This window comes from Brachybacterium paraconglomeratum, assembly GCF_003994255.1.
Lineage (GTDB): Bacteria > Actinomycetota > Actinomycetes > Actinomycetales > Dermabacteraceae > Brachybacterium > Brachybacterium conglomeratum.
The window spans coordinates 1-43528 of the sequence record NZ_ML133865.1 but is presented as its reverse complement, the minus strand read 5'-3'; the positions used below and the strand labels follow the sequence as shown (position 1 = coordinate 43528).

The following is a 43528-nucleotide window of genomic DNA, read 5'->3' as shown; positions in this document are numbered from 1 at the left end:
TGGGGCACGTCGAGGTCTTCCAGATGGCGAGCGTCAGAACTTCCATCATCGGGAGACCTCGACGTCTATCCCGGCACCGACGCGCCCACCCCGTGACCCGCACCTACACCCTCAGATGCGAAGAGCCTGAAAACCAAGGACGAATCGACGAGCACATGGCTCTAATGACGGAGCACGAGGAACAATCGCGCAACGTCCTGGCTGCGGTGGGTGTCAATGCCACGGCTTCTGACTACGAAGCATACGCAACGGCACAGGCGAAGATCGCGGACCGTTGGCGCATAGCAGCAGTCGTTGCGTTCACGATCGCCGCATTCTACTTCCTCACTGCAGCGGGGATGTCATTTTTCGGTTTCGGAGGCGAATCGACCTGGTGGGAGATGGTCTTCCAGAAGATCGGGGCACCTGGCGGCGCCGCTGCCGTCGGCTACTTCCTCCAGCGTGAATCCGCACAGCACCGCAAGCAAGAGCGAGAGGCGAAGCAGGTGCAACTCACACTGACTGCGCTGGAACCCTTCATTGCGAACCTGGAGCCTGTTGAGCAGCGCAGCATCCGCATGGACACTGCCCGTGACATCTTCACTCGTAAGCGCGGAGCCTCGATCCCAACGGGCAAGGCTGATCAGTTGGAGGCCGCTGCCACCGCCACGGAATGACAGAGTCGGGATTGATGCGCGTTCAGGTATCAGCGACCCAAGCTCCATTCTTCGGGAGTCGCGTCACGCAGTGGGCTGATCGAGCCAGAGCCCAGAAGGTCAACTCGCCACTTCGCCTCGTGGTCCGCTCGCGACGACATCCGCCAGCGGAGCGATGCCGCCGTCCTTCTCGAGTGCCCAGAACTCGAAGCCGCTGACGTTCGTGACCTCGAGGTACCGAGCGGCTTCGTCGAGGCTGTCGAACTCGTGGACTCCGTCGATCTGAATGGTCCCGTCCTCGGTGACAACTGCATCGACGACCCACTCCGGGTCGACAGGGTCGAGCTGATCTCCGGGCACGAGATAGCCGCCGTCGAGAAGCGTCGCGAGGCTCGCTTCATCGGCCGCCGCCTCCGCAGCGAGGTCCAGGGAGCCCGCGAGCGAGCCCTGGCCGTCACAACCCAGGCGCTCGAACGCATCGCGAGTGACCTGAGCGATCAGCTTCCGCCGCTGTGCCAGGAACTCTTCGTAGGGCAGCAGATGCCACTGGTCCGGCAAAGCATGCCAGTACCGCTGCTTCTTCATCCACGTCCCGTCGCCGCCACGTTCACTTTCCAGCTCCGGCCAGTAGTCAGCCGGCGCACGATCTGAGATCTGCACGTTCGTGTGCCAGTCCGTCGGCGCGAAATTCGCAACCTGGTTGATCCTCTTGGTGTCAGTGATACCGAGCACCTTCTCCTGGTAACTCCGTGGAACCAGGTGATGACCCTCCTGCCCCTTCACCGCCGGGAGCGCCGGATCCATCCACTCGCGAACCTTCATCCGCAACATGAACATGTCAGCGTCCAGATAGTTCAGCGCTGCGAGGTAACACTGATAGACCGGCGAGAGCTTGTAACTCGATGACACCAGAGACTGCGGCGCGTTGAACTCCCAGAAGTCGTTCGTGACCGAGATGGAGATCGTCTTGTCCACGAGTGTCGCGAACTCGTCGGCGTCACCTGCGGGGATCTCCGCGAACATGTCGAGGTCCTTCTGGATCTGCGACTCGCTCGACCCTGTGTACCTTCCCGTCAACTGGGACATGAAGAACCAGCGCGCGATGAGGGTCCTGAGACGCACAAGTTCGACCGAATACCGCGTACGGCCAAGCAGGAAGATCACGTAGCTCGCGACGATGTTCATGTTAGACGTGATGCCCGCATGAGAGCGGAAGCCCGCGATCTGGATGGATCGGATGAACTCGGTCCAGTTGATGCGATCAGTGACAATCGGTAACGCCTGGCGCAGCTTCTCGAGCTCTCGCTCCTGCTTGTCTCCGTCAACCTGCCCCGTGGCACGGTCCTTCGCCTGGAGGTTCGCGTAGGCGTCAATCAGCTTGGCCCGGTTCTGCCCGAGAGCAACCATGGCACGCACGAGATGCCCCGTCTCCACAGCCAGGTACGGGTTCTTCGGCGTCCAGGTCACGCGCTGACCTGCGATCTCCGAAGCTCGTTCGGGCGTCATCCGGGACGCCCTCGCGAATTGCTCGATCTGGTCGCGACCGTCGGGCCAGAAGACGCTGAGCCAGGTGAGGATGTAGTCGTATGCCTTGAGGTTCATTCCCTCGGAGTTGATGCGCACGAAGACGTCGGCGACCAGTCTCTTGTCGACGTCCTTCTGGATGTGGACGACCTCGAACTGGTACTGCTTCAGCCCCTCGAGTTTCTTGAATACCTCTCCCAACCTGCGTTTGTCGTCCCTGGCGAGGTTCCGACCTGCATCCTCGAGCCCCTCGAGGAAGTCCTCTTGCGCGTCGTAGGGAGACCGGAAGACGGTAGCGATGTCGTGGATCCACTCCACCGATCGCTCCGTGGCCGCCGTGGCCACCTCAAAACGTTCGGTGTAAGGATGGAAAGCGATCCTGATCGACTTGCGCCGGTAGTTGTCGTCTTGTACCTCCAACCCCTTCATCGCGGCATAGAGGCTCGTGAGGCGCTGCTGGCCATCGACGATCTGGTGGGAGGCCGAGATAGTGGCGGTGCCGGAGATCGCCCGGGTCGAGTCTTGCTCCGAGACGTCCCAGAACATCAATGTCCCGACTGGGTAGCCGCGGTACATCGAGTCGAAGAGGTCACGGACCTTGGTCGCAGGCCACACGAAGGGGCGTTGCAGATCCGGAAGACTGATGCTCCCTTGCTGGACTCCGGAGACCAGCTGATCCACTTGCCAAGAAACCGTTTTGAATATTGCTGCCACAACTCTCCTACGGACTGTCACGCCTGCTCACCTGCGGAGCCCGCCGCGATCCTTCGGGACGTCACCATTCCACATCACACGGTATGCCCCGCAACCTACCCGCACCACGCGCTGTCCCGCATCCACTGCCAGGATCTCCCCACCTCCATGCTCGCCGATGCCCTGTGTCGCTCGCCCATCGCCGTTACTCTCGATTCATGGCTGCCCCTCCCGCCATCGCACCCGAACTCGTGACCGCACTGGTGCCGTCCCTCTCTCGGAGTCTGGCTGAGCAGTTCAATGTGTTCCGCGTGATGCACCACGGCACCCACGAGAAGCAGCTGTCGAACGTCTTCGCCTGGCTGCTCGATCCCGAGGGGACTCACGAGCTCGGAGATGCAGTGCAGGGGTTGTTTCTCGATCTCGTCAATGCGCACCTCCCCGCCGAAGTCCAGCTTCCGAGGTCCGGCTACGAGGTGGCCCAGGAGGTCGTCACTCCCGGGCACGAGGGCCTTCCCAACCCTGAGTCCGCCGATATCGCTGACATCCTGCTGTCCTCGCCGAGCGCGGCCGTGGTCGTCGAGAACTACGGGACGTCCGACGGGCACGGCCACGATTTTCACCGCTACCTCACGCTCGGCAGGGCCGGCGACCGCGACGCGGCGGTCGTCCTGCTTTGCCAGCGCCGCGAGAGGCACCACCAGCGCGACGGCTGGGAGCAGGCAGCCGCGATCACCTACGCCGAGCTGTTGGACGCCGTCCGCTCGCACACGACCAACGACCGAGCGTGGACGAGGAAACATCCCGACCAGCACTTCTTTCTCCGCCAGCTGTTCGAGCACTTCGTGGAAGGACCCGCAGCGATGAACACCGACGACACCTTCGCCTTCCTCACCGCGATGTGCGAGACGGGTGAGTCCGCGCGATACGGCTATCAGCCCCATCACCGCGCTGCAGAGGAGTTCGGCGACCTCATCGCGGCGCAGGCCCGCCGCCAGCTCCAGGAGAGTCGCGAACTGCTTGCAGAGACGAAGCGCAGGCTGGGTGCCTATGCCGACACAGTGCTCATGAAGCAGATCAACGATCAGCTCTCGACCGGACCGATCGATCAGGTCGTCACCCGCTTTGCCGGCCTGTGGACGTGGGGCGTCGAGCTGCGACGCACCGCGGGCCATCCCACCGTCTTCCTCGTGTTCGGACCGACCGCGGTGATGGAGATGGAGCGAGTCCCTCGAAAACTCGAGAATCCCGACTACTCGCAAGTGTTCGTGGATCTCAAGGATCCGACCGTCGGCGGCCCCTCCCGCATCGCGCACACCGGCGTGAGCCTGGTCGAGGTGATGGAAGGTCTCCCGGCCGACGACGTCCGCCTGCGCGATGCCGTGCTGGCGATCTTCGCGGGATAGGTCGGCGAGCATTGCGTCCGGAATCCCCACGTGGCGAGGTGACCGGTGCGCTCCGCCCTCTCGTATCGACCTTCCGCCGGCAGAAGCTCTTCGCCTCGAGAACGTCGACTGATCGCTCATCGCCGAGCCGACGTCCGCCTCATCATCTCTACGGCAACTGCCCTGTGCCTGCGCTTCGCTTGCCCTCAGCCCCTGTTGGCGTTCCCGCGCTGCGATCCCTCCATACTCACCCGGGCTTCGCTCCCCGAGGCCGCGATCAGCGCTTGAGCGTCAGCCGGTGAAGTGTCGGCCCCAGATGAGAAGATGGATTCACCCCTTGAGAACTGGAGGCCCCGTGGATTCCTCGCAAGAAGCAGCCATCGTCCCGCTCGTCCCGCTCGCGTCGGAGCCGAGCACGGAAGCGATGCTGCGGATGCTCCTGAACCGCGAGGCGCTCCTCATCGATCACGTCCCCACAGCTACGAAGAGTGCACCGTCCGGGATGGTGGCACAGGGCACCGGCGCCTTTGCCAAGGCGATCAGCCAGGTCACGGCCCAGTTCAGTCGCGCAGAGACAGCCCAGGGGCTCTATCGCGTGTTCACGCCCACCGGTGCGATCGCCCGCGATCTTGTCCCTGCAGTGGGCGGAGGCTTCCGAGGACTGGTCCGCGGGACGGGGTCCACGAAGATCGCGGGCCAGGCCCGTCTCGTCCCTGCTGCGTCGGGGACTGGTGCGACCCTCGCCGCGGGTCCGCTCATCGCTACCGTCGGACTGGCGGTCGCCTCGGAGATGCTCGCGCAGCAGCAGATGAACAAGAAGCTCGACTCGATCTCCCGCGTGCTGGTGGACCTGCAGAACAGGGCGGACCAGGAGGAGCGGTCGATCCTCGCCACTGCCGGCCGTCAGGCGAGTCGGGTGGCCGGCTACCTGCTGGACCAGGCGAGCATTCCGTCCATCTCCTCCGCCGCCCATGCCTTCGGGGAGCTGGACACGCTGACCAGCAGCTACACCAGCCGCCTCAGCCGCTGGACCGACACAGTCGCCAAGCACACCGATGCCGACCGCGTCTACGCCCCCGATCTGATGAAGGAGCTGGTCGGCAAGCGCGACGATCCGACGGGCGACTTCGAGCGGATGGTCGCACAGACCTACGAGGCGCTCGCCCTCCGAGCTCGCGTGGTGGTCCTGGAGAAGGTAGCCGCTGAGTTCTCGAACCCCAACCGGTCCCTCACCCACGTCGAGGCGGTGCTGCGCAGCGAGCTCACCGATATCGCCGAGCAGCAATCACGGCTGGTGGGACTGCTCGAGGACCTCAGCGTCATGCAGCTCGATTCGAGCAAGGTCCCCGTCGCGTTCGCCGGCAAGGGCACGCTCACCGCACGCACGAGCTTCAGCCGGATGGCCCGAGTGCTCCACTCCGCACCGGACGGGATCCCGATCCTCTCCGAGTCGGATCAGACCATCCTCGAACTGGAGCCCGGTTCCGCCGGCATGAAGGTGGTCAAGCCCGCGGAGTGATCCGGGCAGCACGATCCATGGCACCGAGCCTCATGCGCCGCAGGACGTCCAACCTCGCGATGTTTCATCCCGACAAACTGCTCAACGAGGTGTTCCTCGGCACCGTTCCATGGAGCCTTCCCACTCCCGTCCACCACATCCACACGCTTCGCGATCACGCCGCCGACCAGAAGACTGACGGTCACGACGCCGAGCACTCCCCCGGCGGCCAGCGCCGCGACCCACGCCATGTTGATCGGCTGGGCGAGGCCGAGGCCCAGCCCGAACGGGACCATCACCGCGACGAGCAACGGTATCCAGCCGATCAGCCGCACGGCCCCATTGAGACGACCGCGATCGCGATCGTCCCCGTGAGCACTCGGTTCACTCCGAAGCGGTTCACCATCGGCTCGAGCAGGACGCGGCTGACGAGCGAGGTAAGGGCGCGGACCACGAGCAGCAGACTGACCGCCCGGCGTAGAGCCCTCGCTCGAGGCCGAGCACCGGGAGGTACACGGTGAACACGTCGATCGCGGACACTTTCATCAGCCCAGCAGACATCTCCTCATCCTCATCATGTACGGGCTGAAGACCCTCGGGGCCAGATGCCGGTGCCGTCATGCAAGAAGGTGCCCGGCCGAAGCCGGGCACCTTCCGCGCGCTCACCTCACTCGCTCAGCCGCGCAGGGAGCGCAGATGCTGATCCCTCTCCTGGGGATCCAGGGCGACCAGCTGCGACGCTGTAGCGACTGCCGTCTCGAGCGCCTCACGAGCACGCACCCCCCTGCTGAGCACTCCGAGGAAGACGGCATTGAAGCTATCTCCCGCTCCGGTCGTGTCCCGAACCTTCACCTCAGGAGCAGTCACGCGATACAGCTCCTCCCCACCGCACAGGAGACCGCCTTCTGCACCCAGCTTCGCCACCACCAGTGCCCCGGAGCGCACGGCGAGATCGCGCGCCGCGTCCTCGACGTCCTCGAGGTCGGTGAGCCCCCGCAGCTCGCTCTCGTTCGGCAGGACGATGTCGGTATGGGGCAGGACGTGCTCGAAGAGCTCGTCACGGAAGTCGTCGCTCCATCCGCCATCCGGGTGGCCGGTGTCGACCGCGGTGGTCGCTCCGCTCCTCTGTGCCTCGCGGAGGAGCGAGGCCGCCGACGCGCCTTGAAGCTCCGGAAGGAGGAAGTACCCGCTGAACAGCACGTACTGCGCCTGGAACGCCTCGGGGGGCAGGTCCTCCGAAGCGAACGTGCCCATCGCACCGAGCGACGAGAGGAAGGAGCGTTCACTGCCCTCCTCCTCTGCGACGACCGTCAGCCCGGAATCCGTCGATGGTGAGCTGATCAGATCGAGTGCAAGCCCTTCGGTCTCCGCGAGAGCGCGCACCATCCGCCCGGAGGCGTCGTCTCCCACCTTCGCTGTCAGTCGAGCAGCGAGGCCCAGCTGTGCCGCACGCTGAGCGGCGATCGCGGCCGATCCTCCCAGCCGCACTTCGATCTCCGGCACGATCTGCTCGGTTCCCGCCGGCGGGAACGACGTCGCCGCATGGACGATGACGTCGAGGTTCGCATTGCCGATGACGCTGAGCGTGCACGCGGTGGATGCAGTTCCGACCAGGTCAGTTACGGTAGTGAGCAGCCGCTCACGAGCGTCGGTCAGCAAACGCCGCCGTTCCTGGAACTGCGCCGACAAAGAGCGCTCCCGCTGCTCGGCGTGCTGGAGGGCGACCGCGATGGCCTGCCGTCCCGGGGACCCGGGCTGCTCGCGCTCGAGGATCCTTCGCGGGTCCCGTCCGGAGGAGAGGACCAGGTCGCGCAGAGACCCGTCGTCGTCGATGCCGGCTCCAGCGAGTGCTTCCTCCACCTGGTCCGCACTCCACGTGGTCGGGTCCCCCTGTCGGAACAGCGTTCCCACCACGTCATGAGCGCTGCGCCAGGGCACCGACTGACCGGCGAGCGCCTCGGCCACCGCGGTGGTCGTGGCGCCGGATCGGACGATGTCCTCATCGGAGGGGAGGTCGGCGGGCTCGATCTCGAGCGTGAGCCCGTCGAGCAGGCGCACGAAACGGATGATGCGCTCGGTGGAGGACCACAGATGCTTCTGGACATCGGTGGTCGCGTTGTTCGAGTCCTCGTACCAGCCGGCGGCGATCGTCGTGAACACGGCATTCGCCTCCCCGTTGGCAGCTCCGGACATGGAGACCAGGTGCTCGAGCACCACGGGGTTCTTCTTCTGCGGCATGATCGAGGAGCCCTGGGTGAACTCGTCGGGCATGCGCACCCAGCCCAGGTTCATCCACTCCTGGAGCACGCGCGCCCAGCGAGCACCGGTCGACGCGACGCGCGCGTGCAGGCCGGCGAGTCTCATGAAGTGCTCGGCGCCGGCGACTGCCTCGTAGGAGGCGGTGAAGGAGCTCGAGAACCCCAGCAGATCGGCCACGCGCTGCGCGTCGATCGCGATGTCCGTGCCGGTGAAGGCGGCGGAGCCGAGCGGCGAGACGTTCATCTCGTCGTAGACGGACAGCAGCTCCTCGGCCTGCGAGAGCATGGCTTCGGCAAGGCCCGAGAGGACGTGGGCGATGGTGGTGGGCTGTGCCGGCCGGCGGTGCGTGTGCCCGATGAGCAGGGCATCCGCCGTGCGCGCCGCGACCTCCTCTAAATCGCGGACCGTCTGCAGGAGGATCTCGGCGAGATCCAGGATGCCCCGGCGCAGGATCATCCGGAAGACGCCGGCGTCCAGGTCGTTGCGGCTGCGGGCGAGCTGGACGTCCAGGTCCGAGGTGCTGATGCCGCATGCGGCGGCGAGCTGCTGCTCGAGGTAGTAGTAGGGATCTTCCACGGATCCGTCGAAGGGATGCGAGGCGACGCGCGGGCGCCAGTCCTCCGACGACTCTGCATCGCCCCACCTCTGCCAGAGGGTCAGCAGCCCTCGCAGCAGCCGATCCGCGCGGGGCTCAGGGAGCGCCTTCGTCTCGCGCAGCATCGTGACGTGCGCGAGGCTCGCCTCGACCATCGCGGGCAGATCGTGCGGCGCCGACTGCTCGAACGCGACGCGGAGATGGTTGTCCCAGTAGATCGACAGATCGTCACGGTCTCGCAGCGGCGCGCGATGGCCGGCCTCGGGCTCGGGTGCGGTGTTGTACTGCGTCAACAGGGTCTCCTCTCACGCAGCGGTGGCTGCGGCGGTTTCAGCGATGTCGCCGGTGCGACGACGACGGCGAGTGAAGCGTCCCGGCTTCTCCAGGACCTCCGAGATGATCAGGACGATCAGGATGGCGAGCACCTGGAGCGAGCCGTAGGCGAAGGCCGTGCCCAGATCATTGGCGTACTGACGGTTGTAGATCTCCACCGAGAGCGGCACGAAGCGGGCCGGGTAGATGACCACGGAGGCAACGTACTCGCCGAAGCCCTGGACGAACGCGAGCAGCGCACCGGCGATCACACCGCGCGCCATGAGCGGCAGCGTGATCGTGCGCAGGGTCCGGAGAGGTCCGGCACCGAGATTCTGCGCGGCCTCCTCCACGGAGGGATCGATCTGGGCGAGCGACGCGGCGGCGTTGCGGAAGACCAACGGCACGAAGCGGATGAAGTACGCCAGCGGCAGGATCCACAGTGACCCGAGGAACACCTGTCCGAGGTTGAACGGAGTCGGGGACGCGAACGCGGTGACGATGTTGATGCCCACGACCGTGCCGGGCAGCGCCCACGGCAGCATGATCATCAGGTCGAGGACTCCCGCGCCCTTGCCCTTCCACCGAGCGATCACCCAGGCGGTCAGCACCCCCACCACGATCGACGCGGCCATCGCGACCGCCGACATCTGGGAGGACACCAGCAGCGGCCGCAGACTGCGCGGCTCGGTGAAGATGTCGATGAAGTTCTGCAGCGTGTACTCGGGCGGGATGATCTGCGTGGTCCAGGTGCCGTTCACGGTGAAGGCGAGAAGCACGATCGCGGCCACGGGCGCGGCGAGGACCAGCACGATCACGGCGGAGCCGATCGCGGCGAGGATCTGAGGGAGGATGCCCTGAACGGTCTTGACCGTCTGCGGCGTGCCCTTCGACATCGAGCGGGTCAGGCGTCGGTTCTGATACCAGCGCATCAGGAGAAGGAACAGGATCGACACCACCGACAGCACTGTGGACTGCGCCGCCGCGAGATCGTAGGCGCCGGAGGTCTTGGCCGCGACGATACGCATGGTGAGCGTGTTGACGTTGTAGAACTGCGGCGCGGTGAAGGACGCCATCGACACCATGAACGTCAGGAGCGCGCCGGAGACCAGCGCAGGGGTGAGCATCGGGAGGAGCACGGTGCGCCACATCGTCGAGCGGCTCGCTCCGAGGTTCATCGCCGCCTCCTCCAGGGACGCGTCGCTCCCGGAGAGCCCTGCGCTCACGGACAGGTAGAAGTACGGGTACATCGTGAGCGTGTGCACGAGCATCACCCCAGCGATCCCGTCGAAGGACAGGGACGACGCGGGGACGCCGGTCACCTCGGCCAGCACGCGAGGGATGATCCCGCTCGTGCCATAGAGGTAGTAGAACGAGAGCGCGCCGATCAGCGGCGGCAGCGCCAGCGGCAGCAGCGCGAAGACCTTCAGCACGGAACGTCCGGGGAAGCTGAAACGGGTCAGCAGCACGGCGAGCCCGGTGCCGACCACGCCTGCGGTCAATACCGAGGCCAGCGAGATCCCCACGGAGAGCACGAGGGCCTGCCGCGAGTTCCCGGAGACGAAGTCGGCATAGGCCGCGCCGCCGTCCTCGGCCGATGTGAACACCGTCGCGATCATCGGGAAGACGATGTAGACGAGCAGGATCAGCACCAACGGGATCGCGAGCACGTAGACGAAGCGGTCCGACGCGGTGAGTTGCAGGCGATTCCGGCGTGGCTTCGGCGCGGTGGCCGCGGCGGGACGAGCAGTGAGCGTCATGGCGCCACCACCCAGGTGCGAGCAGTGTCGGGGCGAAGCAGCACCTCGTCGCCAGCTTCCGGAAGGTCGTCGGTGTCGGGGATGGTCGCCAGCAGATCCTCGTCGCCGTACCGCAGCCAGATCACACAGCTCGACCCGGTGAACTCGGTCATGCGAACGGTCGCGCGCACGCCTCCTACGACGGTGCCGCTGCCTTCGGGGACCGCTTCGATGCGCATCGTCTCCGGCCGGACCGAGAGGGCGACGGCATCACCCCCGGCGACCCGTGCGGAGAGGGTCCCCTCCGACACCGGCGCCTGAAGCACCTCGCCCCCGTCGAGTCGGACGGAGAGACGCTCGGTCCCGGCCTCCTCGACGGTCCCGGAGAGCACGTTGGACCGGCCGATGAAGCGGGCCACGAAGCTCGTCGCAGGTCGACGATAGATCTCCCGAGGCGCCCCGACCTGATGCAGCACGCCCGCGTTCATCACGGCGATCCGGTCGGACATCGCCATCGCCTCGGACTGGTCGTGGGTGACGTAGACGCTCGTGGTGCGGGCGCGCTGCTGGATCTGGCGGATCTGTGCACGGGTCTCCTCGCGCAGCTTGGCGTCCAGGTTCGACAGCGGCTCGTCGAGGAGCAGCACGGACGGCTGGATCACCAGGGCTCGTGCGAGCGCCACTCGCTGCTGCTGTCCGCCGGAGAGCTGATCGATGCGGCGGTCCGCGTACCCGGTCAGCCCCACCATCGCCAGCGCCTCATCGATGCGAGAGCGCTTCTCGGACTTCGCGACCCCTCGCATCGAGAGTCCGTAGGCCACGTTCCCGGCGACGTCCATGTGGGGGAACAGCGCGTAGTTCTGGAAGACCATGCCGGTGTCCCGCCGGTGCGGGGGCAGGTTCGTGACGTCGCGCTCGCCGAAGCGGATCCGTCCCGAAGTGGGGTTGATGAAACCCGCGATCATGCGCAGGGTGGTCGACTTCCCGCAGCCCGACGGTCCGAGCAGCGTGAAGAATTCACCGTCCCCGACCGTCAGGGTGAGGTCGTCGACGGAGGGCGTGCTGCCGCCGTAGACCTTGGTGACGTTCTCGAGGTCGACTGAGTTCATAGGTTCCTCCGAAGATGAGGGCAGGGGCCCGCCCCGCACGGGCCTGGCCCCTGCCGTTCCAGTGCTGAGCGTTCAGCCCTTGCCCTTGATGCTGCTGGCCCAGTGACCGATCCACTCGTCCTCGTTCTCGGCGATGCGGTCCCAGTCGAGTTCCATCTCCTCGAGCCCGAGCTCGGCGAGCCACTGCGGCTCCTCCTCGAGCTCGATGGCGGGGATCTGGAAATGCTCCTCGGCCATGGCCGTCTGCACCTCGACGCTCATCAGGTAGCTGATGAAGGCATCCGCTCCGGCACCGCCAGGGCCACCGGCGATCTTGGCGAGTCCGTCGACCAGCATCGGCGCCCCCGAGGAGGGGACCACCGCATCGAACATCGGGAAATCCCCGTTCTTCTGCAGCATGATGTCCTGCAGATTCCACAGGGAGAGCGCAGCCTCCTGACGGCTGACCCGCTGGTACATGTCCGTCGGGTTCGCGGCGTAGGTGGCGGTGTTCGCATCGAGTCCGCGCAACCACTCGTATCCGGCCTCGGCGGAGCCCTCGTCGTCATAGAGACGATCGATCATGGCGCAGTAGATCGCGCGCATGGTCCCGGAGGCCTCGACATCGCGGATCACGATGTTGCCCGCGTACTCCGAGCCCAGCAGGTCGTCCCAGTCAGCGGGGACCTCATCACCGCTGATCATCTCGGTGTTGATCATGAACAGCTCCGCCAGCAGCATCTCGCCGACCCAGAGCCCCTCAGGGTCCCGGTATTCCTCGGGCACCGCGTCGATGACCTCCTGCGGCGCCGGCGCCAGGATCCCGTCGGCCGCTCCTTGGGAGAGCTGCTGACGAGTGCCGCCCCACCACAGGTCCCCCTGCGGATTGGACTTCTCCGCTCGCACGCGCTCGAGAGCCTCCTGCGCCCCGAGGGTCAGGACGGTCGCCATGCCCTCCCACTCCGGGTTCGCCGCCTCGAAATCTGCGACGACCTTCTCTGCGAGCTCGCTGTCGCGAGCGGTGTAGATGGTGAAGGGCACCGGACCGCCCTCCCCGCCTCCCTCGCTGCTCCCCGAGCCACCGCCCCCGTCCAATCCGCAGGCAGCCAGAGCCGCCGTCGCGCCGACCAGTGCGGTGCCCTGCAGGTACTTACGTCGGTTGAACATCGTTCTCTCCTTTGAGTGGTGTTTTCAGTGGTCAGGACAACAGTTCTTCGGGAGGTTCCTTGTCGGGCCCTGCCGTCGACCGGTGCGGATCAGGGTGCTCCTCGTCCTCCGGGAGGAAGATCCATGGAGCGCTCTGCAGATGCGAGATCGCGCCGTTGACGATGGCACCGTCCCCCAGCTCCGCGAAGCAGACCTCGATGGGCGAGGGGCTCCCTGCGAGGACCTTGGCCGACAGCGCGGCCCGGGATGACACGGAGAGGTGGACGGCGCCGCCGGCGAAGACCACTCGCCCGGGATTGATGACGCAGGTGAGCACGATCCCCGCGTAGGCCCACGCGTCCATCGCTGCATCCAGCAGGACTCGCGCCTCCGGCATGTCGCTGCCCTCGAGCGCTTCGACGACGTTCGTCTCGGCTGCATCGATGCCGATGTCTTCTGCTTTGCTGCGCAGTGCGGAGACGGACCAGTTCGACTCGAGGGGACCGAACGCGCTCCCCCCGCTGCTCGGAGTCCCGTTCCAGGGCAGGAAGCCGATCTCGCCGGCCGAGCCCGACACGCCGCGGTGGACCCTGCCGTCCAGCACCAGCGCGCCGCCGATGCCGTCCCCGACGAAGATCAATCCGAAATCTTTGACGTCCTGGGCAGCCCCTCCCACCGCCTCGCCGAGAGCCAGGAGGTTCACGTCGTTCTCGCCGATGGTGTGAAGGCCGGACGCCTCTGCGACGACGTCCTGGAGCCGGCGATCCGTGGGCTGTCCGAGCGCCGGCGCGAGAGACACATCGCCCTCGGCGGAGACTACCCCGGGCAAGGAGATGATCGCGCAGGTCGAAGGCGACTCCGCGGCCCCCTGGAGAGCGTCAATGGCGTTCAGCACGGAGGCCAGAGGCCGCTCCGGGTCGAGACGTCGACGCACCTGCACATGAACCGTTCCGGAGAGATCGACCTGGCGCGCGACGAGATGGCCGGAGTCCACCGAGATCAGCATGAGCAGGACGCTCCGTCGGTCGAACTCGAGCATCGTGCGTCGGCGCCCGCCGGTCGATCGGCCGCGGCCGGTCTCCATCACGTGTCCCAGCCGCATGAGCATGCGGATGGATCCGGTCATGGAGGACTGCGAGTATCCGGTGAGCGCCGCGAGCTCTGTGCGAGACATGGTCCCGTGCTCCAGCAGGGCACGCACGACGCTCTGCAGGCGCTTCGAGCCCTGGGCGCCGTTCGCTGCGGGCGGGGTCACCATCGACATGCTTACTTTATAGCCTGCAGAAAGCTGTGGAGCAAGAGCCTCTTGCCGCTGGATCTCTGGTGCTCAAGCGCACTGGGCTCGGTTGACGACGAGAGGACCGTCGGGGTCGACCACTTGTTTCAGGTGCTTACTTCAGGCTATGAAGTATGAGGGGCGCCACGCCGAGGTGGTGCCTGAACCTCGGAAGGGACATCCATGGAACAGCATCGTCACTGGTCATCCGCACGACCTTCCCGGCGCAGGGTGCTGCAGGCCTCAGGCGCTTTCAGTCTGGCCGCAGCATTCACCGGCACGAACCTCACCCTCACTCCCGCAGAACGCGCTCTCGCGGAGGAAGGATCGGACTCCGTGAAGCTCAATATCCTGTTCATCGGGGCCCATCCCGACGACGAGGCCAGCACCCTCGCGGCGCTCGGGCAGTGGGGAGAGCTCCACGACATGAAAGTCGGCGTCATCACTGCGACGCGCGGCGAGGGCGGCGGAAACGCCGTCGGGCTCGAGGAGGGGCCCGCACTGGGGCTCATCCGCGAGGCGGAGGAGCGAGATGCCGTCGGGCTCGCAGGCATCGAGCACATCTACAACCTCGACGCCCTCGATTTCTTCTACACCGCCAGCGCACCCCTTTCTCGGGAGGTGTGGGGCGGGGAGGAGCTGCTGGGCCGCATCGTGCGCGTGGTGCGCGCGACCCGCCCGGAGATCATCGTGACCATGAATCCCTCGGCCGTCGAGGGCAACCACGGCAATCACCAGCAAGCGGCGATGTACGCCCTCGAGGCGTATCTCTGCTCCGGCGACCCGTCCGTGTTCCCCGAGCATCTCGAGGAGGGCTTCGCGGCGTGGACACCGCAGCGCATCTTGCGGAGCGGGGCGAACGGCACCGGCACGACCGGTCCCGACAGCGTGGCCGAGGGCTACGTCCCGACGGTCGAGAGCGACCTCGTGTTCGGCTGCTGGGACGGCACTCCCAGCGAGGCCCACGGCAAGCGGTGGTCCGCGATCAAGGATGAGGCCATCTGGACCTACGAGACGCAGGGGTGGGCCGAGCGCGAGGGCAGTCCGTCAGATCCGGAGAAGATCGCGAGCACGTGGATGACGCTGCTGCACACGCGAACGCCTCTGGTGGATCCTACGAGCGGCGGCGACGCCGCCCTGCGCGGCGCCACCCTGCCGATCGACGGGGGCCTGCCGCTGGGGACCCACCTGGAGGTCTCCCCTGAACGCTACGAGTTCGTCGCCGGCGACCCGCTCCCCGTGAAGGTGGTCGTCACCGCGCCTCAGGGGGAGGGCCTTTCCGCAGGGACCGTCACACTGCAAGGGCCGAACGGATGGACGGCGAGCGATGCTCGAGCCCTGCCGGCTCTCGACGCCGGTGAGAGCACCTCCGTCTCCTTCGACGTCACCGTCGACGCATCGGTCGAGCCGGGGACCACCGCGCGGCTCGAGGCGACTGTGTCGATCGAGGCCGAGGGCATGGCCGGCACCTCCAGTGCACCGGTGCGAGCCGCCGGGGCCCTCGAGGCGAGCATCGAGCCGCTCGAGGAGATTCGCGAGTTCCGCGAATGGACGGAGAACCTTGACCTCAAGCATCTCGACGCGCTCGTGCCGGAGCTCTTCGCGGTCGGCCAGGGACGCAATCGGGACCTCGGAATCACCATCAGGAACTATTCGACGCGGCCTCACAACGGCTCGGTCGAGATCACGGTCCCCGATGGCTTCTCCGCCACGCCCTCGACTCTCGAGGTCCCGACCATCGACGCCGGTGACAGCATGCAGTCCACCGTAGAGATCGCCAACACCGACGATTCCGTCCCGACCGCGAACCGCGGGCAGGACGGGGGTGCCTGGCAGGTGAAGCTACTCGCTGAGGCCGAGGGCTTCAGATCCCGGCGGACGGCGACCATGAACCTCGTGCCGAGCCGGGCCATCGAACCAGCCACCACCGCCCCTGTGATCGACGGGGTCCGCGACGAGGAGGAGTACCCCGGCGAGCCGATCCCCGTCGACACGATCTGGGACCCGGTCAGCGCTGCAGGCAGCACCACGGAGTCAGTGAGCGGCGACTGCTGGCTCACCTTCGACGACGAGAACCTCTACGTCTTCGTCTCCGTCACCGACGATGTGAGGGGCACCATCCTGCCCGTCGACGACAACAAGCGTCAGCGTCGCACTGATTCCGTGGAGATCTACGTGGACCCGCGGGGGAACGCTGCGAACACCGCGGAGACGTTCATCGCCGGGATCATGCCCTCGATGGGCTCGATGACCGGACCGCCCGGAGCAGGTCGGGACCGCGACAATCACCAGGGAGTCGCCGAGGAGACCGCGCCGGGCATGGAGGTCGCCGTGACCATGGCGGACAACGAGGAGGAGTACTCGGGCTACGACCTCGAGGTCAAGATCCCCTTCGACGTGCTCCCGGACGCCATCGATCCTCGCCACATGGGCTTCAACGTCCTGATCAACGACTCCGACACCCAGAATCAGGCGGCGCAGGTGCGGGTCGGCTGGTCCACGTTCGCCGGCGTGCGCGCGGACCCTTGGCGATGGGGGCAGGTCTCTCTCGAAGGGCTGGAGGATGCGGGCTCCGAGCCGAAGGACGCCGTGCTTCCGTCGACCGCAGCTCGGTCGGTGGACTCGCCGCTGTCGATCATCCAGAGCGCCGGGGACCGTGTGCCGCTCGGCGGCCACAGCCCCACCAGCCCTCATCTGGAGATCGTGTCGGTGGAGAGGAAGAAGGACCGCATCACGGCAGTGGTCCATGCCCCGGTGAAGGGAGCGGCGAAGCTCTTCGTCTGGGACGGCGAGAACGTCCTGGCCGAGATGGAGCGGAACATGCCCGCGGGGGAACGGCGCGTCAACATCCGTGTGCCCGGCCTCCCCTCTGTCCTCGAGACGACCGAAGTGACCGTTCTCGCGTCCTTCCAGTCCGAGGACACGGTCTCCGCCGCTGCGCGGAGGCTCGAGTGAGCCTCGGCTCCCTGACGTCGCCCGCACTGCGTCGGGGGAGGGCTCGCCCGTCGTGAACGGCGTCGCCGGCGAGGCAGGCCGGCCGTCGAGCTGACGAGGCTCACCGATCGACAGTCCTGGGCAACCTGCCCGGGGCTGTCGATCGATCGTCGGTGCTTCGGGAGTGGTCCGTGGCGCGACGCTCGCGGGCTCTATCACCGTTCCGGGGACGCGGTGCCTCTGGAAACTGACGCGCCGAACGGCGCAGGCCGGGCCGCCCCCCCCAGAACGGCGGTGCAGAGCTCTGGAACGAGCTGCCCGACACCTCCTCTAGCCCACGCGCAAGCAGACCGGACGCGCCCCGGGACCGCCCCGAGGCGCGCCCGGCGGGCGGACGCGAGGCTCAGATCAGGCCGTGCTCCTCGAGGAGCTGGCCGATCTCTCCGTGCTCGAGCCTTCCGCGCAGGTAGCTGCGCAGCGGGGCCGGGCCGGGGATCTCCACCTTCTTGCCCTCGCGCATGCGCGCCGAGGCCTCGAGGAGGTCGCGCACGTCGTACATGGAGCCCCAGGGCTCCGGCACGCCGCGCTCCACGTCGAGGAGTTCGTAGACGGCCTCCATGCCGGTGCGCGCCGAGTACTCGGTGGTGAAGATCGTGTCGCGTCCGGTCTCCGCGAACTGCCCGAGGAACGCGAAGTTCACGGCGCCCTCCGGGACGACCCGGGGCCGATCCCCGGCGTGCCGGGGCATGAAGAAGCTCGTCACGTAGAGCATCATGACCGGCACGCACCGCGCGCCCGTCGCAGCGAGCTCAGGGATCTCCTCCACGGGCACTCCCAGGTGGCAGAGCCACTCCTGGGTGATCTCCTCACCGGTGCACTGCGACAGGGGCTTCTTCACGTAGTCGCCGCTGACGTCGACGAACAGGCCGTAGACCCAGGCGACGATCTGATCCTTCGGCTGCTTCTTGAAGTGCGGCTGGCGGTTGACCGTCCAGCTCAGCAGCCAGGAGGAGTCCTCGGCGGTGACGACGCCGCCGGTGGCCACGCGGCCGCTGAACGGATCGCGCTGGGCGATGCGCTCGATGCAGGCCGGGATGCGCTGATCGAGCGTGCGGACATGCCGCACCGCCAGCGGGTCCTCGACCACGTCGATCGCCTCGGAGAGCAGATCGCCAGGCGCCTGCAGGACGGCCGGGTCGACGCTTCCGGTGCGGTCGGAGCGGCGCGGGATGGTGCGACAGGCACTGCCGGCGAGGCGCCCGGTGCGGCTGCGGCGGCCGGCACCCGGCTCATCGTCGCCGGGGTGCTGGCCGAGCTCAACCGTTCCCGGCAGAGACGAATCGACGGCGAGGACATCGATGAGGCGCTGCACCGACTCGTCGAACTCGTGGTGGCAGGGGCGAGCCCCGCCCGGTGGCCCGGAAGCCGTCCTCGGGCGCACCGCTGTGAGCGATCAACGTCGCTCACAGCGGGCGGGCCTCATGCCTGCTGCGAGTCGCCCCCGGCATGCCGGGAGGCGTCGGACTCCTCCGGCTCGAAGGTGTCCTTCGAGCCGACCGTGCCGCCGACGCCCTCGTCGTTCAGCTCATCGAGGTCGGTGTCCGAGGAGGCGGCGTCCTGGGAGGAGCGCGACGCTCCCGCGTCGGCGGGATCCTCCGGGCCACCCTGCGGGGAGATGCCTTGGTCCTCCGGGTGGGGATTCGTCTCGTCGTCATCGGGGTGGTACAGCGGGGTGCTGCTCATGTCCGAACCTCCTGAGATGGGGTCGTAAGGACACCTACCTTCTCACCGGCACACGCCGCCGCGCCCCGCTAACCTCGAGCGGTGCCCACCTCCCGCCGCTCCCCCTCCACCCACCGCCGCAGGTCCTCGCGCCGCCGCTCCGGGGGCTCCTCCCGCTCCACCCCGCGCGAGCTCCCCTTCGTCGGCCCGGGCGAGCGGCTGTGGATCCTCGACGTCCCCTACGGCACACAGGTCGAGGGAGCCTCCTGGCATCCGGCCGTGAAGATGCACGTGCACGTCGGCCGGATCCTGCCTGCGCACCTGGCTCCCTACTCCCCCGGCCCGCACACGCTGGGCCGCTTCTTGGAGAACCTCCACAACCCCGGCTCCCCCGCGCCCGTCCCCGAGCCGGCCGACGGCTTCGAGCCGCGGCAGAACCAGTACGAGGCGGCCGACGCGATCGCGGCCCGTGCGGAGGCGGGCGGGCGGATGTTCCTGCTGGCCGACGAGCCGGGCGTCGGCAAGACGATTTCCGCCGTGCTCGGCGCGTCCGCCGTCGGCGATCTGCGCGGCGCGGAGCGGGTGCTGGTGGTCGCGGACCGGCCGGCGGCGATCACGATCGGGCACTGGTGCCGCACGATCACGGCGCTCGGGGACAGCGGCCTGGAGTGGGTGGTGATCACCTGGGACCGGCTGGAGAAGGTCGCAGGCCACGACTGGGACGTGATCATCGCCGACGAGGCGCATGCCCTGCGCCGCACCACCACGAAGCGGTGGAAGCTCTGGTCGCGGATCTCCGGGCACACCCGCTCGCACGACGCGGCGCCCTTCGTCATCGCGACGACGGCGACGCCCGGACACACCCCGCTCGAGCTGCCGTACCTGGCCCCCGCCTACGCGCAGTCGCACGGGGAGCCGATGACCGCCTGGGCCTCGGCCAAGGAGCCCGCGAACACTTTCACCTCCGCGCTGGAGCGGCACGGGGTCGGCCTGGAGAAGGGCCGCTACGGCGCGACCTGGACGACGGATCCGGCCCGTCGGGCGGAGGATCTCGCGCGGGTGCGCAGCTGGCTGACGGACGACGAGCCCGCCGCGATGCTGCACCGCGCAGCACCCTGGGGGCCGGTGCCGATCTCCGGGATGCCGGTCGCGCTCACCCCGGCCGAGCGGGAGGCGTACGAGGCGGAGTGGGGAGAGTTCTGCCGCGAGATGGACCTCGCGCGCCGCGGACGGAACACCGCGAAGGGTCGGGCGGCGCTGCTGCGCTTCCGGCAGAAGGCGGGACTGCTTCGCGTCGATTCGACGGCGCAGTGGATCGCGCAGCAGGTCGAGGCGGAACGGCAGGTGGCCTGTTCGGTCGAGTTCGTGAGCACCGCCGCCGACCCGATCACCGAACGTCTCCAGGACTCGGGGATCGAGGTCGCGACGATCTATGGCCGGGACCGCTTCGACGTCGAGGCCGAGCGGCTGCGCTTCCAGACCGGGGAGGCGCCGGTGTGCGTGTTCACCACCGTCGCCTCGATCAGCCTCCACGCCGGGGAGACCCTCCCCGGCGGCAGGCAGGCGAGCACGGAGCCGCGGGTGGGGATCTTCCACCAGGCCCGCTTCTCCGGCATCGCGGGCCGACAGGTCACCGGCCGCACCCACCGCGACCACCAGGTCTCCCCCTGGCACATCGCCTACGCCGAGGACACCGTCGAGGAGCAGGTCAGCAAGCTGATGGTGGAGCGGATCGCCGCCGCCTCCGACACCGTCGGCGGCGACACCGAAGGCCTCAGCGACGTCGCGCAGCTGCTCGGCGCGGACTGGCTGCCGACGGCGAGCCTCACGGAGGGCAGCGCCTGACGGGCGGGCCCGCTGTGCGCACTACCCCGCGACTCTGCGCGCTCAGCTGAACAGGCGCAGGATCAGTAACGGCAGGCGCCACAGGAGCTGTGCCACGCCCGCGATGAGGTCGAACAGCTCCAGGAACAGGGACGCCCCTTCGCTCCGGGAGAATCGTGCTCGTCCCTTGCTTCGCCGTCTCATCGCTGCTCCGCTCCCCCACGACGCATCGGTGCCGCCGGACACGGCACCATGGTGCGGACCACCCTATGTCGGGAGCAGTTCTACGGTGGAGAACGCACACCGTCCCCGCGCCCCAGGAGCCACCCGCCCATGCCCTGCACCACCCTCCTCGTCGGCCGCCGTGCGAGCGCCGACGGCTCCCCGCTCGTCGCCCGCACCGAGGACTCTTCGGCCGGCAGCTTCGATCCGAAGCGCGCCGTGGTGGTGCGTCCCGAGGACCAGCCGCGCAGCTACACCTCCGTGCTCGGCGGGCGCACGATCGAGCTGCCCGAGAACCCGCTGCGCTACACCGCGATCCCGAACGCACTGCCGGACGAGGGGATCTGGGGCTGCGCCGGGATCAACGCGGCGAACGTCGCGATGAGCGCGACCGAGACGATCACCTCGAACCCGCGCGTGCTCGGCGCGGACCCGCTGGTCGAGCGCAGCGGGGGCCAGCCTGGCGGCTTCGGCGAGGAGGACTTCGTGACCCTCGTGCTGCCCTACATCCGCTCGGCCCGCGAGGGCGTGGAGCGGCTCGGGGCGCTGCTCGCCGAGCACGGCACCTACGAGATGAACGGGATCGCGTTCAGCGACGCGGAGGACATCTGGTGGCTGGAGACCGTGGGCGGGCACCACTGGATCGCGCGGCGCGTGCCCGAGGACCACTACGTGACGATGCCGAACCAGCTGGGCATCGACTCCTTCGACCTCGCCGACGCCGAGGGGCCCGGCCGCAACCACCTCGCGAGCCCCGACCTGCGAGCCTTCCTGCGCGAGCACCACCTCGACCTCACCCTGCGCGAGGACGGGCAGCGCGAGGACGTGTTCAACCCGCGCGAGGCCTTCGGCTCCCACACCGAGCACGACCACGTCTACAACTCGCCCCGCGCCTGGTACATGCAGCGCACCCTCAGCCCGCACGCCGAGGACTGGGACGCCGGGCGCCCGGGCGCGAGCCCCGACTCCGACGACCTCGCCTGGAGCCGCAGGCCTGAGCGCCTGCTCACCGTCGAGGACGTCAAGGACGTGCTCAGCACCCACTACCAGGGCACCGTCTTCGACCCCTACTCCCCGCGCGGCACCGACGCGGAGCGCCGCGCCTTCCGCCCCATCGGCATCAACCGCCACAACGCGCTGGCGATCCTGCAGATCCGCGGCGACCTGCCCGCCTCGCATCGCTCGGTGCAGTGGATCGCCTACGCTTCGCTGCCGTTCACGACGCTGATCCCGATGTTCACGAACGTCGAGGAGGCCCCGGCCTATCTCTCGACCACCGGCGAGACGGTCTCCACCGACAGCTTCTACTGGACCTCCCGGATGATCGCGGCGCTGGCCGATCCGCACTTCCACGAGACGATCCCGCTGATCGAACGCTACCAGCAGCGCACCCAGGCGCTCGGCCGCACCGCCGTCCACGCGGCCGACGAGGAGGCCGCCGGGGCCGGTACGGCGGGCGAGGTACCGGCCCTGCTCGCCGCAGCGAACACCCGGATCGCCGAGCGGATCCGCACGGAGACCGAGGCGCTGCTCGGCCAGGTGCTGTTCACGGCGAGCGAGGGGATGACCAACCGGTTCTCGCGGTCGGACGGGTGAGCGGCGCAGCACGGGCTCGCGCCCATAGGCGCGACGATGCAGACGTCCTGGGACGGACCTGACCGATCGACCCCGTACTGCCGTGATCCCACCGCGCTGAAGTGCAGCGAGCCTCCTATCCTGGCCGAGTCCTGCCCTGTGACCTCGAGGAGACCGCCCCGTCATGCCCAGCTACGATCGCCCGTTCATCGATTCCCTGCCGAAGGCAGAGCTCCACCTGCACATCGAGGGCACCCTCGAGCCGGAGCTGAAGCTCGAGCTGGCCCGCCGCAACGGTGTCGACATCGGGCAGAGCACGGTGGAGCAGGTGCGTGCGACGTACGACTTCACCGATCTCACCAGCTTCCTGGCCGTCTACTACCCCGCCATGGAGGTGCTGGTCACCGAGCAGGACTTCTATGACCTGGCCATGGCGTACTTCGAACGCGCCGCCGCCGACGGAGTGGTGCGCGCGGAGATCTTCTTCGACCCGCAGGCCCACACCAGCCGCGGCGTGCCCTTCGCCGCCGTGGTCGACGGGCTCTGGTCGGCTGTGCAGGAGGCACGAGGCCTCGGCGTGGAGGCCGCGCTGATCATGTGCTTCCTGCGTGATCACAGCGTCGAGTCGGCCGAGGAGACGCTCGCGGCCTCGCTGCCCTATCGCGACCGGATCCTCGGGGTGGGGCTGGACTCCGACGAGCGCGGCAATCCGCCTGAGAAGTTCGCCGCGGTCTTCGACGCCGCGAAGCAGGCCGGCTACCGCCTGACCATGCACTGCGACATCGACCAGGAGCAGTCGATCGCGAACATCGCCACGGTGCTGCACAGGATCGGCGTGGAGCGCATCGATCACGGGACGAACATCCTCGAGGACGGCTCCCTGGTCGCCGAGGCGAAGGAGCGCGGGATCGGGTTCACCTGCTGCCCGCTGTCGAACTCCTTCGTCACCGAGCAGATGAAGGGTCAGGAGATCACCGACCTCCTGCGTCAGGGGCTGAAGGTCTCGGTCGCCTCGGACGATCCCGCTTACTTCGGCGGGTACGTGGGCGACAACCTCGAGGCGCTGGCCATCGCCCAGGAGCTCAGCCGCGAGGAGGTCGTGCAGGTGGCCCGCAACTCGCTCGAGATCAGCTGGGCCGACCCTCAGCGCGTCGACGCGTGGGTTGCTCAGCTCGAGGAGATCGCCGCGCGATGAGAGGAAGGAGGGGCGCGGCCGGTCCGGCCGCGCCGCTCACCCCCACCCCTTCTTCGCCGACGTCTCCCCCACCCCGGCGTTGAACATGTTCAGCGGGTCGAGCTCACGGTAGTGGGCGACCAGCTGATCGGGGGCCGGGTAGATCCGGCCGAAGTTGTGCTCGGCGGGGACCGCAGCGCCGCGGTCCACCAGCAGCTGCGTCATCCGCTTCTTCAGTGCGACCGGGTCCACGCCCTTCTTCGCCACATGATCCTGGTGCAGGACGTGGCAGAAGAAATGGCCGAAGTAGGCGCTCTCGAGCAGCTGGTCCGCGATCTCCGCGGGCAGTCTCTCCAGCCAGTCCTCGTCGTCGCGGCGCAGCGCCACGTCGAAGGTGACCATCGCCGAGGCCTCGGCGCGGTGCATGACGAAGCAGCGGCTCGCGGCGCTGGCGACGCCGAAGCGGATCAGGGTCGCGCTCTGGGCCTCGTCGGCGTCGCACTCGAAGAAAGCACCCTCGTGCTCCGGCTCCGCGAAGAACTCGCGCAGGAGCTGCTGCGTCGCCTCGCGCTCGCTGCCGCTGACCACCAGCAGCAGGTGGTGGTCGAAGCGGTCGCGGAAGTCGGTCAGTCGGCGCGGGATCCTCTCCGGCACCAGGGAGAAGAGCTTCTGGGAGATCGCATCGGCGGTGGCGGGCCCGAAGCCGGGCAGCTTCGCGAACACGCCGTTGGCCCAGGCCTTCAGCGCGAACATGCGCACCAGGGTGGCGGAGCCGGCGTGCTTGAGGGAGACGTAGGTGTCCTTGCCGTACTCGGTCGCGAGGGAGAACGCGTGCGCGCTCATGTACTCGCCGGAGATCGGCAGCGGGCCCTCGGCGGCGAGGATGCGGCGGCGCAGCGCCTCGAGATCGGAAGGGCGGTCGGTGCCGATGTAGAAGGTGGCCTTGTCCTTCTCGAGCGGGAAGGTGCGGGTGCGCACGGCGAACACCATGATCTTGCCGGCGTTGCCGGAGGCCTCGTGGAGGAAGGTCGGGTCGGCGTTGAAGCGCGCCGGGGTGTCGACCAGCTGGCGCACGTGGTCCGCGTAGTCGGTGCCGGTGGAGTCGGGCGGCGGCGGGGTGACGTCGGCGGCGTCCCAGTCCCCGCGCTCGAGCCGGTCGAGGATGTGCGTGGGGTCGGTGCCGAGATCGATCCCGAGATGATTCACCAGGTGGATCCGGCCGTCCTCATCGACGCGCGCGAAGATCGCCTGCTCCGTATAGGCGGGGCCCTTGCGGATCTGGGAGCCGCCGGAGTTGTTCGCGATGCCGCCGACGACGGTCGCGCCGATGGAGCTCGAGCCGATCACCGAGTGAGGCTCGCGGTCGTGCGCGGCGAGCTTCTCCTCGAGCGAGAACAGGGTGGCGCCGGCCAGGCTGATCGCCTCGCGGGCATCGTTGATGAGGTGGATCCCGTCGATCCGCAGCGTGGAGAGGATGACGACGTCGCGGTCGTAGTCCTGGTCGCCGGGGCCGGAGCCGCCGGTGAGACCCGTGTTCGCGGCCTGGGTGATGACGATCAGATCGTGGTCCACGCATACCTGCAGCGCCCGCCACATGTCCACCAGCGAGCCGGGCCGCAGCACGGCGAGCACGTCACCGGCGCCGAAGCGGTCGCCCGTGGTGAACGGCGCGGTGGCACGCGCCGAGGTGAGCACGTGCTTGCGCCCCATGATCCGGGTGAAGGCCTCGACGGCCTCGGCCGATCGCTGGTTCCTCGGTGTGCGCATTTCCGGCTGCTCCTTCGCCTCGGGTGCTGCGAGCACGCTGCGGTGCTCGGGGCCGTCGCGACCCCTCGACAGCGTAGTCACCTGCGAGCGTCGCATGCTGGGCGGGCGCGACGACAGCGGCGTTCTCGGGCGGTGAGAGGCGCGGACGGCTGCTCAGCTCATGATGCCGTGCCGTCGGCCTCGCCGTTCACGGCGCGCACGGCCTCGAGGTGGACGGACTTCACCCGGTCCACGGAGTCCGCGAAGTCGTCGTGGCCGCGGACCCAGCGCGCGACGTACGGGCAGACGGGCACGATCCGCTTGCCCTGCTCGACGCTCGCGGCGAGCGCGCCGCGGGTGAGCACGCCGGCGAGCCCGCGTCCGCCGAAGGCGTCGTCGATGACGGTGTGGTAGAAGATCCGCTGGTCATCGGGGTTCTCCGCCGGGGTGGTGAACAACGCGAAGCCTGCCTGGCGGCCACCGACGAGGATGTCGAAGCGGTGCCTCCCGGGGTTCTCGCGCACCTGGACGGTCTCGTGGGCCGGGTCGACCGTCTCTGCGGGGGTGGTGTCCTCGGTCATCGGGGTTCCTTCCTGAGGAGGGCGCGGCAGTCAGCGGGCGCCGGGCACGGGGTGGTGGGAGAGCACGGACAGACGGTTGTACGTGGTCATCAGCACGGCGGACCACTCCAGCGCCGCGAAGGCCTGCTCGCCGAGCACGTCGCGGGCGGTCATCAGGTCGCGGTCGCGGATCATCGGCTCGGGCAGGGTCGTGACCGTCTCGCCGAGCAGCAGCGCGGCGCGCTCGACGGCATCGAAGCTGGGCGAGTCGCGCCAGACGGGCAGCTGCGCGACCTGGTCGTCCGGCGCGCCGGCGCGCACGGCGCGGCGGTGGTGGAGGTCCACGCAGAAGGCGCATCCGTTGAGCTGGGAGATGCGCAGGTACATGAGCTCGAGCGTCGTCGTCGCGACCCCGGCGGACTCGTTCTGCTCCGCGACGGCGCGGCGCACCTCGCCGAGCAGGTCCCAGGCCTCGGGCGCGGTCCTGTCCAGGAACGGCAGCGGCCGTCTCATCACGCGCTCCCTTCGTCGGGTCCGTGCTCGCACACTAGTTCACCGGCACCCGGGCGCGGGGCGGTTCCGCAGGACGACCGAGAGGACGGACCAGTAGGTCAGGGCCGCCCGGCAGCTCCTGCCCGACGGTCCGCGCCGGCGTCCGCGCTCTCGCCCCACCCTCGTGAAACTGCTGGAGCCGGGCGAGATGCCCGTCGAGATGCGGCGACGGCACCGTCGCGTCCTTCTCCAGGACGTCCTCACGTTCCAGGGCTCGCTGCGGCACGACGGAGCAGACGCACTCGGCGAGATGCAGGACCAGGCTGCGGAGGACGGACTCTACGACCCGCTGGACGACCCTCCCCCAGCACCCGCTGAGCCGCCGCGTGTTCGCTGTCGTCCTGGACTCTCGTCCCGATCACCTTCCCCAGGCTGCTCTCGAGCCGTGGCGCCGCGCCCCTCACCGCCCGTGCGCCACCGCCGGGATCTGCGTGGCGAGCTTCCCTCCGGAGACGTCCACGAGCGTCCCGGTGATGTACGAGGCCCGGTCGCTGGCGAGGAAGATCAGCAGGTCGGCGACATCGTCGGGGCTCTCCCAGCGGCGCAGCGAGAGGGTGTCCAGCAGGCGATCCTGCCGCTCGACGGGCAGGTCGGCGAAGCCGTTCATGGAGGTGGGGACCATGCCGGGGGCGTAGGCGTTGACGGTGATGTCGTGGGGGCCGAGCTCGGAGGCGAGCACGCGGGTCAGCTGCACCACGGCGGCCTTCGAGGCGGCGTAGGCGGCGCTGCCCACGCTGGGCACGATCGCGGCGAACGAGGCGGCGTTGAGGATCCGCCCGCGCCCGGCCCTCTGCATGTGCGGGGCCACTTCCCGGCACATGAGGAAGGTGCCGCCGGTGTTCACGTCGAAGCACTTCTGCCAGGTCGCCCAGTCGGTCTCGACCACGGTCGAGTCCGCGACGATCCCGGCGTTGTTCACGAGCACGTCGATCGTGCCGTGGCGCTCCACGACGGCCTCGACCGCGCGGTGCACGGAGTCGGGGTCGGCGACGTCGCAGACCACCTGGTCCACGGTCGGCGCACCCTCCGCCGCCTCGTCCGGGAAGGCGAGGTCGAGCGCGACCACGCGCGAGCCCTCCTCGGCGAAGCGTGCGGCGATGGCCGCGCCGATCCCACGCGCCGCCCCGGTCACCACGACCACCCTGTCCCGCAGATCCAGCTCCATCGCCCTGTCCTCTCCTGCGGCTGCCGTGCCGCGCTCGGTGTGCGGCCCGCCGGCCGCGCTCAATAGTCATACTATTGGGTGACGTCGGCCGGTGGGGCCGGGAGGTCGCCGCAGAGGACCTGATGGCGAGGACGCCCGAGGAGGAGCGAGATGACGACGGACGGGACGACGGCGAGCGGACGAGGCGCGCAGGACGAGCCGAAGCACGGCGCGAGCGCGACCGGCCCTCGCACGGTGTGGATCACCGGCGCGGGCAGCGGTATGGGACGCGCGACGGCGCTGCGGGCGGCGCGCACGGGCTGGACGGTCGCGCTGAGCGGCCGGCGCCGCGAGGTGCTCGAGGAGCTCGCGGCCGAGATCCGCGAGGCAGGCGGCAACGCGCTGGTCGCGCCGCTGGACGTGCAGGATCGCGAGGCCGTGCGGGGCACCGCCGAGCAGATCGCCGAACGGCTCGGCGGGATCGACGCGCTCGTGCTCGCCGCGGGCCTCAACGCGCCGAAGCGACGCTGGGACGACCAGGACCTCGCCGAGTTCGACGCGATCCTCGCCACGAACCTCACCGCGGTCGCGAGCACCGTCGACGCCGTCCTCCCCCACCTGCGCGAGCGCGGCGGGCAGGTCGTGGTGATCTCCTCCTATGCGGGCTGGTCGTTCCAGCCCGGTGCGGGGGTCGCCTACTCGGCGAGCAAGACGGCGCTCGCCTCCCTGGTGCGCACGCTGAACCAGCAGGAGGCGGGACACGGCGTGCGGGCCTGCCATCTGTGCCCGGGCGATGTCGCCACCGACTTCCTCGACCAGCGCCCCGCCGTGCCGGACGCCGAGGCCCGCGCACGGATGCTCACCGCGGAGGACATCGCCCGCACCGCCTGCTTCGTGCTCGACTCTCCCGCGCACGTGCGCATCGACGAGCTGGTCGTCTCCCCCGTCTCGCAGGCATGACCGCCAGCGCGAGCGCCTTCGAGCAGGCGCTGGACCAGCTCGGCGCCGCGATCGTCGGCGGCGAGCTGGAGGCCGGCGCCGCGGACACGATCGAGGGGTTCATCGCCCGCACCGGCGCCTCCCGCAGCGTGGTCCGCGAGGTCACCCGCGTGCTCGGCGGACTCGGGCTGCTGAGCGCCGGCCGACGGGTCGGCCTGCGCATCCTCCCGATCAGCGAATGGGACCTGCTGGACCCGCGGGTGATCCGCTGGCGCCTCGACGGCCCGGACCACGCGCGGCAGCTCGCGGAGCTGCGCTCGCTGCGCCATGCGGTCGAGCCCGCGGCAGCATCGGCCGCGGCCCGCGAGGTGCGCGACGGGCGTGGGAGCACCCGCGCGCTCGCCGCCGCTGCGAACTCGATGGTCGAGGCGGCCGACGGGCCCGAATCCGGCGCCTTCCTCGCCGCGGACCGGGCCTTCCACGCCGAGGTCCTCGCCCTCTCCGGCAACGCGATGCTCGGCCGGCTGCGGGCCGTGATCGAGGAGGGGCTGCGCCACCGCGCGACGGTCGAGCGGGGCGAGCAGGCCCCCGACCGGCACGACCTCGGCCTGCATCAGGAGGTCGCCGCGGCGATCGGCGCCGGCGACGAGGCGAGGGCAGCGGCGAGGATGCGGGAGATCATCGAGCGGGCGACGGCGGCCCGCTGAGCAGTCCGGCGACGAAGCTAACCGCGGCGAAACCTGCGGTCTCGGAGCTGAGCAGCTGCTGCAGGGCGCGGCTGGGCGGAGGGACGCCGTCGATCATGATCTCCATGGTGCGGTCGGCCCGCCGAGCTTCGCATCCGCTCGCGGTGCGATTCGGCGGGGCCCGCGGGCGTCCTCCGGTCGAATGCCAGGGCCGACTCCGCTCCGCAGACACCTCCCCGCCGCCCTCGCCCGCGGGCTACGGTGAGCGTCGGGGTGGGAACGGCGGCGCGGGGGCGCCGCCGAGCTCCTCCTCGTCCATCAGATCTCGCAGAAGGAGTCGCACCATGACGCAGCCGCCCGAGGGCAGCAACCCGCTGGATCCGCAGCACGGACAGGGCCCCGCGCCCGAGCCGACGAGCAGCGGATTCGGCGCCCAGGACGAGGCCCCCTCCGCGGGCGGGACCGGGCAGGGGGCCGACCCCTACGCCGCCCCGTCGTCGGACGCCTACGGCCAGCAGTCCGCCGCGGTGCCCGGCCAGCATGACGCCTGGGGTGCGCAGAGCGCGCCGTCGGCCCCGCAGCCGGCCGCCCAGGAGCAGGCCTGGGGCTCCGCGCAGAGCCCCGCGGCGGCGCCCTACCCCGCCACCGGCGGCGGCGCCTCCGGGGACGGCCGCTTCGGCGAGGCAGGCTTCTTCAAGGCGCTGTTCGACTTCAAGTTCGAGCACTTCATCACCGTGAAGTTCTCGTCGTTCCTCTACGTCATCGCGTTCGTCGTCGCGGCGCTGATGTGGCTGATGAGCATCGTCAACGGCATCTTCCTCGGACTCGCCTGGGGCAGCATGAACAGCTTCTACGGCGAGGGCGGATTCAATGCGTTCCCGCTGATCGTCTCGATCCTGTTCGGCTGGATCCCTTCGGTGATCGCGCTGATCGCGATGCGCCTCGGCCTCGAGTTCGCGGTCGCGACCGTGCGCACGGCCCAGAACACCGGTCGCATCGCGGAGGCCTCGCAGCGCTGAGCCTTCTCCGGGCCCGCCCGGTCCGCACGTCGTCCTGAACGGGGCGTCCGCCGCTCGGCGGGCGCCCCGTTCGCGATAGGCTCGCGAGCATGGGGACGGAGTGGGGACCGCCGCCGGGGTCGACGGCGCAGCACGGCGATGAGCTGGCACGACATCTGCAGGCAGGGCGCCTCGACGCCGCCCGTCGCACGGCCGACGAGCTGCTCGCAGACGGCGGCCAGGACGAGGCGCTCGCCCTCCTCGCCGAGCACGCCGGATCGAGCCCGATAGCGCTCGAGCTCTTCGTCGAGGTGCTGGACGGCACCGGGGTGGTGCGCCGCTTCGCCGGGGCCGCGCTGCTGGATCCCGGAGCGGTCGAGGACGTCGCCCAGGACTCCCTGATCTCGATCGCGGAGTCGATCCACCGCTTCGACGGCCGTTCCAAGGTCACCACCTGGGTGCACTCCATCGTCCGACGCCGCGTCGCGGACCATCTGCGCCGCCAGCAGCGGGCCACGGTCGAGCTCCAGGAGCAGCACCGGCCCGCCGAGCGGATGAGCTCGATGATCGCCGAGCGCGTCAGCGTGCGGCAGGTGCTCGCGGGTCTCCCGGACCTCTACCGCGTCCCGCTCGAGCTGCGTGACCTCGAGCAGCTGTCCTACGCGCAGATCGCCGCGCAGCTGGACCGCGCCGAGGGCACCGTGAAGTCACAGGTCAGCCGCGGCCGGGCGATGCTCGCCGGGCGACTGGGCGCGGGGGATCCCGTGCCCGGGGCTCCCGCGTGACGCGGCTCGGCGAGCGCTACCGCCTGGGCGGGGTGATCGGCGCGGGCTCCTTCGCGACCGTGCATCGGGCGCGCGACGAGCGGCTGGACGCGGACGTCGCGGTGAAGGTGCTCGCGGAGAACCACAGCCTGAACCCGGAGATCCGCGAGCGGTTCATCGCCGAGGGCCGCAGCCTGCGCCGGGTCGGCGGGCGTCACCTCGTCTCCGTCCACGACATCGACCAGAACGACCACCAGCAGCCCTATCTGGTGCTCGAGCTCGCCGACCGCGGCTCCCTGCGCCGCCGCGTCGAGCAGCTGCGTGCAGGCGGCTGGCGCGCCACCGACGCCGACGTGCTCGCCGTGGCGAGGCCCCTCGCCGCCGCGGTCGCCGCCGTGCACCGCGCGCGGCTCGTCCACCGCGACCTCAGCCCCGGGAACCTGCTGCTGACCAGCACCAGCGGCGAGGCGGCGCGCGCCGTCGGCATCGAGTCCTCACCGTCGGCCGTGGTGCGGTCCGACGAGCGGCTCCTCGTCGCCGACCTCGGGATGTGTAAGGACCTCGCGCGCAGCTCGGGCCTGACCGTCGCGGCCGGCACCGACGGGTTCCGCCCGCCGGAGCAGTCGAGGCCCGGCACCGTCGACATCCGCGCCGACATCTGGGCGATGTCCGCACTGCTGCGCTGGCTGATCGACGACACGGACATGCCGCAGGCGCTCCAGGACGTCCTCGCCCGGGGCCTCTCCGAGGATCCCGGCTCGCGCCAGGCGGAGGCGACGGAGTGGATCGCCGAGATCGAGGAGGCGCTGGCACCGCCCCCGCCCGCGCTTCCGGCGGGCGGCACGGCTCCCGGGGCCGACGGCGACTCCGCGGCGAACGCCCCGGCGGGCGCAGTCGCCGGCTCGACGAGGGCCGACATCGGCGCGCGCACCGGCCCCGGCACGGCCGAGGGGACCATCGCGCGCACCACGACACCGCACGCCGACGACGTCCCCCGTGGTGCCGTCGGCGCCGTCGACTCCGACCGGGGTTCCACCGCTGCCAGTCCGCGCCGGCGTGCTCTCCTCATCGCGCTGCCCGCACTCACACTCGGCCTCGGCCTCGGGGCGGGGAGCCTGCTCGGGCTGGACGCGTCCGCTCCGTCGGCCGCCGGCGACTCCTCCCTCGCGATCGCCGGCCCGGACGAGATCCAGGTGGGCGAGCAGGCGGTGTTCACCGCCGAGGTGGAGGGCGTGGACTCATGGGTGTGGACGCTGCCCACCGGCGAGCACCTCGTCGATGCCGAGCAGGCGATGCTGACCGCCTCGGGGCCGGGACGCGCCGAGCTGGTGCTGCGCGCCCGCACCACGGAGGGCCAGGAACTCGAGGCACGGCGCGTGGTGAGGGTCCGCGCGTGACCGCTCGAAGAATTGGTCGAGATCCGATGCAACCGATCCGCTCCGGCCGACGACATACACCGTGAGAGAACATCCCCGGCGGCCGCGCAGCCGCCCGAGAGAAGGAGTCCGACCATGACCGCTCACCGCACTCGCCCCACCACCCGGCGCGGGGCCCTGCTGGCCCTCGCCTCGCTCGGCGCGTTCTCGCTCGCGGCCTGCTCCACCGGCGGCGACGCCGAGTTCGAGGAGTCCGGCGGGAACGGTGCCGGCGACGGCGGCTCCGACAGCGGCTCGGACGGCAAGGAGCAGCCGGCCGCGTCCGACGGCGGCGGGGAGGAGGGCTCCGCGGCCGGTGCGGACGATGCGCAGGCGGCCTCCTCGGTCGACCCGGCCGACGCGATCGACACGCTCGAGTACCCCATCGCGTCCGACGAGGTGGAGGGGACGATGACCGTGGGTCTGCACCACTTGCGCCGACGCGGCGAGACCCTCGAGCTGCTCCTCGCCTTTACCCCGGAGTTCACCGAGCCCGGCGCCTTCACGCTCTGGGACCTGCATGGCGACGACCACTCCGTGGTGGCGCCGGCCCTCGTGGATCGTGCGAACCTCACCCGCTACGACATCCTGACCACCAACGGGTCCTATGACGGTCCGACGATGTGGAACAGCAAGCAGGCCGCGGTCGAGCTCGCCTCCGGCGACACGCAGGCGTACTGGGCGAACTTCGCCGCCCCGATCGACGACATCTCTGCGATCGACGTCCTGATGGGCGCGGGCCCCTCCTTCGAGGACGTGCAGATCGAGGCCGAGGAGGGATGAGGATGCACCGCACCGCACTGCGCCGCTCCACCGCCGCCGCCTCGCTCGCGGCGTCCGCCCTGCTGCTGGCCCTCGGAGCGCCCGCGGCGCTTGCCGAGGGCGAGACGGAGGGCCCGCCCGAGCAGCCCTTCGAGATCACCGACGAGATCCTTCAGCGCTCGATCACGGTCTACGACCCGGCACGCTCGATCACCGAGTACGAACCCGCCCGCTCGATCACGGAGCTCGGCGGCAGCGAGCCCGCCGAGGACGAGGTGATCGTGCTCGAGGCCGACATCCTCTTCCCCTCCAACGCCTGGGACCTCTCCGACGGGGCCGCCGCCCGCATCGTCGAGCTCGCCGCCGAGATCCCCGAGGGCGCGACCGTGCAGGTGGGCGGGCACACCGACTCCCTGCCCGTGGACCGCTCGAAGTACGACTTCGACAACCAGCAGCTCTCGGAGAACCGCGCCCAGGCGGTCGCCGACGCGCTCACCGCGGAGCGCCCCGATCTCACCCTCGAGGTCACCGGGCACGGCGATGCGAAGCCCGCCGCCGCCGGAGGCGGAGGGGACGAGGCGAGCAACGCGGCGGACCGCCGCGTCGAGCTGCGCTACGGGGACTGACCAGGCCCCACCCTTCAAGACGACCGGTCGACGGGTCCTGTCGCGGACCTCACCGCGGCGGGACCCGTCGACCGTGGCGTTCCGGCGCCCCTCGCGGACGCCTCGGACGCGGACGCCGCGGCCGCCACCGCATGCGTCTGCTACGGTCGTCGCCGATCCCTCGGGTGCCCGTCGCAACGGGCTGAGATCGAACTGTCGCGGTTCGAGCACCGACCGAACCTGCCCCGGGTCATGCCGGCGAAGGAAGAAGGAGAGCGACTGCATGTCCGCACGCCCTGAGAACTACCCCACCCACAGCCTCGGCCATCTCGAGGACCCCGCGCACGGCCTGCGGGTGCCCGTCACCCGCATCGCCCAGGACCCCTCGCCCGCCGGGGCGCCGAATCCCCCGCTGGAGGTGTACCGCACGGCGGGTCCCGGCTGCGCGCCGGAGGAGGGCCTGCCGCCGCTGCGCGAGGAGTGGATCCGCGCCCGCGGCGACGTCGAGGAGTACACGGGCCGCGACCGCGACCTCTCCGACGACGGGCGCGGGGCGGTGCGGCGCGGCGAGGCCAGCGCCGAGTGGCGCGGCGAGAGCCGGCCCCCGCTGCGCTCCCTCCCGGGCCGGCGCGTCACCCAGATGCACTACGCCCGTCGCGGCGAGATCACCCCGGAGATGCGCTATGTCGCGCTGCGGGAGGGCTGCGACGTGGAGCTGGTGCGCAGCGAGGTCGCGGCGGGCCGCGCGATCATCCCCGCGAACGTGAACCATCCCGAGGCGGAGCCGATGATCATCGGCCGCAGCTTCCTGGTGAAGGTCAACGCGAACATCGGCAACTCGGCGGTGACCTCCTCGATCGCCGAGGAGGTCTCCAAGCTCGAGTGGGCCACCCGCTGGGGCGCCGACACCGTCATGGACCTCTCCACCGGGGACGACATCCACACCACCCGCGAGTGGATCCTGCGCAACTCCCCGGTGCCCATCGGGACCGTCCCGATCTACCAGGCGCTCGAGAAGGTGAATGGGGACGCGAACGCGCTGACCTGGGAGATCTTCCGGGACACCGTGATCGAGCAGTGCGAGCAGGGCGTGGACTACATGACGATCCACGCCGGGGTGCTGCTGCGCTACGTGCCGCTGACCGCGAACCGGGTCACAGGGATCGTCTCTCGCGGCGGCTCCATCCTGGCCGGCTGGTGCCTGGCCCGGCACCGGGAGAACTTCCTCTACGAGCACTTCGACGAGCTGTGCGAGATCTTCGCCCGCTACGACGTCTCCTTCTCCCTCGGCGACGGACTGCGGCCCGGCTGCCTCGCCGACGCGAACGACGCCGCACAGTTCGCCGAGCTCGACACCCTCGCCGAGCTGACCCGAAGGGCGTGGGAGCACGACGTGCAGGTGATGGTCGAGGGCCCGGGACACGTGCCGCTGCACCTGGTGCGCGAGAACGTGGAGCGCCAGCAGGAGCTGTGCGACGGCGCGCCGTTCTACACGCTCGGCCCGCTGGTCACCGACGTGGCCCCGGCCTACGACCACATCACCTCCGCCATCGGTGCGACGGAGATCGCCCGCTACGGCACCGCGATGCTCTGCTACGTCACGCCGAAGGAGCACCTCGGGCTCCCGGACCGCGACGACGTGAAGACCGGGGTGATCACGTACAAGATCGCCGCCCATGCGGCCGATGTCGCCAAGGGGCATCCCGGTGCCCGCGAGCGCGACGACGCCCTGTCGAAGGCCCGCTTCGAGTTCCGCTGGCGGGACCAGTTCGGTCTCTCGCTGGATCCGCAGCTGGCCGAGGAGTACCACGATGAGACCCTGCCGGCCGAGCCCGCGAAGACCGCGCACTTCTGCTCCATGTGCGGGCCGAAGTTCTGCTCGATGAGGATCTCGCAGGACATCCGTGACACCTACGGCGACGCCGCCTCCCAGGAGCGGATCGTCCGGGAGGGCATGGCCGAGAAGTCGCGGGAGTTCCGCGAGCGCGGCGGCACCGTGTACCTGCCGACACCGCGATTCTGACCCCCGTCGGCCCGCGGAGCGCGCCGCGGCGCTCGCGGGCCTCGACGGCCGGGTGCGGGGGCGCGCACAGGCGCCGTCGCACCCGGCCGTCGGCCGGTCATCGGCCCGGGGCCGGCCGGCTTCGCCCCGTTGCCGGTCGGCTTCGCTCCGGGGCCAGCCGGCTTCGGGCCGGGGCCGGTCGGGTCAGGCGCCCTTGCGGACCGTGATCGTCCAGCCGGCCTCGCCGGTGCGGTCGAAGGCGACGACCTCGTGGCCGTCCGTCGCCGCCCACTGGGGCAGGGAGTCGGTGGCCTGGGTGCAGTCGAAGTCGATGATCAGGTCGTCGCCCCTGCTCAGCTGCTGCATCGCGTTCTTCGCGTCGATCAGCGGGAACGGGCAGACGGAGCCGTTGGTCTGGAGGGTGTAGGCGGCCATGGGAGGGGTCCTTCCGTGGGAGGGTCGGGGCAGTTCTGGGGCTGTGCGGTGAGCGGGACGATCAGGAGGCGGGGGTGAGCACCGGGGCGGGGCGGTTGGCCTCGGCGGCGCGCTGGGGGCGCTGCAGGAAGAACCAGGCCGCACCCCAGGTGCCGAGCATGATCGCGACCAGCGAGACCCAGCCCTGGTAGCTGAACAGGCTCGTCTCCACCAGGGAGTTGCCGATGGTGCAGCCGCCGGCGAGCGCGGCGCCGACGCCCATCGCGACGCCGCCGCCGGCGCTGCGCAGCATGGTCTGGGCGTCCGGGACGCGCCAGCGGAACTCGCCGGAGAGCTTCGCGGCGAGGAAGGAGCCGACGAGGATCCCGAGCACGAGCATCACCGACCAGTCCACGAGGGTCACGTCGCCCGTGGTCAGGAAGGTGACGATCTTGGCCGACGGGGTGGTGATGCCGAGCCCGCCGTTGCGGCCCGCGGCGGTGGACAGCAGCCACGCGGCGATCGCGATCAGGCCCAGCAGCACGCCGCCCACCCAGGGGCTCCAGGGGATGTCGGCGAGGTAGTGGCCGAGGCCGGTGCGACGCGCCGGCAGCGTCACGGAGGGACGGCCGGAGGCGGCACGCGCCTTGGCGGCGCGGTACCGGCGCACGACGAGCACGGCGACGATCGCGCTGAAGACGAGGGTGGGGACCCAGACGCTCACGCCGAGGGTCTCGTGGATCGTGGCGTCGGCGACGGTGCGGGCGCGGGCGGCCTCGGTGAAGCCGCCGAGCGGGCCGTACTTCATCACGGCCGCGAACAGGGCGTAGAAGATCAGCGCGACCCAGGAGCCGATGAGGCCCTCGCCCGCGCGGTAGTAGGTGCCGGTCGCGCAGCCGCCGGCCATGATGATGCCGACGCCGAAGATCAGTCCGCCGCCGATCACGGCGAGCGGGGCGAAGGAGGCGGGCTCGGGGGCGAGCATGCCCCTGCCGGTCAGCGCGGCGACGCCGACGGCCTGGATCGCGATGGCGAGCAGGAAAGGGGTGAAGTAGCGAGTGGAGCGGGTGAGGTAGAGGTCGCGGAACGCGCCGGTCACGCAGAACCGGGAGCGCTGCAGGACGTAGCCGAGCACGGCGCCGAGGAGGAGGCCGGTGAGGATCATGCGGGCCAGGTTAGCTAATGGGCGCCATAAGGGAAACCGTGGGTGAAGTGTGAACGTCCGGCCGCGGAGGCACGTCAGCCGATGCGCCCGCCGTAGCCGCGCTGGGCGGCCTTGTCCTTCAGATCAGCGAAGACCTTGCCGAGGCCGGTGGGCTCGGGCTCGTCCTCCGAGGGCAGCTCGATGTACTCCACGATCGAGCGCATCGTCGCCACGTCGATGCTGGGCATCCCGCCGGCCAGGAGAGTGCCGATCCGCTCGCCGACCAGGGTCTCGAGCCTGTCGGCCGCGTCGGCCCCACGCTTCTCGCGGGTCTCCTCGAGGCGCTCGTGCAGCATGCGCGCAGCGACGGGCGAGGCAGGGATCGGCTCGGGGTGTCCGGCGACGGTGATCTGTTCCATGGCGCTCCGCATCGGATCGAGGGGGCCGGGCGGCTGCGACCGGCTCCGAGCAGGGTACCGGGAGGCCCGGGGAGCGGCCCGGGGAGTCTGCAGAGCAGCGGTCGCAGCAGGCCGCGCCCTCTCAGTCGTGCAGCCCGTCCACGGGGTAGTCCACATAGGCGATCGAGCGGCCGTCCGGGGACCAGCTGTGCACGTTCATCGTGCCCTGGCCGCCGAACACACGGGCGAGGTCGCGGATCCCCGTGCCGTCGGCCGCGCACAGCCGCACGATCACGTCCTTGTCCGCGGGATGACCCTCGGTGCCGGGCGGGAAGCTGACATAGGCGAGGCGGCTGGAGTCGGGCGAGACGTGCGGGAACCAGTTCACGCGCTCGTCGGAGGTGAGCTGCTCGATGCCGGTGCCGTCGGGGCGCATGCGGAACAGCTGGGCGTGGCCGGGGACGGTGCGCGCCCGCTCGGAGTTGAAGTAGATCCACAGCCCGTCGGGCGAGAACTCGGAGCCGTCGTCGGGGAACTCGTCGTCGGTGAGCTGCACGTCCTCGCCGCCCGCGGCAGGGATCGTGAAGACGTTCGGCGGGGCCCAGTTCCCCTCCGCGTCGGCGGTCAGCCCGATGTAGGCGAGGGTCGTGCCGTCGGGACTGACGCCGTGGAGGAAGTGGAGGCGGCCGTCGTCGTTCGTGATCCGACGGGGGGTGCCGCCGGCGAGCGGGGCCCGGTAGATGTGCCAGTCCATGCAGGAGACGAAGACGTGCTCCCCGTCGGGGTCGAGGACGTGGTCGTTGTTGAGCTCGGGGAGATCGCCGAGGTCGATCCGCTCCGGCGTGGAGCCCGGTCCGACGGGAAGGCGGAAGAGGTGGCCGTCGCCGTTGACGTACAGCGAGGAGCCGTCCAAGGACCAGTTCGGGGCCTCGTAGAGGGTGTCCGTGGACTCGTGGACGAGGGTGCGCTCCCCGCTGTCGACGTCGAGGGTAAAGATGCGGGAGCGCCGGCCGGGAGCGAGGGTGCGTGCCATGAGGGGATTCTGCCTGACCCCGCTCCATCCCTCACCCCGCCCTGGCCCGGGCCCCTCCCCCGCCCTTACGATCAGTGGGTCCCCCTCCGCTTCCAGCGTCGGCAGCGAGTCCCCACCCCGTCCCGCCGCTGGAGGTCCCCCGATGACGCAGTCGCACGCTCCCCAGGCGCCGCTCTCCCCCGGACGTCTGCGCCTGGTAATCCTCGCGATGGCGCTCGGCGCCTTCGCGATCGGTACCACCGAGTTCGCCTCGATGGGGCTTCTGCCGCAGATCGCGCGGGACCTCGAGGTCTCCACCCCGCAGGCCGGGATGCTCATCACCCTGTACGCGCTCGGCGTCGTGATCGGCGCGCCGCTGGTGACGATCGCGGCGGTGAGGATGCCGCGCGCGAAGCTGCTGGTGCTGCTCATCGCACTGATCGGGCTGGGGAACCTGCTCTCCGCCATGGCGCCGAGCTTCTCGGTGCTGGCCGCCGCGCGCTTCGTCTCGGGCCTCCCCCACGGCGCGTTCTTCGGCGTCGCCTCGCTGGTCGCGGCGCGCCTGTCCCCGCCCGGACGGCGAGCCCGCTCCGTCTCGCTGGTGATGCTGGGCCTGACGATCGCGACGATGCTGGGCGTGCCCGCCTCCACCGCCTTCGGGCAGGTCGTCGGCTGGCGCTCTGCGTACGTGATCGTCGTGGTCGTCGCCGCTCTCAGCACGATCGCGATCTGGCGCCTGGTGCCCGAGCCCGAGGGCGCCGGGGTCACCGGCTCGATCCGCGGTGAGCTGCGGGCGCTGCGCCGGGCGCAGGTGTGGTTCGCGCTCGGCATCGGCTCGATCGGGTTCGGCGGCATGTTCGCGGTGTACAGCTACATCGGCGAGATCGTGCCCGGGGTGATGGGGCTCGGCGAACGGGCGGTGCCGGTGGCGCTGTTCGTGTTCGGCGTCGGCATGACGATCGGCAACGTCCTCGCGGGCCGCGCCGCAGACCGCAGCCTCTACGGCACGATCTTCACCGGCCTGATCGGCATGACGGTGAGCCTCACGGTCTTCGCCCTCGTGGCCGAGAACGCGATCGCCGGGATGCTCCTGCTGCTCGCCCTCGCGATCACCTCGCAGTTCATGGGCCCCTCGCTGCAGCTGTTCCTGCTGGACGCCTCGCCGGATGCGCCCTCGCTCGCCGCGGCTCTGCACCACTCGGCGCTGAACATCGGCAACTCCCTCGGCGCGGCGCTGGGCGCGGCCGTGCTCGCCGCCGGCTGGGGTCTGCTCGCCCCGGCCTGGACGGGCGTGGCCCTCGCGATCGCCGGACTCGGCATCGCCGGCTGGTCCTTCGCCGTGCACCGCCGCCAGCAGGCGCGCGCCGCCGTCGAGGCGCCGACGACGACCGACGGGGTCCCGGCGGTCTGCTGACCCGGCTCGGGCCACTGGCCGGGGCCGGCCTGCACAAAGGGGACTCCAGCGGCACGGCGTGGAGCTGAGCTCCGCGGCATGCTGCTGGAGTCCCCTTCGTGCAGACGCCGCCCTCGGCTCAGGACGCGGCGGGCGTCCCGAACCGCTTCGCGCTGCGCGCCCGGGCCTTCTCCCGCTCGACCTCACGGTCCTTCGGCGGGGCGGAGGTGACGAGGCCGGCGAGCAGATGCTCGGTGGCGTGGACGATCTGCGCCACCGCCCGCTCGAGCATCTCGGCGTTTGCCTGCGAGGGCCTGGTCATCGCGCTGACCTTGCGCACGTGCTGCAGTGCGGCATCGTGCACCTCCTGCGAGGTGGCCTCCGGGCTCCACGTTGTGGAGGGTCGGATGCTGCGGCACATGCCGTCAGGCTGGCACGTGCCGCGCGAGCCGTCGAGCCGGCCCTGCCGTCACGATCCTGCGCAGGACGATCCACCGGTCCATGACCCTTCCTCGCACGCCGCCCCCGTGGTAACACGGCCATGACCACGACCGATCCCGCCACCGGTGTCCTCGTCATCGGCCAGATCGCCCGAGATCTCGTGCTCCGCGTCGAGCACTGGCCACCATCCAGCGGCAGCGCCCGCGTCGCCGTGCGACGGGAGATGCTCGGCGGAAGGGCGCCGATCAGGCGGTCGCTCCGCGACATCTCGGGGCGCCGGTGCTCCTGCTCGGCGTCGCCGGGACCGACTGGACGAAGCCGTCGACGGGGCCGCCCGCGACCGGCTGCTCGGGGCGGCCGACGTGGTGCGGATGGACGCCGCGGAGACGCGTCTGATGACCGGCATCGAGCCGGCCGATCACGGGGCGGGCCGCCTCGCAGCCCGGGGCGTCCTCGACGCCGGGGCCGGGTTCGTCGCGCTCTCCGTCCCCGACGGCGATCTCGTGGTGTGGCCGGAGGGCGAGCAGCTGGTGCCGCACCGAGCGGGTCGCCGATCCGGCCGGCGCTGGCGACGCCTTCCTCGAGGGCCTGACCACCGGTCTGCGCCGGGACGAGCTCCCGGAGCAGGCCGCGCGGCGGGCGGGTGCGGCGGCGACGTCGAGCGTGCGGCGGCTGGGTGGGCGGCCCGACCTGCGCGCCCAGCGCCCGGCAGACGGCTGACCCCCAGCCGGGTCCAGCGAACCGGGCTCCTGGGCGACCGGCCGGCGGCGCTGCCGGGGACGACGTCCTGCCGAACCGAGCGAGCCGGACGGCGCATGCCCGCTCACGGCGCCGCCGGCGTCACGGGACCGACCGGTCTCATGGGCGACGCCAGGCGTCGTCGACCGTCGCCGCCGCGCCCTGCGGCCCCATCAGCAGCATCCCGCCGTCCACGACCCAGGAGGCTCCCGTGACGTAGGAGGCCTGGGGCGAGGCGAGGAAGGTGATGACGGCCGCGACCTCGCGGGCATCCCCGGGCCGTCGCAGCGGCACGCCGGGGCGCTCCTCGGTGCGGGGGTCCCGATCGGTCTGCCCGGTCATGGGGGTCGCGATCTCTCCGGGCGCGACGGCGTTGGCCGTGATGCCGTGCTCGCCCAGCTCGAGGGCGATGGTCTTCAGCAGCCCGCCGAGACCATGCTTGGCGGCGTCATAGGCGGAGGATCCGACCTTCGGCTGGTGCTCGTGCACGCTGGTGACGCCGATGAGCCGTCCGCCGTTCCCGGCCTGGACGAGGTGGCGGGCGGCGGCCTGCAGGCAGACGAACGCGCCGTCGAGGTCGACGGCCATGACGTCGCGCCAGGTCTCCAGCGGCGTGTCCAGGAACAGCGTGCTGTGGCCGGCGCCCGAGCACTGCACGAACACGTCGAGCCCACCGAGCTGCGCGACGAGCCGGTCGACGACGCCCCCGGCCCTCTCGAGGTCGGAGGTGTCGAGGTGGGCGACCACGGCCTCGCGGCCGTGGCTGCGGACCTCCTCGGCCGTGCCCTCGGCGCCCTGCCGGTCGGTGTTGAAGGTGATGCCCACGTCCATCCCGGCCTCGGCCAGGGCGACCGCGGTGGCCCTGCCGATCCCGGAGTCGGAGCCGACGACGACAGCACGGGTGGGGGCGAAGGACATGGGATGCTCCTGTGGGTCGGGTCGGGTCGGGTCACACGGTCGAGGCGGGGAAGGTGCGCGTAGCGGAGGGGGACGGCCGTCCGGCCGTCGCCCTCCACGTTCACGGGGCGCAGGCGCTGAGCCCCACGGGCCTCAGGAGCTCTGGCCGCCCTTGCGGCCGGCCTCGCTGGGGTCGGCGGAGTTCTTCTCGCCGAAGCTGCCCGAGCTCTCCTGGCCGCCCTGGCGACCGGCCTGGCTCGGATCGGCCGAGTTCTTCTCGCCGAAGCTGCCCGAGGACTCCTGGCCGCCCTGCTGGCCGGCCTGGCTCGGATCGGCCGAGTTCTTCTCACCGAAGCTGCCGGTGCTGGCCTCGCCGCCCTTCTGGGCCTGCTGCTCGGTGTCGTTCCGGTTGCCGAACTGTCCGGAGTTGTTCTGATCAGCCATGATGGAACTCCCTTCCTGTTCGCCGGTCAGTGTGCCCGGCTGAGCCATCTGCTCGTGGCAACGACGCTAGGACTCTCCCTCGGTGCCTGGCAACGTAACGACCCGTCCGGTCGACCGCCTTGCAAGTCCGTGCCGGGGGGCCGACCATACGCGCGACACGTACGGAGCATCGTCCGACTCACCGCGAAGCCACCGCCACGAGCTCCCGTCGAGAGCTCTCCGCTGCGGGACGTGCCGAGCGGATCGTCAGTCGTCGGGGAGACGTAGCCCTTCGGTTCGGTGCATCGGTGCACGTGACGCAGCACCGAGGAGTCCCTCATGGCGGAAGCACTCGACACCGGACGATCCGCGCCCATCACTGCACCCCGCCGCTGCGCCAGGCGTCGGAGATGCTTCTGACCGTGCCCGCGAGGAGCGAGAACGCGCGCCATAGTGCGCACAGATCCCGGGCATGAAAAAAGGGAGTGGAGGAGGCGAACACCCGCTAGGGGTTCAAGCACTCCTCCACTCCCAGTGAAGATGTCCGGCGGCGACCTACTCTCCCACACCCTCCCGAGTGCAGTACCATCGGCGCAATCGAGCTTAGCTTCCGGGTTCGGAATGGAACCGGGCGTTTCCTCGACGCTATGACCGCCGTAACACGATGAGACACAACCAGCCACCCACCCACACCAAACCGGTGCCGGCAGCAGGGTTGTTCCCCAAGAACCGCACAGTGGACGCGAACACACACAGCAAACAACAAGCACAAAGAATGTTGTTGTAAGTCATCGGCCATTAGTACCAGTCAGCTCCACACATTGCTGTGCTTCCACATCTGGCCTATCAACCCAGTCATCTACTGGGGGCCTCACACACCTCAAGGGTGCAAGG

At 70.0% G+C, this 43528-nt stretch carries 38 protein-coding genes, 2 rRNA genes, 1 pseudogene and 1 riboswitch; of the genes and pseudogenes, 17 read left to right on the top strand and 24 right to left on the bottom strand.

What is annotated here, in order from left to right; translation table 11 throughout:
• Nucleotides 1-656 (top strand): hypothetical protein (locus DS079_RS16400; RefSeq protein WP_206516188.1); only part of this gene is annotated, 656 nt, incomplete at its 5' end.
• Nucleotides 657-755: 99 nt separating this feature from the next.
• Here DS079_RS16400 and DS079_RS16395 read toward each other — a convergent pair.
• On the bottom strand, nt 756-2840 hold the full coding sequence (locus DS079_RS16395) for a GmrSD restriction endonuclease domain-containing protein (protein WP_206516187.1): 2085 nt from the start codon (nt 2838-2840) through the stop codon (nt 756-758).
• 230 nt (nt 2841-3070) lie between these two features.
• On the opposite strand from DS079_RS16395, the gene DS079_RS16390 reads away from it, so the two are divergent.
• A complete protein-coding gene (locus tag DS079_RS16390; protein WP_126988845.1) occupies nt 3071-4258 on the top strand; it encodes a PD-(D/E)XK nuclease family protein in 1188 nt (395 codons plus the stop codon).
• Between the two features lie 334 nt (nt 4259-4592).
• Nucleotides 4593-5756 (top strand): hypothetical protein, encoded by a 1164-nt coding sequence (locus DS079_RS16385; RefSeq protein ID WP_126988844.1) that lies wholly within the window; start codon nt 4593-4595, stop codon nt 5754-5756.
• Here the strand turns inward: DS079_RS16385 and DS079_RS16380 are convergent.
• From DS079_RS16380 to DS079_RS16355, 6 genes are all read right to left on the bottom strand, one after another.
• Nucleotides 5693-6070 (bottom strand): hypothetical protein, encoded by a 378-nt coding sequence (locus DS079_RS16380; protein WP_126988843.1) that lies wholly within the window; start codon nt 6068-6070, stop codon nt 5693-5695. The genes DS079_RS16385 and DS079_RS16380 overlap by 64 nt on opposite strands.
• A 340-nt stretch (nt 6071-6410) precedes the next feature.
• Nucleotides 6411-8882, bottom strand: coding sequence for a PfkB family carbohydrate kinase (locus tag DS079_RS16375; RefSeq protein ID WP_126988842.1), 2472 nt, complete (start codon nt 8880-8882; stop codon nt 6411-6413).
• 12 nt (nt 8883-8894) lie between these two features.
• The gene (locus DS079_RS16370) at nt 8895-10661 is read right to left on the bottom strand and encodes an ABC transporter permease (protein ID WP_126988841.1); all 1767 of its coding nucleotides are present in this window, start codon (nt 10659-10661) and stop codon (nt 8895-8897) included.
• Nucleotides 10658-11749, bottom strand: a complete 1092-nt coding sequence (locus tag DS079_RS16365) for an ABC transporter ATP-binding protein (protein WP_126988840.1) — start codon at nt 11747-11749, stop codon at nt 10658-10660. Before DS079_RS16365 ends, DS079_RS16370 begins: the two co-directional genes overlap by 4 nt.
• Before the next feature lie 72 nt (nt 11750-11821).
• Nucleotides 11822-12895, bottom strand: a complete 1074-nt coding sequence (locus DS079_RS16360; protein WP_126988839.1) for a substrate-binding domain-containing protein — start codon at nt 12893-12895, stop codon at nt 11822-11824.
• A gap of 31 nt (nt 12896-12926) precedes the next feature.
• Nucleotides 12927-13880 (bottom strand): ROK family protein, encoded by a 954-nt coding sequence (locus tag DS079_RS16355; RefSeq protein ID WP_164736305.1) that lies wholly within the window; start codon nt 13878-13880, stop codon nt 12927-12929.
• Nucleotides 13881-14486: 606 nt separating this feature from the next.
• Between DS079_RS16355 and DS079_RS16350 the strand changes: the two genes are divergently transcribed.
• Nucleotides 14487-17105, top strand: coding sequence for a sugar-binding protein (locus DS079_RS16350; RefSeq protein ID WP_164736304.1), 2619 nt, complete (start codon nt 14487-14489; stop codon nt 17103-17105).
• Between the two features lie 382 nt (nt 17106-17487).
• On the opposite strand, the pseudogene DS079_RS16345 reads toward DS079_RS16350, so the two are convergent.
• Together DS079_RS16345 and DS079_RS16340 are read right to left on the bottom strand one after the other, a co-directional pair.
• Nucleotides 17488-18201 (bottom strand): annotated as a pseudogene (locus tag DS079_RS16345) (oleate hydratase); the annotation flags it as partial.
• Nucleotides 18202-18563: 362 nt separating this feature from the next.
• The gene (locus DS079_RS16340; protein WP_126988836.1) at nt 18564-18827 is read right to left on the bottom strand and encodes a hypothetical protein; all 264 of its coding nucleotides are present in this window, start codon (nt 18825-18827) and stop codon (nt 18564-18566) included.
• 81 nt (nt 18828-18908) lie between these two features.
• Between DS079_RS16340 and DS079_RS16335 the strand changes: the two genes are divergently transcribed.
• The gene (locus DS079_RS16335; protein WP_126988835.1) at nt 18909-20651 is read left to right on the top strand and encodes a DEAD/DEAH box helicase; all 1743 of its coding nucleotides are present in this window, start codon (nt 18909-18911) and stop codon (nt 20649-20651) included.
• A 42-nt stretch (nt 20652-20693) separates the two neighbouring features.
• Here the strand turns inward: DS079_RS16335 and DS079_RS17195 are convergent, their stop codons facing one another.
• Nucleotides 20694-20876, bottom strand: a complete 183-nt coding sequence (locus DS079_RS17195; RefSeq protein WP_164736303.1) for a hypothetical protein — start codon at nt 20874-20876, stop codon at nt 20694-20696.
• Nucleotides 20877-20963: 87 nt separating this feature from the next.
• Here DS079_RS17195 and DS079_RS16330 point away from each other — a divergent pair, with 87 nt between their 5' ends.
• Nucleotides 20964-22448 carry a C69 family dipeptidase gene (locus DS079_RS16330; RefSeq protein ID WP_126988834.1) on the top strand — a complete coding sequence of 495 codons (1485 nt, stop codon included), beginning with the start codon at nt 20964-20966 and terminating at the stop codon, nt 22446-22448.
• Nucleotides 22449-22611: 163 nt separating this feature from the next.
• Entirely contained in the window at nt 22612-23622 is a 1011-nt protein-coding gene (gene add / locus DS079_RS16325) for an adenosine deaminase (RefSeq protein WP_126988833.1), read from the top strand.
• A gap of 36 nt (nt 23623-23658) precedes the next feature.
• Here the strand turns inward: add and dld are convergent, their stop codons facing one another.
• From dld to DS079_RS16300, 4 genes are all read right to left on the bottom strand, one after another.
• Nucleotides 23659-25368 carry a D-lactate dehydrogenase gene (gene dld / locus DS079_RS16320; protein WP_126988832.1) on the bottom strand — a complete coding sequence of 570 codons (1710 nt, stop codon included), beginning with the start codon at nt 25366-25368 and terminating at the stop codon, nt 23659-23661.
• A 158-nt stretch (nt 25369-25526) separates the two neighbouring features.
• Nucleotides 25527-25928, bottom strand: a complete 402-nt coding sequence (locus tag DS079_RS16315; RefSeq protein WP_126988831.1) for a GNAT family N-acetyltransferase — start codon at nt 25926-25928, stop codon at nt 25527-25529.
• A 30-nt stretch (nt 25929-25958) separates the two neighbouring features.
• Nucleotides 25959-26420 carry a carboxymuconolactone decarboxylase family protein gene (locus DS079_RS16310; RefSeq protein WP_126988830.1) on the bottom strand — a complete coding sequence of 154 codons (462 nt, stop codon included), beginning with the start codon at nt 26418-26420 and terminating at the stop codon, nt 25959-25961.
• Nucleotides 26421-26859: 439 nt separating this feature from the next.
• A complete protein-coding gene (locus DS079_RS16300) occupies nt 26860-27624 on the bottom strand; it encodes an SDR family NAD(P)-dependent oxidoreductase (protein ID WP_126988829.1) in 765 nt (254 codons plus the stop codon).
• Nucleotides 27625-27774: 150 nt separating this feature from the next.
• Between DS079_RS16300 and DS079_RS16295 the strand changes: the two genes are divergently transcribed.
• The 8 genes from DS079_RS16295 (at nt 27775) to thiC (ending at nt 35795) form a co-directional block, all read left to right on the top strand.
• Nucleotides 27775-28563: an SDR family oxidoreductase gene (locus DS079_RS16295; protein WP_126988828.1), complete on the top strand. Its 789-nt coding sequence runs from the start codon at nt 27775-27777 to the stop codon at nt 28561-28563.
• Complete coding sequence (locus DS079_RS16290) at nt 28560-29249, top strand: FadR/GntR family transcriptional regulator (protein ID WP_126988827.1); 690 nt, start codon at nt 28560-28562, stop codon at nt 29247-29249. Before DS079_RS16295 ends, DS079_RS16290 begins: the two co-directional genes overlap by 4 nt.
• A 323-nt stretch (nt 29250-29572) precedes the next feature.
• Nucleotides 29573-30247 carry a DUF4282 domain-containing protein gene (locus DS079_RS16285; protein WP_126988826.1) on the top strand — a complete coding sequence of 225 codons (675 nt, stop codon included), beginning with the start codon at nt 29573-29575 and terminating at the stop codon, nt 30245-30247.
• Nucleotides 30248-30336: 89 nt separating this feature from the next.
• Nucleotides 30337-31011: an RNA polymerase sigma factor gene (locus DS079_RS16280; RefSeq protein WP_126988825.1), complete on the top strand. Its 675-nt coding sequence runs from the start codon at nt 30337-30339 to the stop codon at nt 31009-31011.
• The gene (locus tag DS079_RS16275; RefSeq protein ID WP_126988824.1) at nt 31008-32387 is read left to right on the top strand and encodes a protein kinase domain-containing protein; all 1380 of its coding nucleotides are present in this window, start codon (nt 31008-31010) and stop codon (nt 32385-32387) included. Before DS079_RS16280 ends, DS079_RS16275 begins: the two co-directional genes overlap by 4 nt.
• A 114-nt stretch (nt 32388-32501) precedes the next feature.
• Complete coding sequence (locus tag DS079_RS16270; protein WP_126988823.1) at nt 32502-33188, top strand: hypothetical protein; 687 nt, start codon at nt 32502-32504, stop codon at nt 33186-33188.
• 2 nt (nt 33189-33190) lie between these two features.
• Nucleotides 33191-33793, top strand: coding sequence for an OmpA family protein (locus tag DS079_RS16265; protein ID WP_164736302.1), 603 nt, complete (start codon nt 33191-33193; stop codon nt 33791-33793).
• 152 nt (nt 33794-33945) lie between these two features.
• Nucleotides 33946-34056, top strand: a riboswitch (TPP riboswitch).
• A complete protein-coding gene (gene thiC / locus DS079_RS16260; protein WP_126988821.1) occupies nt 34056-35795 on the top strand; it encodes a phosphomethylpyrimidine synthase ThiC in 1740 nt (579 codons plus the stop codon). Its footprint overlaps the riboswitch before it by 1 nt.
• A 183-nt stretch (nt 35796-35978) precedes the next feature.
• Here the strand turns inward: thiC and DS079_RS16255 are convergent, their stop codons facing one another.
• From DS079_RS16255 to DS079_RS16240, 4 genes are all read right to left on the bottom strand, one after another.
• Complete coding sequence (locus tag DS079_RS16255; RefSeq protein WP_126988820.1) at nt 35979-36209, bottom strand: sulfurtransferase TusA family protein; 231 nt, start codon at nt 36207-36209, stop codon at nt 35979-35981.
• 61 nt (nt 36210-36270) lie between these two features.
• Entirely contained in the window at nt 36271-37353 is a 1083-nt protein-coding gene (locus tag DS079_RS16250) for a YeeE/YedE family protein (protein ID WP_126988819.1), read from the bottom strand.
• A 74-nt stretch (nt 37354-37427) separates the two neighbouring features.
• A complete protein-coding gene (locus DS079_RS16245) occupies nt 37428-37751 on the bottom strand; it encodes a hypothetical protein (protein ID WP_062948169.1) in 324 nt (107 codons plus the stop codon).
• A gap of 121 nt (nt 37752-37872) precedes the next feature.
• Entirely contained in the window at nt 37873-38763 is an 891-nt protein-coding gene (locus DS079_RS16240) for a TolB family protein (RefSeq protein WP_126988818.1), read from the bottom strand.
• Nucleotides 38764-38905: 142 nt separating this feature from the next.
• On the opposite strand from DS079_RS16240, the gene DS079_RS16235 reads away from it, so the two are divergent.
• Nucleotides 38906-40156, top strand: coding sequence for an MFS transporter (locus DS079_RS16235; protein ID WP_126988817.1), 1251 nt, complete (start codon nt 38906-38908; stop codon nt 40154-40156).
• Between the two features lie 118 nt (nt 40157-40274).
• Here the strand turns inward: DS079_RS16235 and DS079_RS16230 are convergent, their stop codons facing one another.
• Both DS079_RS16230 and DS079_RS17265 read right to left on the bottom strand, forming a co-directional pair.
• A complete protein-coding gene (locus DS079_RS16230; protein ID WP_126988816.1) occupies nt 40275-40556 on the bottom strand; it encodes a DUF2277 domain-containing protein in 282 nt (93 codons plus the stop codon).
• Between the two features lie 265 nt (nt 40557-40821).
• Entirely contained in the window at nt 40822-41115 is a 294-nt protein-coding gene (locus DS079_RS17265; RefSeq protein ID WP_206516185.1) for a hypothetical protein, read from the bottom strand.
• Between DS079_RS17265 and DS079_RS17770 the strand changes: the two genes are divergently transcribed.
• A complete protein-coding gene (locus DS079_RS17770; protein WP_377802564.1) occupies nt 41075-41296 on the top strand; it encodes a PfkB family carbohydrate kinase in 222 nt (73 codons plus the stop codon). The genes DS079_RS17265 and DS079_RS17770 overlap by 41 nt on opposite strands.
• A 138-nt stretch (nt 41297-41434) precedes the next feature.
• On the opposite strand, the gene DS079_RS16220 is transcribed toward DS079_RS17770, so the two are convergent.
• The 4 genes from DS079_RS16220 to DS079_RS16205 all read right to left on the bottom strand — a co-directional run.
• Nucleotides 41435-42232: an SDR family oxidoreductase gene (locus DS079_RS16220; protein WP_126988815.1), complete on the bottom strand. Its 798-nt coding sequence runs from the start codon at nt 42230-42232 to the stop codon at nt 41435-41437.
• A 132-nt stretch (nt 42233-42364) separates the two neighbouring features.
• Nucleotides 42365-42655 (bottom strand): hypothetical protein, encoded by a 291-nt coding sequence (locus DS079_RS17765; RefSeq protein ID WP_010552169.1) that lies wholly within the window; start codon nt 42653-42655, stop codon nt 42365-42367.
• A 521-nt stretch (nt 42656-43176) separates the two neighbouring features.
• A 5S ribosomal RNA gene (rrf, locus tag DS079_RS16210) occupies nt 43177-43293 on the bottom strand.
• Between the two features lie 119 nt (nt 43294-43412).
• A 23S ribosomal RNA gene (locus DS079_RS16205) occupies nt 43413-43528 on the bottom strand; the annotation flags it as partial.

Coding starts and splice junctions, on each gene's coding strand:
- DS079_RS16390 (WP_126988845.1), top strand. CDS start 3,071: ATGGCTGCCCCTCCCGCCATCGCACCCGAACTCGTGACCGCACTGGTG.
- DS079_RS16370 (WP_126988841.1), bottom strand. CDS start 10,661: ATGACGCTCACTGCTCGTCCCGCCGCGGCCACCGCGCCGAAGCCACGC.
- DS079_RS16365 (WP_126988840.1), bottom strand. CDS start 11,749: ATGAACTCAGTCGACCTCGAGAACGTCACCAAGGTCTACGGCGGCAGC.
- DS079_RS16360 (WP_126988839.1), bottom strand. CDS start 12,895: ATGTTCAACCGACGTAAGTACCTGCAGGGCACCGCACTGGTCGGCGCG.
- DS079_RS16355 (WP_164736305.1), bottom strand. CDS start 13,880: ATGCTGATCTCGGTGGACTCCGGCCATCTCGTCGCGCGCCAGGTCGAT.
- DS079_RS16340 (WP_126988836.1), bottom strand. CDS start 18,827: ATGAGCAGCACCCCGCTGTACCACCCCGATGACGACGAGACGAATCCC.
- DS079_RS16330 (WP_126988834.1), top strand. CDS start 20,964: ATGCCCTGCACCACCCTCCTCGTCGGCCGCCGTGCGAGCGCCGACGGC.
- add (WP_126988833.1), top strand. CDS start 22,612: ATGCCCAGCTACGATCGCCCGTTCATCGATTCCCTGCCGAAGGCAGAG.
- dld (WP_126988832.1), bottom strand. CDS start 25,368: ATGCGCACACCGAGGAACCAGCGATCGGCCGAGGCCGTCGAGGCCTTC.
- DS079_RS16315 (WP_126988831.1), bottom strand. CDS start 25,928: ATGACCGAGGACACCACCCCCGCAGAGACGGTCGACCCGGCCCACGAG.
- DS079_RS16310 (WP_126988830.1), bottom strand. CDS start 26,420: ATGAGACGGCCGCTGCCGTTCCTGGACAGGACCGCGCCCGAGGCCTGG.
- DS079_RS16300 (WP_126988829.1), bottom strand. CDS start 27,624: ATGGAGCTGGATCTGCGGGACAGGGTGGTCGTGGTGACCGGGGCGGCG.
- DS079_RS16295 (WP_126988828.1), top strand. CDS start 27,775: ATGACGACGGACGGGACGACGGCGAGCGGACGAGGCGCGCAGGACGAG.
- DS079_RS16290 (WP_126988827.1), top strand. CDS start 28,560: ATGACCGCCAGCGCGAGCGCCTTCGAGCAGGCGCTGGACCAGCTCGGC.
- DS079_RS16285 (WP_126988826.1), top strand. CDS start 29,573: ATGACGCAGCCGCCCGAGGGCAGCAACCCGCTGGATCCGCAGCACGGA.
- DS079_RS16280 (WP_126988825.1), top strand. CDS start 30,337: ATGGGGACGGAGTGGGGACCGCCGCCGGGGTCGACGGCGCAGCACGGC.
- DS079_RS16270 (WP_126988823.1), top strand. CDS start 32,502: ATGACCGCTCACCGCACTCGCCCCACCACCCGGCGCGGGGCCCTGCTG.
- DS079_RS16265 (WP_164736302.1), top strand. CDS start 33,191: ATGCACCGCACCGCACTGCGCCGCTCCACCGCCGCCGCCTCGCTCGCG.
- thiC (WP_126988821.1), top strand. CDS start 34,056: ATGTCCGCACGCCCTGAGAACTACCCCACCCACAGCCTCGGCCATCTC.
- DS079_RS16255 (WP_126988820.1), bottom strand. CDS start 36,209: ATGGCCGCCTACACCCTCCAGACCAACGGCTCCGTCTGCCCGTTCCCG.
- DS079_RS16250 (WP_126988819.1), bottom strand. CDS start 37,353: ATGATCCTCACCGGCCTCCTCCTCGGCGCCGTGCTCGGCTACGTCCTG.
- DS079_RS16245 (WP_062948169.1), bottom strand. CDS start 37,751: ATGGAACAGATCACCGTCGCCGGACACCCCGAGCCGATCCCTGCCTCG.
- DS079_RS16240 (WP_126988818.1), bottom strand. CDS start 38,763: ATGGCACGCACCCTCGCTCCCGGCCGGCGCTCCCGCATCTTTACCCTC.
- DS079_RS16235 (WP_126988817.1), top strand. CDS start 38,906: ATGACGCAGTCGCACGCTCCCCAGGCGCCGCTCTCCCCCGGACGTCTG.
- DS079_RS16230 (WP_126988816.1), bottom strand. CDS start 40,556: ATGTGCCGCAGCATCCGACCCTCCACAACGTGGAGCCCGGAGGCCACC.
- DS079_RS16220 (WP_126988815.1), bottom strand. CDS start 42,232: ATGTCCTTCGCCCCCACCCGTGCTGTCGTCGTCGGCTCCGACTCCGGG.
- DS079_RS17765 (WP_010552169.1), bottom strand. CDS start 42,655: ATGGCTGATCAGAACAACTCCGGACAGTTCGGCAACCGGAACGACACC.